Origin of the sequence: Hymenobacter telluris (assembly GCF_017313265.1) — a bacterium.
GTDB classification, from domain to species: Bacteria; Bacteroidota; Bacteroidia; order Cytophagales; family Hymenobacteraceae; genus Hymenobacter; species Hymenobacter telluris.
Genome location: NZ_JAFLQZ010000023.1, coordinates 1 through 55,436 on the forward strand (window position 1 = coordinate 1; position 55,436 = coordinate 55,436).

General features: G+C 57.7%; 58 protein-coding genes, 1 tRNA gene and 2 pseudogenes (1 of these 61 running past the window's edge). 32 read left to right on the forward strand and 29 right to left on the reverse strand.

The genetic code is table 11. From position 1 onward, the window contains the following. The 6 genes from J0X19_RS22395 to J0X19_RS22420 form a co-directional block, all read left to right on the forward strand. The coding region (locus J0X19_RS22395) for a hypothetical protein (RefSeq protein WP_206986652.1) at positions 1-294 on the forward strand (294 nt) is incomplete at its 5' end. Then, positions 294-866 (forward strand): bacteriophage holin, encoded by a 573-nt coding sequence (locus J0X19_RS22400; protein ID WP_206986653.1) that lies wholly within the window; start codon positions 294-296, stop codon positions 864-866. The genes J0X19_RS22395 and J0X19_RS22400, both read left to right, overlap by 1 nt. A gap of 2 nt (positions 867-868) precedes the next feature. After that, positions 869-1,411 carry a glycoside hydrolase family 19 protein gene (locus J0X19_RS22405; protein WP_206986654.1) on the forward strand — a complete coding sequence of 181 codons (543 nt, stop codon included), beginning with the start codon at positions 869-871 and terminating at the stop codon, positions 1,409-1,411. Then, entirely contained in the window at positions 1,408-1,581 is a 174-nt protein-coding gene (locus J0X19_RS22410) for a hypothetical protein (protein WP_206986655.1), read from the forward strand. Before J0X19_RS22405 ends, J0X19_RS22410 begins: the two co-directional genes overlap by 4 nt. A gap of 12 nt (positions 1,582-1,593) precedes the next feature. Continuing rightward, entirely contained in the window at positions 1,594-1,773 is a 180-nt protein-coding gene (locus tag J0X19_RS22415) for a hypothetical protein (RefSeq protein WP_206986656.1), read from the forward strand. A 197-nt stretch (positions 1,774-1,970) separates the two neighbouring features. Continuing rightward, on the forward strand, positions 1,971-2,249 hold the full coding sequence (locus J0X19_RS22420; RefSeq protein ID WP_206986657.1) for a hypothetical protein: 279 nt from the start codon (positions 1,971-1,973) through the stop codon (positions 2,247-2,249). 84 nt (positions 2,250-2,333) lie between these two features. Here J0X19_RS22420 and J0X19_RS22425 read toward each other — a convergent pair whose 3' ends face one another. Beyond that, positions 2,334-3,164: a hypothetical protein gene (locus J0X19_RS22425; protein ID WP_206986658.1), complete on the reverse strand. Its 831-nt coding sequence runs from the start codon at positions 3,162-3,164 to the stop codon at positions 2,334-2,336. Positions 3,165-3,313: 149 nt separating this feature from the next. Here J0X19_RS22425 and J0X19_RS22430 point away from each other — a divergent pair, with 149 nt between their 5' ends. The 6 genes from J0X19_RS22430 to J0X19_RS22455 are packed head-to-tail and all read left to right on the forward strand — an operon-like array spanning position 3,314 to position 11,727. Then, positions 3,314-4,093: a hypothetical protein gene (locus J0X19_RS22430; RefSeq protein WP_206986659.1), complete on the forward strand. Its 780-nt coding sequence runs from the start codon at positions 3,314-3,316 to the stop codon at positions 4,091-4,093. Continuing rightward, positions 4,090-4,635 (forward strand): hypothetical protein, encoded by a 546-nt coding sequence (locus tag J0X19_RS22435; RefSeq protein WP_206986660.1) that lies wholly within the window; start codon positions 4,090-4,092, stop codon positions 4,633-4,635. Before J0X19_RS22430 ends, J0X19_RS22435 begins: the two co-directional genes overlap by 4 nt. 3 nt (positions 4,636-4,638) lie before the next feature. Continuing rightward, positions 4,639-6,591, forward strand: coding sequence for a SprB repeat-containing protein (locus J0X19_RS22440; protein WP_206986661.1), 1,953 nt, complete (start codon positions 4,639-4,641; stop codon positions 6,589-6,591). Further along, complete coding sequence (locus J0X19_RS22445) at positions 6,588-7,988, forward strand: hypothetical protein (RefSeq protein ID WP_206986662.1); 1,401 nt, start codon at positions 6,588-6,590, stop codon at positions 7,986-7,988. The genes J0X19_RS22440 and J0X19_RS22445 overlap by 4 nt, the downstream gene beginning before the upstream one ends. Next, positions 7,985-8,416, forward strand: a complete 432-nt coding sequence (locus J0X19_RS22450; RefSeq protein ID WP_206986663.1) for a hypothetical protein — start codon at positions 7,985-7,987, stop codon at positions 8,414-8,416. The genes J0X19_RS22445 and J0X19_RS22450 overlap by 4 nt, the downstream gene beginning before the upstream one ends. A gap of 11 nt (positions 8,417-8,427) precedes the next feature. Then, positions 8,428-11,727, forward strand: coding sequence for a phage tail tape measure protein (locus tag J0X19_RS22455; protein ID WP_206986664.1), 3,300 nt, complete (start codon positions 8,428-8,430; stop codon positions 11,725-11,727). Positions 11,728-11,889: 162 nt separating this feature from the next. On the opposite strand, the gene J0X19_RS22460 is transcribed toward J0X19_RS22455, so the two are convergent. Further along, a complete protein-coding gene (locus tag J0X19_RS22460) occupies positions 11,890-12,555 on the reverse strand; it encodes an outer membrane beta-barrel protein (protein WP_206986665.1) in 666 nt (221 codons plus the stop codon). 175 nt (positions 12,556-12,730) lie between these two features. On the opposite strand from J0X19_RS22460, the gene J0X19_RS22465 reads away from it, so the two are divergent. Then, positions 12,731-13,354, forward strand: coding sequence for a recombinase family protein (locus J0X19_RS22465; protein ID WP_206986666.1), 624 nt, complete (start codon positions 12,731-12,733; stop codon positions 13,352-13,354). A gap of 3 nt (positions 13,355-13,357) precedes the next feature. Here the strand turns inward: J0X19_RS22465 and J0X19_RS22470 are convergent, their stop codons facing one another. After that, positions 13,358-13,762 carry a hypothetical protein gene (locus tag J0X19_RS22470; protein ID WP_206986667.1) on the reverse strand — a complete coding sequence of 135 codons (405 nt, stop codon included), beginning with the start codon at positions 13,760-13,762 and terminating at the stop codon, positions 13,358-13,360. A 168-nt stretch (positions 13,763-13,930) separates the two neighbouring features. Here J0X19_RS22470 and J0X19_RS22475 point away from each other — a divergent pair, with 168 nt between their 5' ends. Next, positions 13,931-14,365: a hypothetical protein gene (locus tag J0X19_RS22475; protein ID WP_206986668.1), complete on the forward strand. Its 435-nt coding sequence runs from the start codon at positions 13,931-13,933 to the stop codon at positions 14,363-14,365. Between the two features lie 74 nt (positions 14,366-14,439). Here the strand turns inward: J0X19_RS22475 and J0X19_RS22480 are convergent. Next, positions 14,440-14,511 (reverse strand) — tRNA-Arg (locus tag J0X19_RS22480). 147 nt (positions 14,512-14,658) lie between these two features. On the opposite strand from J0X19_RS22480, the gene J0X19_RS22485 reads away from it, so the two are divergent. Beyond that, positions 14,659-15,144: an Ohr family peroxiredoxin gene (locus tag J0X19_RS22485; protein ID WP_206986669.1), complete on the forward strand. Its 486-nt coding sequence runs from the start codon at positions 14,659-14,661 to the stop codon at positions 15,142-15,144. Between the two features lie 89 nt (positions 15,145-15,233). Here J0X19_RS22485 and sucC read toward each other — a convergent pair whose 3' ends face one another. Then, the gene (gene sucC / locus J0X19_RS22490; RefSeq protein ID WP_206986670.1) at positions 15,234-16,439 is read right to left on the reverse strand and encodes an ADP-forming succinate--CoA ligase subunit beta; all 1,206 of its coding nucleotides are present in this window, start codon (positions 16,437-16,439) and stop codon (positions 15,234-15,236) included. 167 nt (positions 16,440-16,606) lie between these two features. After that, the gene (locus J0X19_RS22495) at positions 16,607-17,725 is read right to left on the reverse strand and encodes a glycoside hydrolase family 113 (protein ID WP_206986671.1); all 1,119 of its coding nucleotides are present in this window, start codon (positions 17,723-17,725) and stop codon (positions 16,607-16,609) included. Between the two features lie 188 nt (positions 17,726-17,913). Here J0X19_RS22495 and J0X19_RS22500 point away from each other — a divergent pair, with 188 nt between their 5' ends. Next, entirely contained in the window at positions 17,914-18,579 is a 666-nt protein-coding gene (locus J0X19_RS22500; protein WP_022823855.1) for an ABC transporter ATP-binding protein, read from the forward strand. Between the two features lie 392 nt (positions 18,580-18,971). Continuing rightward, positions 18,972-19,775, forward strand: coding sequence for a hypothetical protein (locus tag J0X19_RS22505; RefSeq protein WP_206986672.1), 804 nt, complete (start codon positions 18,972-18,974; stop codon positions 19,773-19,775). A gap of 84 nt (positions 19,776-19,859) precedes the next feature. On the opposite strand, the gene J0X19_RS22510 is transcribed toward J0X19_RS22505, so the two are convergent. Beyond that, on the reverse strand, positions 19,860-20,228 hold the full coding sequence (locus tag J0X19_RS22510; protein WP_206986673.1) for a hypothetical protein: 369 nt from the start codon (positions 20,226-20,228) through the stop codon (positions 19,860-19,862). A gap of 521 nt (positions 20,229-20,749) precedes the next feature. Between J0X19_RS22510 and J0X19_RS22515 the strand changes: the two genes are divergently transcribed. Next, a complete protein-coding gene (locus J0X19_RS22515; protein WP_242583220.1) occupies positions 20,750-22,672 on the forward strand; it encodes a RecQ family ATP-dependent DNA helicase in 1,923 nt (640 codons plus the stop codon). Positions 22,673-22,760: 88 nt separating this feature from the next. On the opposite strand, the gene J0X19_RS22520 is transcribed toward J0X19_RS22515, so the two are convergent. The 8 genes from J0X19_RS22520 to J0X19_RS22555 all read right to left on the reverse strand — a co-directional run bounded on the left by J0X19_RS22520 (position 22,761) and on the right by J0X19_RS22555 (position 28,870). Next, positions 22,761-23,429 carry a type 1 glutamine amidotransferase domain-containing protein gene (locus tag J0X19_RS22520; protein WP_307788513.1) on the reverse strand — a complete coding sequence of 223 codons (669 nt, stop codon included), beginning with the start codon at positions 23,427-23,429 and terminating at the stop codon, positions 22,761-22,763. 56 nt (positions 23,430-23,485) lie between these two features. Further along, positions 23,486-23,794, reverse strand: a complete 309-nt coding sequence (locus tag J0X19_RS22525) for a putative quinol monooxygenase (protein WP_206986675.1) — start codon at positions 23,792-23,794, stop codon at positions 23,486-23,488. A 41-nt stretch (positions 23,795-23,835) separates the two neighbouring features. After that, positions 23,836-24,834 carry an NADP-dependent oxidoreductase gene (locus J0X19_RS22530; protein ID WP_206986676.1) on the reverse strand — a complete coding sequence of 333 codons (999 nt, stop codon included), beginning with the start codon at positions 24,832-24,834 and terminating at the stop codon, positions 23,836-23,838. A gap of 88 nt (positions 24,835-24,922) precedes the next feature. Next, on the reverse strand, positions 24,923-25,357 hold the full coding sequence (locus J0X19_RS22535; RefSeq protein WP_206986677.1) for an organic hydroperoxide resistance protein: 435 nt from the start codon (positions 25,355-25,357) through the stop codon (positions 24,923-24,925). Positions 25,358-25,400: 43 nt separating this feature from the next. Beyond that, a complete protein-coding gene (locus tag J0X19_RS22540) occupies positions 25,401-25,856 on the reverse strand; it encodes a MarR family winged helix-turn-helix transcriptional regulator (RefSeq protein WP_242583223.1) in 456 nt (151 codons plus the stop codon). Between the two features lie 164 nt (positions 25,857-26,020). Then, positions 26,021-26,320 (reverse strand): rhodanese-like domain-containing protein, encoded by a 300-nt coding sequence (locus J0X19_RS22545; protein ID WP_206986678.1) that lies wholly within the window; start codon positions 26,318-26,320, stop codon positions 26,021-26,023. Between the two features lie 100 nt (positions 26,321-26,420). Then, entirely contained in the window at positions 26,421-28,337 is a 1,917-nt protein-coding gene (locus tag J0X19_RS22550) for a T9SS type A sorting domain-containing protein (RefSeq protein WP_206986679.1), read from the reverse strand. 356 nt (positions 28,338-28,693) lie between these two features. Beyond that, on the reverse strand, positions 28,694-28,870 hold the full coding sequence (locus tag J0X19_RS22555; RefSeq protein WP_206986680.1) for a hypothetical protein: 177 nt from the start codon (positions 28,868-28,870) through the stop codon (positions 28,694-28,696). 414 nt (positions 28,871-29,284) lie between these two features. Here J0X19_RS22555 and J0X19_RS22560 point away from each other — a divergent pair, with 414 nt between their 5' ends. Beyond that, a complete protein-coding gene (locus J0X19_RS22560) occupies positions 29,285-30,196 on the forward strand; it encodes a bestrophin family protein (RefSeq protein WP_206986681.1) in 912 nt (303 codons plus the stop codon). 15 nt (positions 30,197-30,211) lie between these two features. On the opposite strand, the gene J0X19_RS22565 is transcribed toward J0X19_RS22560, so the two are convergent. Next, on the reverse strand, positions 30,212-30,556 hold the full coding sequence (locus J0X19_RS22565) for a hypothetical protein (RefSeq protein WP_206986682.1): 345 nt from the start codon (positions 30,554-30,556) through the stop codon (positions 30,212-30,214). A 219-nt stretch (positions 30,557-30,775) separates the two neighbouring features. On the opposite strand from J0X19_RS22565, the gene J0X19_RS22570 reads away from it, so the two are divergent. The 4 genes from J0X19_RS22570 (at position 30,776) to J0X19_RS22585 (ending at position 33,802) form a co-directional block, all read left to right on the forward strand. Continuing rightward, positions 30,776-31,498 (forward strand): M48 family metallopeptidase, encoded by a 723-nt coding sequence (locus tag J0X19_RS22570; RefSeq protein ID WP_206986683.1) that lies wholly within the window; start codon positions 30,776-30,778, stop codon positions 31,496-31,498. Between the two features lie 414 nt (positions 31,499-31,912). Next, entirely contained in the window at positions 31,913-32,365 is a 453-nt protein-coding gene (locus J0X19_RS22575; RefSeq protein ID WP_206986684.1) for a hypothetical protein, read from the forward strand. A 91-nt stretch (positions 32,366-32,456) separates the two neighbouring features. After that, a complete protein-coding gene (locus J0X19_RS22580) occupies positions 32,457-32,753 on the forward strand; it encodes a hypothetical protein (RefSeq protein ID WP_206986685.1) in 297 nt (98 codons plus the stop codon). 182 nt (positions 32,754-32,935) lie between these two features. Beyond that, positions 32,936-33,802 (forward strand): S24 family peptidase, encoded by an 867-nt coding sequence (locus J0X19_RS22585; protein ID WP_206986686.1) that lies wholly within the window; start codon positions 32,936-32,938, stop codon positions 33,800-33,802. Positions 33,803-33,873: 71 nt separating this feature from the next. Here the strand turns inward: J0X19_RS22585 and J0X19_RS22590 are convergent, their stop codons facing one another. From J0X19_RS22590 to J0X19_RS22605, 4 genes are all read right to left on the reverse strand, one after another. Continuing rightward, complete coding sequence (locus tag J0X19_RS22590) at positions 33,874-35,373, reverse strand: M28 family peptidase (protein WP_206986687.1); 1,500 nt, start codon at positions 35,371-35,373, stop codon at positions 33,874-33,876. A 65-nt stretch (positions 35,374-35,438) separates the two neighbouring features. Continuing rightward, positions 35,439-36,347 (reverse strand): DUF6929 family protein, encoded by a 909-nt coding sequence (locus tag J0X19_RS22595; protein WP_206986688.1) that lies wholly within the window; start codon positions 36,345-36,347, stop codon positions 35,439-35,441. 219 nt (positions 36,348-36,566) lie between these two features. After that, positions 36,567-38,609: an RICIN domain-containing protein gene (locus tag J0X19_RS22600; protein WP_206986689.1), complete on the reverse strand. Its 2,043-nt coding sequence runs from the start codon at positions 38,607-38,609 to the stop codon at positions 36,567-36,569. A gap of 124 nt (positions 38,610-38,733) precedes the next feature. Next, entirely contained in the window at positions 38,734-38,928 is a 195-nt protein-coding gene (locus tag J0X19_RS22605; RefSeq protein WP_022823874.1) for a hypothetical protein, read from the reverse strand. Positions 38,929-39,345: 417 nt separating this feature from the next. Here J0X19_RS22605 and J0X19_RS22610 point away from each other — a divergent pair, with 417 nt between their 5' ends. Beyond that, positions 39,346-39,561: a hypervirulence associated TUDOR domain-containing protein gene (locus J0X19_RS22610; protein ID WP_206986690.1), complete on the forward strand. Its 216-nt coding sequence runs from the start codon at positions 39,346-39,348 to the stop codon at positions 39,559-39,561. Between the two features lie 82 nt (positions 39,562-39,643). On the opposite strand, the gene J0X19_RS25270 is transcribed toward J0X19_RS22610, so the two are convergent. Both J0X19_RS25270 and J0X19_RS24910 read right to left on the reverse strand, forming a co-directional pair. Further along, on the reverse strand, positions 39,644-39,820 hold the full coding sequence (locus J0X19_RS25270) for a hypothetical protein (protein ID WP_394369134.1): 177 nt from the start codon (positions 39,818-39,820) through the stop codon (positions 39,644-39,646). Positions 39,821-39,865: 45 nt separating this feature from the next. After that, positions 39,866-41,226, reverse strand: a pseudogene (locus J0X19_RS24910) (amino acid permease); the annotation flags it as partial. A gap of 208 nt (positions 41,227-41,434) precedes the next feature. On the opposite strand from J0X19_RS24910, the gene J0X19_RS22620 reads away from it, so the two are divergent. Then, positions 41,435-41,884: a Spy/CpxP family protein refolding chaperone gene (locus J0X19_RS22620; RefSeq protein WP_206986691.1), complete on the forward strand. Its 450-nt coding sequence runs from the start codon at positions 41,435-41,437 to the stop codon at positions 41,882-41,884. Positions 41,885-42,146: 262 nt separating this feature from the next. Continuing rightward, complete coding sequence (locus tag J0X19_RS22625; protein WP_206986692.1) at positions 42,147-43,526, forward strand: MBL fold metallo-hydrolase; 1,380 nt, start codon at positions 42,147-42,149, stop codon at positions 43,524-43,526. Positions 43,527-43,616: 90 nt separating this feature from the next. On the opposite strand, the gene J0X19_RS22630 is transcribed toward J0X19_RS22625, so the two are convergent. Next, the gene (locus J0X19_RS22630; protein WP_206986693.1) at positions 43,617-44,354 is read right to left on the reverse strand and encodes an MOSC domain-containing protein; all 738 of its coding nucleotides are present in this window, start codon (positions 44,352-44,354) and stop codon (positions 43,617-43,619) included. Positions 44,355-44,543: 189 nt separating this feature from the next. Between J0X19_RS22630 and sbcD the strand changes: the two genes are divergently transcribed. From sbcD to J0X19_RS22655, 5 genes are all read left to right on the forward strand, one after another. Next, complete coding sequence (gene sbcD, locus J0X19_RS22635; protein ID WP_206986694.1) at positions 44,544-45,776, forward strand: exonuclease subunit SbcD; 1,233 nt, start codon at positions 44,544-44,546, stop codon at positions 45,774-45,776. Between the two features lie 68 nt (positions 45,777-45,844). Further along, complete coding sequence (rhuM, locus tag J0X19_RS22640) at positions 45,845-46,879, forward strand: virulence protein RhuM/Fic/DOC family protein (RefSeq protein WP_206986695.1); 1,035 nt, start codon at positions 45,845-45,847, stop codon at positions 46,877-46,879. A 9-nt stretch (positions 46,880-46,888) separates the two neighbouring features. Next, positions 46,889-47,890, forward strand: a complete 1,002-nt coding sequence (locus tag J0X19_RS22645; protein WP_206986696.1) for an alpha/beta hydrolase — start codon at positions 46,889-46,891, stop codon at positions 47,888-47,890. A gap of 221 nt (positions 47,891-48,111) precedes the next feature. Beyond that, positions 48,112-48,684, forward strand: a complete 573-nt coding sequence (locus tag J0X19_RS25185) for an acyltransferase (protein WP_307788512.1) — start codon at positions 48,112-48,114, stop codon at positions 48,682-48,684. A 326-nt stretch (positions 48,685-49,010) separates the two neighbouring features. After that, entirely contained in the window at positions 49,011-49,169 is a 159-nt protein-coding gene (locus tag J0X19_RS22655) for a hypothetical protein (protein WP_206986697.1), read from the forward strand. A 116-nt stretch (positions 49,170-49,285) separates the two neighbouring features. On the opposite strand, the gene J0X19_RS22660 is transcribed toward J0X19_RS22655, so the two are convergent. The 4 genes from J0X19_RS22660 to J0X19_RS22675 all read right to left on the reverse strand — a co-directional run bounded on the left by J0X19_RS22660 (position 49,286) and on the right by J0X19_RS22675 (position 53,228). After that, positions 49,286-49,717: a VOC family protein gene (locus J0X19_RS22660; RefSeq protein WP_206986698.1), complete on the reverse strand. Its 432-nt coding sequence runs from the start codon at positions 49,715-49,717 to the stop codon at positions 49,286-49,288. Between the two features lie 38 nt (positions 49,718-49,755). Continuing rightward, a complete protein-coding gene (locus tag J0X19_RS22665) occupies positions 49,756-50,361 on the reverse strand; it encodes a hypothetical protein (protein ID WP_206986699.1) in 606 nt (201 codons plus the stop codon). A 25-nt stretch (positions 50,362-50,386) separates the two neighbouring features. Further along, positions 50,387-52,684 carry a GH92 family glycosyl hydrolase gene (locus J0X19_RS22670; RefSeq protein WP_206986700.1) on the reverse strand — a complete coding sequence of 766 codons (2,298 nt, stop codon included), beginning with the start codon at positions 52,682-52,684 and terminating at the stop codon, positions 50,387-50,389. Between the two features lie 73 nt (positions 52,685-52,757). Continuing rightward, a complete protein-coding gene (locus tag J0X19_RS22675) occupies positions 52,758-53,228 on the reverse strand; it encodes an HAD domain-containing protein (RefSeq protein WP_206986701.1) in 471 nt (156 codons plus the stop codon). Positions 53,229-53,428: 200 nt separating this feature from the next. On the opposite strand from J0X19_RS22675, the gene J0X19_RS22680 reads away from it, so the two are divergent. Then, positions 53,429-54,013, forward strand: coding sequence for a hypothetical protein (locus J0X19_RS22680; RefSeq protein WP_206986702.1), 585 nt, complete (start codon positions 53,429-53,431; stop codon positions 54,011-54,013). A 464-nt stretch (positions 54,014-54,477) separates the two neighbouring features. On the opposite strand, the pseudogene J0X19_RS22685 reads toward J0X19_RS22680, so the two are convergent. Together J0X19_RS22685 and J0X19_RS22690 are read right to left on the reverse strand one after the other, a co-directional pair. Continuing rightward, positions 54,478-54,855: pseudogene (locus tag J0X19_RS22685) on the reverse strand (DUF4279 domain-containing protein); the annotation flags it as partial. A gap of 81 nt (positions 54,856-54,936) precedes the next feature. Then, a protein-coding gene (locus tag J0X19_RS22690) for a GH92 family glycosyl hydrolase (protein WP_206986703.1) crosses the window boundary here: on the reverse strand, positions 54,937-55,436 show its 3' portion. The gene runs 1,777 nt beyond the window's last position; the window shows 500 of its 2,277 coding nt (coding positions 1,778-2,277); its start codon lies off the right edge, out of view — the gene reads right to left on this strand; it ends in the stop codon at positions 54,937-54,939.

The window sequence follows — 55,436 nt, forward strand, 5'->3', positions numbered from 1 at the left end:
GTGCCCGAGTTGGGCCTGCGCCTGACTGGCGACGGCATCGAGCTCATGATTAGCCGCGTCGACGCCGACAACAGCAAGGAGGCCGATGCCGGGCTCGACCAGCTGCTGCAGGCCCGCGCCTTCGACTCGCAACGCACGGCCGATATCCTGCTGGAAAAAATGCGCCTGTTCCTCAACCGCACGGCCTCCGCGACCCGCTACGCCACCTACTTCACTACTGGCCCCTACCGGGCGCCCAGCACGCCGGTGGTGCCCCTCAACACAGCGGAATCCCGCGTCTACCGCTTCCTCTGATGCGTGCCTTGCTACAACCTCTGGTGCTGCTGGTAACTGAGCCGCGCACCGTGTTCGTGCTCAACACAGCCCTGGGGGCTTCGCCCTGGGCCTTGCTGGTGCGCCAGTACCTGTTTGCCGACTGGCAGTTTGCCGGCTTTCTCTTCACCCTGATTCTGGTTGATACCATCACCGGCGTGCTGCGCAGTTGGCAGAAGCGGCAGGTGAGCAGCCGCGCCTTCAGCCGCATTTTCATCAAGTGTCTGGTCTACCTGCTGCTGCTGATTCTGGCCCATGTGATGACCAGCTTCACGATTAAGGGCGAGGTGAACGTGATGTTTCAGTGGTTCGACACCTTCATCTACTGCGCCATGATGGCCCGTGAGGCCCTGAGCGTGCTGGAAAATCTAGCCAGCGTGGCGCCGGAGCTGGTGCCCAAGGTGCTGCTCAAGCGCCTGGCCCTCTTCAGCGAAGACCCCGAGGCTGCCCTACGTGAGCTGAAGCCCGCGCCTACTCCCGAGCCGGAAGTGGTGAGCCCTGGCATTGTAGAAATTTCCTCACCGACACCCGCTGAGGGTGTCATACTCAATTAATTATGCAGTTAACCAAACCACAATTGGTGGCCGCCCTGGTGGGCACCACCTCGGCCGAGGCCGACAAGTTTTTGAAGCCGATCAACGCCACGTTGGAGCGCTACCAGATCAACACCCCGCTCCGGGTGGCGCACTTTCTGGCCCAGATTGGCCACGAGTCCTGCGGGTTGGATGCCGTGCGCGAATATGCCAGCGGTGCCGCCTACGAGGGCCGCAAAGACCTGGGCAATATCCAGAAGGGCGACGGGGTGCGCTTCCGGGGCCGGGGCCTGATTCAGATCACCGGCCGGGCCAACTACTACGCTTTGAGCCGCGCCTTCCAGGTGGACTTCGTGGCCGAGCCGCTGCTGCTCGAGCAGCCCCTGTACGCGGCGCTATCGGCCGGCTGGTACTGGAACAGCCGTAGCCTCAACGACATGGCCGACGCCAACTTCTTCGACACCATCACCAAGCGCATCAACGGCGGCACCAACGGCTACGCCGACCGCCTGAACCGCTTTTTGGTGGCCGCTAAAGCCCTGGGTATTCCGGGTGGGAAAGCATGAGGCGGCTCTATGGCGCGCTGCTACTCGCCTTGGCTGGCTGCGCCACCAGCCGGCCCGTGCCGCCGCTGCTGCGTCCACCGAACCTGGACTCGCTGGAGCGGGTGGCGCAACTGCCGGCCTACTTAGTGCCGCCGCCCGCGCAGGCTAGCGTGAAACAGGTTGCGGCCTAGCGCGAGTCGCAGGTGAAGCTGCTTGGCAACGTCGGCGCCCCTGTAGGGAAGGTCAAGCTCAAGAATGTAGGTAATACGGATACCGATACAACTACTACCGTGCAGCACGGTATCACCAGTGCGCAACTCACGCTGGTGGCCGTGCTGCTGAGCGTCATGGGCCTGCTGTGCTGGCTTAAACCCTGGAAATAATTACGCCCTGGCCTGCTGGCCGGGGCGTTTTGCTTTGTTACCTTCGCCCTGCGAACATTACTGGAATACCATTACCTGGAAGCTCTGGGCCGTGACATACGGCCGGGGAGTAGAGCGGGAGCATGACCCGTATACGAAAGGGCTTCTAGGAGCCAGTAGTGTTCGCAGCAATTTCCCCGGCTTGCGCCGCTGCTGCTATGGCGAAGAACAATAATCCAATCGGCTTTACCAAGCCAAAGCCCATGCCTCGGGAAGCCGAGGAGTCGTACCTGACTGGCCATGGAGATGAGGAAGAGCAGAAGCCAGCCGCTCCGGCGCGCCAGCCCAAAGCGGCCCCGGTCTACGTCGGCACCAGCGAAAGCCTGGAAATTCTAGCTGCCTACGACCTATTTCCGCTGACTCCGCTCAGCAACCTGGAGCAGCAGCTGGTACAGGTGGTGGCGGGCCTGGAGCAGCGGATAACAGAATTGGAATAGCCATCCCGATTACTTGATCCGGCAGACGTTCTACTGTATCGGCCTTTTCCTGCTGACGCTGGCGGGAAAAGTAGGCTACAGACATTACTTGTCGTTTCCTAGATGGCGCAGCAGTTGAATTCCGATTAGATACGGCATTATTAATGGAATGGCGGGTACAGACACCACAAAACTGGCGGTGACTATAGGCTCTGGCATCGACGCTGGCAGTACGGCCAGCACCGTGCCTAGTAGGCCAAAGAAACCGTACAACCAGCTAGAGGCGGGAGAAAGCCATCCCACCACCCGCAAGGAAATGGCAAAGGCTACTGTGGCCAGGTAAAGTAAGGCCACTTCGACCGCGCTGATGGCCCTGAAGAGGCTGCGTAGGGGCCCGTACCACGCCGGCCGGCTGTCGGTGGGGCCGAATCCTTGGAAGGCTTCTACCAGATAGCTGTGCCAGTAGAGCATGTTGAGGATGAACAAGGGGAGGGCCACGGAGAGCATTGTCTGGCCTAACAGCGAGTACAAATTTTCTTTGCTCGCTTTTAGTTGCTCGCGCAGTAGGGCAAAGCCCCCGAGCAGCAGCAGGCCACTCACTATTAGCAGGGCGTACCGAAGTTGCTGCTCGACGGCGGCGGCCGCGTACCCGGCGGCTGTGGACGGGGGAGGACCCATACCAAATAGGAGCGAGAGTAGCAGCCATGGGGCGGCCAAGAGTACGGCTGCCACCCCCGTTGCCCGTTGCAAGTCCGTTCCTCGGCCAAACCTGTGCACCCCCAGCGACCACGCAGCCCCAGCCATCAGGAGCACATTGAGCCCCCAGAGCGGAACGTAGACAGTAGAGCGGACGGGGGCCACTGTGAAGCCCAACAGGGCCCCCACAAAAGGCAACAGGACAAGGTAATAATAGCTAAGCGAGCGAGAAACAGGCATAAATGCAATGCTAACTACGTAGGAATTTCATCAGCAATAGAACCTTCCAACATGCGCAAGGCACTGTAATATATTTAAATTAATATATTAATTGGTAGTGGTCATTTCATGTCCTTTTTCACCGAGGCAGCTTGCGGCAGTTTTGCCGCATGGAAGATCTGCAAATCGGCCGCACGCGCTACCGCGTGCCCTCGACGTGGAACGAGCTGACCCGCGCCCAGCTGCTGGGCGTGATGGGCGTGCTCTACGGCCCGGAAACCAAACTGCCGGCGCGGTTGCGGCTGCTGAGCGTGCTCAGCGGTGCGCCCCTTGCTGAGCTACTGACCCTGCCCGAAATCGTGGTGGTGCAGCTCTACCCGCTTACCGATTTTGTGGCCAGCGAGGAGCACCGGCTCACCGAGCAGCTGCTGCCCGAGGTGAAGGTGGGCCGCACGCGCTTTGTCGGGCCGCGTTCCAGCTTTCGCAACCTGCTCTTCGGCGAGTTTATTTTTGCCGACACCTACTTCCGGGCCTGGGCCACCCACCGCTCGGCTGAAGCCTTGGACTTGTTCCTGGCCACGCTCTACCGGCCGGCCGTGCCGGGCCTGGGCCCCGGCGACCCACGCTGGCGCGGCGACCGGCGCGAGGAGTTCAACGAGCACCGCACCGAGTACCTGGCCCAGCGCCTGGCTCACCTGCCCGACGCCCAGAAACTGGCCATCACCACTTGGTACCGCGGCTGCCGCACCCAGCTCGAGCTGGAATTCCCGGAAGTGTTCGACGGGCCCGACGAGGTCCGGCAGGGCAAGCCCGGCGACTGGGGACAGGTGCTACGCAAGCTCTCCGGCGGCGCTTTCGGCCCCCTGGAGCAAACCGCCCGCCAACACACGCGCACCCTGCTGGCCGAAATGCAGGACCGCGCCCGCCACTATACCTCCCTCAAAAAATGATGCTTCGCCATTCCCAATACGTGGGCCTGCTCCGAGAGCTGGCTACCCGCCACAAACAGATTCAGCACACCCCCGCCGCCCCGCGCTTCGCCCGGATCCTGGTGTCGCAGGACCCGTTCCAGCGCCAGGTAGATATGCACGAGTTGACTACCATCATCGGCCGCACGCTCAAGGCCGGCCCCGGCCAGCAGGTGCTCGTGGTCGAGTCCTGCGTGACCGACTACCAGGACAACCTAGGTGACAACCGCACCCGCCTGCGCCACGCCGCCTACATGGTGCTCACCCAGGTGCCCTCGGCCACCGACCACAACGCTGTCGAAGCGGCGCTGGATGCCACCGAGCAAACCGGCGAGGAACTCTTCGGCGCGCTGGAGCACCAGCTGGCTACCCAGGTGAAGGTGCGCGTGCTGGCCGGCAGCCTCGGGGCCGAGAGCATCGGCCCACTGGCTAACAGCACCTGGTTCGGCACCCGCTTCGATTTCGATTTTACCACCCCGGCCAGTGGCGCCTTGCGCTACCACCCCGACGCTTTTCTGCCTTAATCGATGCTGTATCCGCTTCTGACCACTTGGCGCTATTTCAGTTCCTACCAAGATCCTAACGACTCGCGCATTTACGGCGACATCTACCACGCTGAACGTTGGGAGTTTAACTCGCTGACTCGTCAGGTGGTCTTCACCGACTTCGGATCTAATCCCGGCGCCAACTACTACGACTGGTACCGCGGCGAGGGCAGCTTCGACCCAGGGCCGCAGGACTACAGCCGCTCCTCTGATGAGGAGTTCTTTGTGTACGTGCAGGGCCCTACCCGCACGGGCTTCTTTCACGACGGCGCCGGGGGCGTGTTTGAGGACCCGGTGACGCTCACCGCCGACTTCACACCGGGTGGCTTCAACTGCTTCGGGGCTCGCAACGCCACCCTGAACGTGACGCCGGGCGGCCTGGCCGGCCCGTTCACCTACGCGTGGAACGACGGCGTGACCACCCAGAACCGCACCGGACTGGGGGTCGGCATCTATGCCTGCACCATCACCGATATCCCCAGCGGCGCACAGGTAATGGTGCAGCACCGCGTGCTGGAAAACCCGCGTCTGAACGTACTCGTGCGCAAAGTGGACCGCGACGTCACGCTGGACGTGACGGGTGGCACGGCGCCCTACACCTACCTCTGGGACGATGGCGCCACCACCGCCACGCGCACCGGGCTCTCCTCCGGCACCTACTACTGCGTAGTCACCGACGCGGCCAACTGCGCGGCCGAAACCATCGAGGTGTCGCTCGACGAGTTTACGTTCTTCTTCTCGCGCAACCCGATCCTGCTCGCCCTCGATGCCGGCGCCGCCTACCGCGCCGACCCCAGCACCAAGCCGGGTCTGACGTTTCTCTGCGACGTGTTCATCGAACCCGAGTACCTGAGTGGGGACTTCGTGCAAGTGGGCGTGCGCCTCGAACAGCCGGCCGACCGCGACGGCCGCACCACGTTTGACGTGCAGGAACTGCTCGACGTGTTCCTCGACTACCACGTGCCGGCCGTGGGGCAAACCGCCCTGAGTGTGGCCGGCCCGCTGTTCCGGCGCTTTTACTTGCAGCACGCCGAGGTGTACGGCGAGCCACCGGTACCGGCGCCGGCCACCACGCTCACCCAGCACTACCTGCTCCGGGGCGGGCTCAGCCGCTACGAGGCGGAAACGCGCACCTACCTGGACGTCTACCGGCCTACGATCAAGCCGTTTCTGACCTGGCAGCCCCACAACAAAGTGGTCTTTGCCGACCAGCCCGAGTTTCTCTACTACCATTCCAACCAGGTGGGCCGCACCGACATCGCCCTGCGCTGCCGCGTGTTCTTCAGCGACGGCAGTAGCCGGCTGTTGCCGCTCGGGCCGCTCACGCCCGACGTGCGGCGCTACGAGGCGTACTGCTGCCCGGTGGGCTTTCAGCAGTTGGGCCTGCAGGACGAGGCCGGTCGCCACGTCGTGCGCTGGAGCGTGTGGGTGGGCGACGACTACGAGGGCGTGTACTCCGAAACGCGCACCTACGTGCTCGACCGGGAGCCCAAGCCCCAGCGCCGCTACTTGCTGTTTGCTAACTCGCTCGGGGGCATGGATACGATTTGCGTGTGGGGTGAGGCGCAACTCGACGCCGAAGTCACGGGCGAGGAGCTGGAGCGCAGCCCCGGCCCGCGCTACGACGCGCTGCTGGGCGACCAGTTGGTCTTGGAGCGCACGCTGCGCCCGGTGCTCAAGCTGGCCAGCGGCCTGCGCGCCGACTCACGCGAGTGGCTGGCCTGGCTGCAGGAACTGCTGCTGAGCCGGCGGGTGCTGCTCTTGAGCGGACCGCGCTGGCTACCGGGCGTGGTCAAGGCCAAAACCAGCACGATTCTCAAAGAAGGCGAGTGGCACCAGACGCTGGAAATCGACTTTCAACTGCCGCGGGAGCAGCACTACACCCCGCGCCTGGGGGCTGCGGCCGTCACGCGCCAAGATCGGCTGCTGCCATGATTGCGCTAAAAACCCAAGCGGGCTGGCTGGACCTGCTGCCCGGCACCATCGGCATCGAAATCAGCAACCCCTACTTCCGCTTCGATGCCGTGCCGGGCGTGAGCACCTACCCCTTCGGGCTGCCCATGAGCCCGAAAAACCTGCGCGACTTGAACTTCCCGCACGTAGTGGCCGCCCAGGGCGAGCTGGTCCCGGCCGTGCCGGTGGAGTTCTACCTGGACGGGCTGCTCTGGCGGCTGGGCAGCCTGGTCTACCAGGACTACCAGCCCGACAAGCGCATGCTGCAGTACCAGTTCGTGGCCGCCGCGGGCGATTTGCAAACCCTGATCGAAGGGCTGAAGCTGGGCACGATGAACCTGGGCGGCGTGCGGCCCCTGGTGTTGAGCCCGAACGAGCCCGACTACGCGCTGGGTACGATTCGCAACCGCGGGTTTTTCGGCGACCAACCGATGGTCTGGACCGGCTACCTGAACTATTACGCGAACGGGGCCTATCCGGAGTTTGTGGCGCCCCAGCCTCGGTTGGTCCCGCTGCTGCGGCGCGTCTTCGCCCAGGTGGGCTATACGCTCAGCGGGGAGTGGCTCACCGATCCACTGATCACGCAGTTGGTGCTGTATTCCGACCGCATTGCCGACGACTACGTGCAGCTGGTGGCCACGCAGTTTCTGCTCGAGTGGCACGTGCCCCAGGAGCTGAGTCCGGGCCAGCTCCTGGTGGAGTTGCAGAAGCTCTTCGGGCTGGGCTACGACTTCCATCCTACCCGGCGCGAAATCCGCATCACGCGTCTGCGCGACGTGGCCACCAACCCCGAATACCTGGTCCGCGACCCAGGGCAGCTGACCCGTGCCACCCCGCCGCTGGCCGAAGGCTACACGCTGGAATTAGGGCTGGAGGCCGGCGACGAGTTGAGTAAAACGCTCGATACCAGCTGGACTAAGCTGGTAGTAGGGGCCGGCAAAACGCCGCTGAAGGCCGAAGCGGGCACGCTGCACTGCGTGGAAGAGAACGGCCAGCTACTGCCAGCCCTTGAAGGGAAAGGGGCAGGAGTGACCCAGAATCTCAACGCCGCGTCGCAGTGCGGGCTGCGCCTGCTCTTTGACCGGGGGAACGCGCAACTCACCAACGGCCGCGAGGCCGGCAGTGCGCTGGCCTTGCAGTGGGCCGGGGCCAACGGGCTCTACGCGCAGGGCCACCAGGCCTGGCTTTCGTTCCTGGACCGGGCCGGCCGCGAAGAGCGCCTGGTGCCCTTCCGGGTGGGCGACTTGCTGAGCCTGGATCCGGCCCGCAAGGAGCTGGTCGGCCCGCGCAAGTACCTCTGGGAAAAAGTCTCGCTGAGCGTGAGCACCACCAAGCGGCTGGAAACGGCCCGCTTCACCTATCGCCCCATTCGTCTATGAGCCAGGAACTAGACCTCGCCAACAAGTGGCTGGACTTCACCATTGAAAGCTTCGTCGAGAACATGCGCAAGCTGCGCATCCAGGACACCGGCACCTTGATGGCCAGCTTTAAAAAACAGGTCATCGGCTCGGCCGAGGGGCGCCTGCAGTTGCAGCTCAGCTACGCGCTGTATGGCAAGTTCATCGACATGGGCGTGGGCCGCGGCATGGGCCAGGGCGTGCGCCGCGGCGATGACGGCTACGACCGGATTCGCACCAGCCGCGGCCGCCTGCGGCGCAAAGAGCGCAAGGCCCGCAAGTGGTACAGCCGCGAAATGGCTTACCAGACCAAGCGCCTGGCTGAACTCATGAGCGAGCTGCACGGCACCGTTCTTATCTCCAGTGTTTCCGATGCCCTGCCTGCGCAGGACGTCACCATTATCTTTTAAGCGAAGCCGTTATGGCCGAAAATAGCGAAGAACGGAAAGTCAAGATCCTGCTCGATGCGCAGCAGGCCAACGCCAGCATCAAGGAAATGGGGGCCGGCGCCGCCATCATGAAGAGCCAGCTGGATAAGATGGCCCAGGATGATCCGCGCCGGGCGCAACTCATCAACGACCACGCGCAATTACGCGAACGGATCCAGGAAGCCGCCCTGGCCCAGCGCACCTACGTCAAGTCCACCGAGGAGCTGGCGCGGGAGCAGGCCCAGCTAGCGCAGCAAAACCAGGAAGTCATTCTGAACGGACAAAAAGTGACGGCCTCCTTCAACGACATGAAGGCTTCGGCCGACTTGCTCGAGCAGCAGTTGCACGCGTTGTCGGCCGACGATCCGGGGCGCAAGAAGATGCTGGCCGACTACCAGGCCCTGCAGGAGCGCATTGACGGCGTGAAGAAGGAAATGGGCGAAACCACCGAAAAAGGTCTGACCATGAAAGATGCGCTGGCCTTTGCCGGCGTGGGTGTAGGCCTGGAAGCGGCTGTGGACGTTGTAAAGGAAATGGGGGCCGAAGTTGTGCAGACCGTGCAGGAGTTCGAGAAGCTGCGCAGCTCCATCAACGGCCTAACCGGCGCCACTGGGGAGGAGCTCGACCAGCTCACCACCGGCGTGGCGGGCCTGGCCAAGACCTTCGGCAAGGAATACGACGAGGTGCTGGTGGCCAGCAACGCGCTGGCCAAGCAGATGGGCATTTCCCAGCAGGAGGCCCTCACCTTACTGGAGAAAGGCTTCGTGGCCGGCGCCGATGTCAACGGCGAGTTTCTCGACCAGGTGAAGGAGTACCCGGCCCAGTTCAAGCAGGCGGGTCTCTCGGCCTCCGAGTTCATCGGCGTGCTGAGCCAGTCGCAGACGGATGGCGTGTTTTCCGACAAGGGTGTCGACGTGGTCAAGGAGTTCGGCCTCCGGATCCGGGAGCAAACCAGCGCCACCAAGGACGCGCTGTACGCTGCGTTTGGCCCGGAGTTTACCAAGGAAATCCTGGACGGCGTCAACAACGGCAGCCTCACGTCGGTGCAGGCGCTGCAGCGCATTTCGCAGCAGATGAACGACACCCAGATTCCGGCCGCTCAGCTGCAAACCGTCATTGCCGACGTGTTCGGCGGGCCGGGCGAGGACGCCGGGCTGGAGTATTTGCAGTCGCTGCGCAACGTGGGCGGGGGTATCGACTCGCTGATCGACAAGACCAACCCGTACGTGCAGCGCCAGCAGGCCCTGCTCGATTCCAACAAGGCGCTGGCCGCCACCCAGAACGACCTGGCCAAGGAGTTCGAAGGCACCGGCACCAGTCTGGAAATGCTGGGCAACAACGGCCTGGCGCTGCTCTACACGCTGCTCACTTCGCTGATTGTCACCTTTAAGGAGCTCTTCCAGCCCATCCAGGATATCTGGAACTCGTTTATGGAGCTGGGTCAGGCCGTGGGCATCTTCTCGCAGGGGGGCACCTCGGCCGTGAGTGTGGGCCAAGCGCTGGGCAACGTGATCCGGGCGCTGTTCACGCCCACGCGCCTGCTCTGGGGCGCGCTGGCCGAGGGTGCCAAGTCGTTGGTAGAATGGGCGAAGGGCTCGGAAACGGCCCGTGCTGCGCTAACCGTCATGGCTGCGCCCCTGCGCGGGCTCTATGAGCTACTCATGAACGGGCCCGCGTACTTCGCCGGCTTCTCGGCCGCGGCCGAGAGCAGCTTCGGCACCATCGGCCGGGCCTGGCAACGAATTAAGAACCGGGACTTCGGTGGCGCGGCCGATGAGTTCAAGGGCATCGGTAAAAAGGCCGGGGATGCGTATGCGGATGCTTTTGCTCAGGCCATGGCCAAGAAGCCGGCGCCGGCCGCCAGCACCCCCGCGAAGGCCGACGATCCGGAGGCGCCAAAACGGGCCGCGGGCGGGGATGGGACCACCGAAAAGGACCGGGAAAAGGCGGCCAAGGATGCGGAAACTGCGCGGGCCAAAGCCAAAGCGGCCCGCGACAAAGCCGACCAGGAACATCTGGATGCCATCAAACTGCGCTACAAAGAGGAAGGCGGCTTGCTGGTGGCGCAGGACGCGTTGCGCAACCAGCTGGGCCAGCGGGCCCTCTCCGATGAGGAAGCCCTGCGCGCCCAGCAGCGCCAGAAGCTCTTCGACGATGCCGATGCCCAGGTGGAAAAACTCACCGGCAAGGAAATTGACTACACCGAGCAGGTAAAAGCCATCGTGGAAGCGCGGGGCCTGGCCCTGCGCGAGCTGCAAACCAAGTTCGAGGCTGAAGACAAAAAGGCCCGGCAGGAAAAGCTCGAGGCCAAGCGGGCCCAAAACCAGGCCGACGAGGAAATCGCCCTGGCCGAATTGGAAGTGAAGCTGGCCAACGGCGTGCTCAACGAGCAAACGTACGAGGATGCCATTTACGCCGTGAAAAAAGCGGCGGCCGACCGGGAGCTGGCGTTGCTCAAAGAGCAGAAGGGTGCCGAGTCCGCAGAATATAAGAAGGCCGTGGCCGATAAGCTAGCCGCCGAGGCCGACCACATTACGAAGAAAAAGAAGCTCGAGGAGGACCTCACCAAATACGAGCGGGCGCTGGGCGCGGTAAAAAAGGCCCTGGGTAATGAGGAGCTGGCTTTTGTGGGGGAGTTGTTCGGCAAAAAATCGGGGCTCTACAAAGCCTTCGTGGCGGCGCAGAAAGCGACGGCCATCGCCGAGATTGGGCTGAACCTGGTATCGGAGCTATCAAGCAACTCGAAAAACGCGGCCGCCTTCCCGCCGCCGTTCAACGGCATCTACCTGCTGGCCACCAATGCTCTGTCGGTGGTGCGGGCGGGCGTGGCCACGGCCAAGGTGGCGGGCTTCCGGGAAGGGGGCAGTACCAGTGCCGGCAACGGCACCCTGGACTTGAACCGGTTGCAGGTAGCGCCCAACGGCAAGCTGCTTGATCAGGATGGCTTTGCCGTCGCGGGCCTGGTGCACGAGAACGAGTACGTAATTCCCGAGTGGATGCGCACCGACCCGAAGGTGGTGCAGGTGGAGTCGTGGTTGGAGGAGAAGCGGCTGCGCGGCTATGCTCAGGGCGGCGCCACCAGCGACGGCGGCAGCCTAGCCCCGGTGGACGAAGTGTCCGGCTCCGGCGAAGTAGCCACGCTGTTGCAGCAGTTGATTGCCGAGCAGCGCCAAACTCGGGAGGAGATGAGCACCTGGGTCCGCGAGTTCAAAGTGGTCAACCAGCTGCACGACTTCGACCAGGACTACGGCACCTTTAAAAAGGTGAACAACCAGAACGGTATTTCCGGCTAAAAAGGGTGTTCGAATTACCTGTCAAAAAATGCCCCCGAAAAACCGCGTTTTCGGGGGCATTTTCGTGGGTGCTACACGTGTTCGAAAAAGAACTCTATTTCGAACAGGCTCTACATTTTCTTGCTAGCAGCTTGGATACTGAAAAGCACATTATGGTCAGGATTAAGGGCGCGCTTTCAGATAGTAGCGCGTACCAATGGATACCGTGCTCGTTACGCCTGCACTGCCATAGATGATATAGGCTAACGGGCGTAGCGGAAGATTCAACAAAGCAGTTGCGGTCAGGTCCATGTGCGGACTCGCCTTATAGAGTAAACCGCCGCCGCCAGTTAGTCCTAGATCAAAGCTGGTGGACCGGTTCGTATTGGTAAAAAATACGGCGTTCGTGCTGTCCGCCTGGGTCTGCTTGTCATAGTGCATGTAAGCCATTACCGTAGCTCCTGCTATCGCCTGTAGCTGAAGTCGCCGTTGAGCGGGTTTACCCAGATCAATACGCAGAAGAATAGGTAGCAATAGGGTACGTTGGCGGGTTTGAGAATACACATTAATAGGAAACGGCTGGGGATAATTCGCTCGAATCACCCAGCGTTCCCGGTGCTCAAAGCGGCTTTGGGAAGCACTCAACCCCAGTTGCAGCGTTAGGCCCGGCTTGAGAAGCTTACCTGCTGTTATAATTGGCGCAAAACCCTGTCCAGCCCACCCAAAGTCCGAGCGGTACGCACCACTGTGGCCTACCTCAAGACCGACAAAATATCCTTTTTCCGGCTGCGTCTGGCTGAATACGGGTAGGGGCAGCAGCAGCAAACTTGCCCAGTAAAAATTACGCATAGTGGTACAGATAAGGAAAGGGAATGAAGCAAGTAGTATCTTTCTATTGAATAGAAAGATATAGAGATTATTTGATGATAACTACAGGATAGTATCGACTTATCATGGTGGTAACAATAGTGCTGGATACTGCTGTTATAGAACATAGCCTCACTTTTACTACTACATTGTCATTATGCGAGTAGCACTTTACGCCCGCGTATCAACGGCCGACAAGGATCAGGACCCGGAAAATCAGTTGCAGGTACTGCGCCGGGAGGCTGAGCGTGCTGGCGACGTGGTGTATAAAGAATACGTCGACGAGGATTCAGGCCGTAAGTCCAGCCGCAAAGCCTTCCAGCAACTGCTCTCCGATGCCGGCAAGCGTCGCTTCGACATGGTGCGGGTGTGGGACTTGAGCCGCTTCAGCCGCGAGGGGATTGAGAAGGTGTTTGAGCACACGTCTGTTTTGGAGCAGTGCGGCGTGAGCTTCTGGAGCTACTCGGAGCCCATGCTCAACACGGCCGGCCCGATGAAGGACTTCATGAAGGCCGTGCTCAGCTGGGCCGCCGGCTACTACAGTGAGCGGCTTAGTGAGAACGTGAAGCAGGGGCTACACCGCAAGAAGGCCCAGGCCGCGTTGAAGGGCGAAGCATACGTGCACGGCCGCCGGGCGCTGGCGCCGGCCGTGGTGGAGGAAATTCGGGCCCTGCAGCAAGATGGGCTGAGTGTGCGCAAGATTAGCGCGGCTACGGGGGTAGCGGTCGGCACCTTGCACAAGTACTTGGTCAAGCCCGTGGTGGCAGAAGAGGCAAGGTAGGAGTTACCGCCTAATCGGTTGGCGGGCCAGCCAGTCGTAGGCATCCAGCCCCTCCGTAAACACGGAAATGTACGGGACCGTAGCGTGCTGGATGATGTCAAGCAGGGTACGACTAGCGGACCAATCCCGAGCTACCACCCAAGCAACGTGTGTAATACCCGCCTGGGCAAGTTGCGGTAAGTAATCCGTACTCACCCACTGCTCGAGTTCGTCCCAGCCATCGTAGGCCATACTGCTGTCACAGAGCAAGCGACTGCAATCTAGCTGTTGCGCATGGCGCAGGAGGATGGCACAGCTCTCCAAAGAAGAAGCGGCGTTGTGGGTGCCCTGCCACTCGGCTTGCAGCCATTGAAAAAGTTCGTCGTAGCCTAGCGTAAAGAATAGCGACGTATAGAGATTTTTTATCATCCTATACATACGGTGCTACGCGGAGCGATAAATACGGAAATTAAAACGAGATTAATAACGCCTCGTCAGTAACTACGCAGCCGCCGGCTGTTTTGTGTCCTTTTCGGCCCTCGGTCGTGAGGTGAGCTTTGAGTTCTTCAACTCACTGTTCACCTCATTGTCCTTCGTATGAAACTGTATTTAGTAGGTGCCTGCCTGGCGTCTGCTTTCTTCCTCCAGACCCAGCTACTAGCGCAGGCCCCTCCTACCCTTTCGATAGAAAGGGTGACGCCTGGCCACGATAAGTGGGAGCACCTGCTCACGCTGAGCACTAGCCTCGACACCGTTGATTTGACAGTGCCTACCACTCCCTCGATGCTGCGGGCGGAGGTGAGCCCACCGCGCTACGACTATCGTAACGCCCGCCGGGTGGAGCGCAAGTACAACCGGGTGCGGCGCTACTACCGGCGCCAGAACCGCCGCGACACCCGCGGCCTGCAAAGGGAGAGCCACCGCAAGTACCAGTTGCAATGCCGGCAGATCCTGCAGGAAGAAAAACAGCGAAAAAAAGAACGGCACAAGCGGCCAGTAGAGGCCGAACAGAAGCCGCGAAATAGGCCGTAACGGCTAATTGTGACACACAATCTGCCACATAAAAAATAAAAACCCCCTCAGTTTGATACTGAGGGGGTTTTTAGTGGTCACGCTAGGAATCGAACCTAGATCAAGAGCTTCGGAAACTCTTATACTATCCGTTGTACGACGTGACCCGGTTAGGAGGGGCAAAACTAGCCAGAAATAGCGGTGTAGCCAAACCCAAGACAGCATTTTATCTAAAATGCTGTAGCTGCGCACCATAACCTTCCAGACGTTAATTCAGTTAGCTATTCTTAGAACCCGATCAACCTACTTCTATTATGGCAACCACTGAAAAGAAAACCCTCTATACGGCTGATGCCTCAGCTGTTGGTGGCCGTAGCGGCCACGTTCGCTCCGCCACTGGTATCATCGATTTGGATATGTCGGTGCCGGAAGGCTTGGGCGGCAAGAAAGGCGCCACCAATCCCGAAGAGCTATTCGCCGCTGGCTACGCATCCTGCTTTCAACAGGCGCTGCTGGTAATAGCACAGCGCGCCGGCGACAAGCTCGACGCCGATACCACGGTAGCTTGTTCGGTGTCGTTGTTTCAGGAAGGGGAAGGCTATGGCTTGAGTGCTGTACTCGACGTGGACCTCAAGAAATTCGGCCGTGACAAAACCGTAGAAATGGTGCGTCAGGCCCATAAAATCTGCCCCTATTCGGTGGGTACTCGCGGCAACATGGAAGTGGAGCTGCGCGTGCAGGGCGAGGCTATTCCGGTAGCCGCCGAAGAAAATGCCGGCGTTGCCGAGAAAGGGAATTAAAAAGTAAGAGTTAAAAATTAAAAATGGCCGTCTGACACCTCCTAATAGAGATGTCGAACGGCCATTTTTAATTTTTAACTCTTACTTTTTTAATTGACGCCCTGCGTCGCTAGTACTTCCTTCACGCGCTCAGCGGCGTCTTTCAGCAATACAGCCGAGTACACCTTCAGGCCCGACTCGTCGATGATGCGGGCACCTTCTTCGGCGTTGGTACCTTGCAGACGCACGATGATAGGCACTTTGATGTCGCCGATGTTCTTGTAGGCTTCTACCACGCCATTGGCCACCCGGTCGCAACGCACGATGCCACCGAAGATGTTGATGAGGATGGCCTTTACGTTCGGGTCTTTCAGGATGATGCGGAAACCGGCTTCTACGGTTTGGGCATTGGCTCCACCCCCTACGTCGAGGAAGTTGGCCGGCTCACCGCCGCTCAGCTTGATGATGTCCATGGTAGCCATAGCCAGGCCGGCACCGTTCACCATGCAGCCTACGTTACCGTCGAGCTTTACATAGTTCAGGTTCGAGGCTGAAGCTTCCACTTCCAAGGGGTCTTCCTCGTTGGTGTCGCGCAGGGCGGCAAAATCGGGGTGACGGTAGAGGGCGTTTTCGTCCAGAGTCACCTTGGCGTCAACGGCTAGGATTTTATTGTCCGAAGTTTTCAGCACCGGGTTGATTTCGAACATCGCCGAATCGGTGTCGTCGTAGGCTTTGTAGAGAGCCGTCACGAACTTTACCATCTCCTTCTGAGCCGGGCCGGTCAGGCCGAGGTTGAAGGCAATTTTAGCCGCCTGGAACGGACGCAGACCCACGCGGGGGTCTACATGCTCGCGGTGGATTTTCTCGGGGTGCGCCTCGGCTACCTCCTCGATGTCCATACCACCTTCAGTGGTGTAGATGATAACGTTTTTGCCGGTGCCACGGTCCAGCAGCACGCTCATGTAGTACTCCTTGGTTTCCGACTCGCCGGGGTAGTACACATCCTGCGCCACCAGCACTTTATGCACTTTGCGGCCCTCGGCACCGGTTTGCTTGGTTACGAGCTGCATGCCAATAATCTGGTCGGAAATTTCTTTCACTTGGTCCAGGTTTTTGGCCAGCTTTACGCCGCCCCCTTTGCCGCGTCCGCCAGCATGAATCTGGGCTTTGATTACGTACCAGCTGGTGCCGGTTTCAGCGTTCAGCTTTTTGGCAGCTTCCACGGCCTGGTCGGCGGTGTCGGCCACGATGCCTTCCTGCACGCGTACACCGTAGCGCTTCAGAATGTCTTTGCCCTGATACTCGTGAATGTTCATGGAGGTCAGTTATGGAGTGGTTCGATAAGTGCACGAAAGTAGGCAGAAACGGGGGGATTGTTGATGTGCTGACTACTGATGTGTGGATTGATGATAAACTAATTGCTGAGTTGCTGCGCTGCCATGACAACTATCAATCAACAATCAGCACATCAATAATCAGCCTATCACCGGCCGTACCAGTGGGCCATTACCTGCTCGGCGGGTTTGTGCTGGGGCGTAAAGTCCAGATGGCGACGGGCCGACCCATCGGCTTGCAGGCCGGGGTACCATTTCCAGATGAAGGTGCCTTGAAACCAGGGCCGCCGCCAGAACGTCTCGAACATGGCTTCGTAGCAGAGGCGCTGGGTTTGCTGGTCGGTTTCAGTAACTACGGCCATGCGGTCGGGCCAGGCCCAAGGTTGAATGGCGGCATCAGGGGTGGTTTTGTAGCCGATTTCGGTGAAGAGCACCGGTTTTTTGTAGCGCTTCTGCACCGCTTCAATGCGCCGCAAAGGCTGTTTCCAAGCAGCTAGCAGGGTTTCTTTGGCAGGATGCACGGTGGTACTGAGCGGGAAATACGCCTGGATACCAATGTAGTCCAGCGCATCCCAGAAGCGAATTTCCTCGAACTCCCCGCTCCAGTTGGCTGCGTAGGTCAGGGGGCCGTGGTACACTTCGCGCACTTGCTTAATCAATGTGCGCCATTCGGTTTCGTGGCCGGCGCTGGCGTGCTGCAACTCCGTACCAATGCAGAGGGCATCCATCTTGCTGGTTTCGGCTAGCTGGGCGTAGTGCAGCAGAAACACCGAGTAACTGGCAAACCAGGCCTGCCAATCGGCATCGGTGGTCATGTTGATGTCGCCGGGCCAGGCGCCACTACCGCCCCGTACCCAGATGTGGGGCTTGAGCATCGTACGGATGCCGCGCCGCCGGGCCAGTTGCGTGGTGGCAAGCAGCCCTCGGTCACTCTCGCCCCAGTAGCCCCGGTTGCCCGCGCCCGTATGCAGGCGCACTTCCGGTATGGCGGCTCCCGCTTGCCAGCCAAAAGGGGTTTGGGCAATCCAGGTTACGCCAGCGCGCACCAGGGGCTCTATGTTGGCACTGGAAGCAGAGTCGGCGGCCACCCAGTTTACGCCCCGCAGGCGCTTGTCGGGCAATGTTGCGGGTGTGGTGGCCCCGTGGGGGCTGGGCGCGGCAGTTGGAGGCAATGGCGGCATCCGGCCCCACTGCCACCAACCGAGCAGCAGCAACACCGGCAACAGCAAAAGCGGCGGCCAGAGTGGGCGGCGGCCGGAAACAGGCATAGTGGGCATGGTTCTGCTAAGAAACGAAACCTTTAGGTAGCAGAAAACCAACGCTAACCGTACGTATACTTGCCAGGCCGGCTGCTGCTACCAGCTGGCCGTTGCGGTTGCGCCCCGTACCGCATAATCTGCGGGGCAAACCGTAGCTTTGTTACCTCTATCGTCGGCTCATTTTACCTGGTTCCGTTTTGCTGCAAGCCATCAACGTTCGTAAGAAATACAACACGCTGGAAGTCCTCAAGGGCATTGACCTGACGATTGAAAAATCGGAAATCGTATCGATTGTGGGCTCTTCGGGCGCGGGCAAAAGCACGCTGCTCCACATCCTGGGTACCCTCGACAACCCGGACTCCGGGGAAGTGCTTTTCGATGGCGAATCGGTGAGCACGCTGAAACGCTCAGAACTGGCGCGGTTCCGCAACCGGCACATCGGCTTTATTTTCCAGTTTCATAACCTACTGCCCGAGTTTACGGCCCTCGAAAACGTGTGCTTGCCGGCGTACCTAGCGGGCCGCTCGGAAACCGAAACCCGCGTACGGGCCCGCGAATTGCTGGGCATGCTGAACCTGGAGCGCCGCGCCGACCACAAACCCAGCGAAATGAGCGGCGGGGAGCAACAGCGTACGGCCGTGGCCCGCGCCCTCATCAACTCGCCGGAAATCATCTTCGCCGACGAGCCCAGCGGCAACCTCGACTCGCAGAACGCGCAGGAGCTGCACCAAATTTTTTTCCTGCTGCGCAAGGAGCTAGGCCAGACCTTTGTAATTGTGACGCACAACGACCAATTGGCTGAAATGGCGGACCGCAAGATTACGATGAAAGACGGGCTGATTTGGGAAGGCGGCACCGTATAGGGAACCTGCCGTCTAGCTAAAACGTATAAGAAGGCATCCGAGGCTCGTTCTCGGATGCCTTTTGCTTTTACGACCCAGGTCATGCGTCCGTCCGCCCCGGACCATGCTGTGCAACCCGCTCCCTCGTTTTCCGGAAACGAAGGAGCGGGTTTTCTTATGCGCCGCGGGTAAGCAATAGCTCCGGATTGGCGCCTGATTCAGCCCGTAACCAAGCAGCAGATAGCTAAAAAAATTAGTTGACTAAAAAATATTTCAATCACGCTTGTAAACACTTGATATACAGGCATAAAATTCGACAAAAAATATATTCATTTTTGCACCTTTTCCAACTGGCGGTGGTTTACATATCAGAACACAAACACGGTATTACAGGACATTAAAGAACAGACGCCATGAGCGAAGCAACCAAGACCACCAAAGAGCCGGTACGCAAGACCAAAGTGGAGAGCTACGACATCTCGCGCTCCGACGAGACACTGCACTTGGCTACTGATCTGGCCAAGTTCATCAAGGAAAACAAGCTGACCACCACGGTGCAAGGCAAAGAGTTTGTGAACGTGGAAGGCTGGCAGTACGCTGGCTCGCGCCTAGGCATTGTGCCCATCGTCGACCACGTCATCAACGTATCAAACGACCAAGAACTGAAGTATCAGGCTAAGGTGACGCTGTTCGACATGCGTTCTGGCCACACGGTAGGCGCGGGCTTTGCCATTTGCTCCAGCAAAGAGCAAGGCAAGAAGTTCTACCAAGAGTTTGCCATCATGAGCATGGCGCAGACCCGCGCCATCGGTAAGGCGTATCGTAACATCCTGGCCTGGATTATTCGGGCGGCTGGTTATGAGCCTACTCCTGCCGAGGAAATGGAGTACGGCGGCAACATGCCTGCTACCACTCAACCTGCCATGACGGTGGTACCAACTGCCGCAGCTCCTACTCCTGCCGCTGAAGTTGCTGCGCCCATGAAGGCAGTAGCCGCCGAGCCGGCAGTTGAGGCCCCTGCCGTTGTAACCTATGCTTCGGCTGCTCAGAAAGAGGAAATCATTCGCTTGCTCAACCATCCGGTTATCACGCGCCAGGAGAAGACCAAGATGTTGCTCAACATCAACCGCTTGGACGATGAGCGTGCTACGCAAGCTATTGCCAAGCTGAAAAAAGCCATCGACGACCGTGAGAACGGGCAGTCGGCCGCAGCTTAACCGCGCAGCCTTCTACCACAAAGCGCCTGACTCCGATTGGAGCCAGGCGCTTTTTTTGTATTGACACTACCTACCACTTACTGTTCAGCGCAGGTACACTGGGCTAGGTGCTAGGCTGTAACTAAAGAGGTCTTGATAAACCGAGTTCTTTGTGGAGGGTACAGCAAAAACGGGAGCCTTGAACTTAACGGCGCGCAGCCAGCTATAGGCCGAGGCCAAGTCGTTGAATAGTGCCACCACTGGCGTCATCAGATCATATAGGGCAACATCGGTGCAGGCCTGCGTATCAATGTTGGAGGAATGCACCCACGCCATGTACTCAACACCTGCCGCCTCAATGTGCGGCAAATATTCGGTAGCCAACCAGATGCCTACGTCGGGGGTGATACTGGTAACGTTGGTATTGTCGTTGAGGATGCGGGTGCAATTTTGGGCTAAGAAGCACTCAGCCACTAGCAAGCAACCCTGTTGTACCGAGCGTAGGGTAAGGTCGCCGCACCAATCCAGGTATAACCACTGATTCAACCGGTCGTATGAAATCAACAAATTTGTAGTTTCAGCTAGTAGATCTATATTCATATTAATTGCACTTAAATTATTTTACAATGGCTGCAAAGGAGAAAAGAAAGTAGGACGAGTAAGCACTATTTAGAAGGCATAGAGCGCATATGCTGACCGTATAGGTACTTATTTACGATTGTAAATGTAATTATATTTGCTTTATAGGACGTTTTATAGACACCGTTTTTACAACTATTTTTTTGTTCGATTCTTATGTACCTGAAAATGAATAACTATCTTTATTCGTGAAATTTTTCGTGATAAGAAAATCCAGGTGGCCATAGCCTATTGCGCCGATAAGTACAATTATCTGAAAGCATTTACGAAGGTGGAGGTGCTCTTAGATTGCACGGTGCTTTCCTTTTCCCAAGGGCTGGTTGTACCTTCGTGTTGCTCTTAACCAGACTCTTATTTTGCCAGCGCCCACTGACGATATTCTGCACGTACTGCGCCAAACGTGGGGGCATTCCACTTTCCGGCCATTGCAGGAAGACATCATTCGGGCGGTACTGGCGGGGCAGGATGTGCTGGCCTTGTTACCTACGGGTGGCGGCAAAAGCATTTGCTTCCAGGTGCCGGCGCTAGCCCGCGACGGGCTTTGTCTGGTGGTGTCGCCGCTGATTGCCCTGATGAAGGACCAAGTGGAAAACCTGCGCAAGCGTGGCATCAAGGCTGAAGCGGTGTACGCGGGCATGAGCCACCAGGAAATCGACCAGACCCTCGACAACTGCGTGTATGGCCCGGTGAAGTTCCTCTACGTGAGCCCTGAGCGGCTGCTGACGGATATGTTTCGGGCACGGGTGGGCAAGATGCGGGTGAATCTATTGGCCGTGGATGAGGCGCACTGCCTCTCACAGTGGGGCCACGATTTCCGACCGCCGTATTTGCGCATTGCCGAGTTACGGGCGTTGCTGCCGGGAGTACCCTGCATGGCTCTCACGGCCACGGCCACCGAGCGGGTACGAGAGGAAATAGTGGAACGGCTGCAATTCAGCCCGAATTACCAGGTATTTCAGCAGAGCTTTGCGCGGCCCAACCTGTCGTATTCGGTGCTGGCTACCGAGGACAAGCTGCGCCGCTTACTGGAAGTGGTACGCGGCGTGGGAGTAGGCAAAACCAGCATTGTGTATGCCCGCACCCGCCGCCAAACCGAGGAAACGGCGGCCTATCTGCAACAGCACGGGCTACGCGCCGCGGCCTACCACGCCGGCCTGCCCACCGAGCAGCGCACCCGCACCCAGCAAGACTGGATGCAAAACAAAACGCACTGCATGGTAGCTACCAACGCCTTCGGGATGGGCATTGATAAGCCCGACGTGCGCCTAGTAGTGCACTTGGATGCACCCGATAACCTGGAGGCGTATTACCAAGAGGCGGGCCGCGCCGGCCGCGACGAGAAATACGCCTTTGCCGTGCTGCTCGATGGCCCCAACGATGCCGACGAGCTGCGCCGCCGCACTCAGCAGGCGCATCCGCCGCTCGATACGGTACGCCGGGTGTATCAGGCCTTAGCCAATTTCTCGCGCACGGCGGTAGGCGGTGGCGAGTTGGTGGCGTTTGATTTCGACATGCAGCAGTTTGCCGAAACCTACCGCATCAAGGCCCTCGACGCGCACAACAGCCTCCGGATTCTGGCCCGCGAAGGATACGTGCAGATGAACGAGGCCGCCAACGACCCGGCGCGCGTGTTCATCCCCATCAACCACACCGACCTGTACCGCTTTCAGGTAGCCAACGCCCAGCACGACCAGCTTATCAAAAGCCTGCTGCGGTTTCATGGGGGCGAGTTGTTTGCCGGGTTTCAGCGGATTTCCGAGAACAGCCTGGCCCAGCACCTGAAGCTAAGCGTGGTGGAGGTGCGCAGGATGCTGCTATTCCTGCACCGCTCCAGCATCATTCAATACCAACCGCGCCACGACTCGCCCCAAGCCCTGTTCACCACGCCCCGCTTCGACGCCGACAAGCTGCCTCTCAACCAGAAGCAGCTCAACGACACCCGGGAGCAAGCGCGCCTGAAAACCGAATCGGTGATTGGGTATGCGGCGGGAGGGCGCTGCCGGCAGCGGCTGCTGCTGGAGTACTTCGGCGAAACCGACGCCGCTCCCTGCCAGGTCTGCGACTTTTGCCTGGCGAAGAAGAAGGCCAAGCAGACAGCTCTCCCCTCCCCGGCCCTGCGGGAGCAGCTATTGACCCTGCTGCGCACCACCCCCCAAACGCCGCGCGAGGTGCTGGGCAATTTCACTCCCGGCCAGGCCGTTACGGTAACCGCGCAGCTGCGCGAGCTGGTGGAGCTGGGAGAGCTGCACTACGCCCCCGACGGGCGCTTAGAGGTATAGGAGCCAACCTTTACTATCACAAAAAACCCGCCCCCGCATTCCTGCAAAGCAGTGCGGGGGCGGGTTTTTATCTTGTTTACGCTTTTGGCTACTTCTTCAACAGCTTCAGCAGCTCCTGGGCGGCGGGCTCTGAGGATGCCGGATTCTGGCCGGTAATCAGGTGGCCGTCCGTTACCACGTACGGCTGCCAATCGGGCCCTTTCGAGTAATTGCCGCCGTTTTCTTTCAGCATGTCTTCCACCAGAAACGGCACAATGCCGGTTAGCTGCACGGCATCTTCCTCGGTATTGGTGAAGCCTGCCACCGCCTTGCCTTTCACCAGCAAAGAGCCGTCGGCGGCTTTTACGTGGCGCAGAACACCGGGTGCGTGGCATACGGCTGCTAGTGGCTTACCGGCAGCATAAGCGGCTTCAAGCAGGGCAATGGAGGTGGCATCCTCGGTTAAATCCCACAGCGGGCCGTGGCCGCCGGGGTAGAAAATGGCGTCGTAGTCGGCCACCGAAACGGCAGATAATTTCACTGTATTGGCCAGGGCCTGCTGGGCGGCGGCGTCTTGCTTGAAACGCTCAGTGGCTTCGGTTTGGGCGCTGGGGTCGTCGCTTTTGGGGTCGAGCGGGGGCTGTCCGCCCTTCGGGGACGCCAGCGTGAGCGTAGCCCCGGCATCCTGAAACACGTAGTAGGGCGCGGCAAATTCTTCCAGCCAAAAGCCGGTTTTCTTGCCTGTATCACCCAGCTGATCGTGGGAAGTCAAAACCATCAGAATATTCATGGGAGTTGTTGTAATAGGGTGAAGAAAAGGGAGGAACCTGCCACTTAAGCCAGTAGCTTATACAGCGTTACGGTGCGCTCGGTAAGCAGGGGCACTAGCTGGCCGGCAACCAGCTGCTGGTAATGGCTGGAAGCTACATGCGCTTCCAGCGCTGCCTGGTTGGCGTACTGTTCATAGAACAGAAAATGGGTTGGGTCTTTGGGGTCCTGATGACCTATGTAGAGCAGATTGCCCGGCTCCTGCTCGCGCACTGCCGCCGCGGCTTGCACCATCAGGCTACGGACAGTTTCAGCGTGTTCGGGCCGCGTGCGCCATTCGGCGGACACGCAAATAATGGCACTGGAATCGGTCATGACACGAAGGAAAAAGAGGTGCTAATTCGGCTAGCAAAGCGCTAGGCCACTTTTACCACGGCTTTGCCGGTGTTTTCGCCTTTGAACAGCCCCAGGAAAGCCGCCGGAATCTGGTCGAAGCCTTCCGTGACGGTTTCCTCGCCCTTCAGCTTGCCTTGCGCGTACCATTCGGTGAGCTGCTTTACGCCTTCGGGCCACCGGTCGAGGTAGTCGCTCACGATGAAGCCTTGCAGCTTGGTGCTGGTTTTGAGCAGCTTCCCTTCCGGGCGCGGGCCAACCGGGGCTTCGGTGGCGTTGTAAGTGGAAATCTGGCCGCAAAGCGCAATACGGGCGTGCTTGTTGAGCTGGTCGTACACGGCATCGGTGATGGCGCCGCCCACATTGTCGAAGTAGCAGTCGATGCCGTTGGGGGCAGCGGCGGCAAGGGCTTTGGCTATATCGGGCGTGGTTTTGTAGTTGATGGCCTCGTCGAAACCTAGCTCTTTCAGGTACGCCACCTTCTCGTCGGAGCCGGCCGTTCCAATCACGCGGGCGCCGTGGATTTTGGCTAACTGGCCCACAATCATGCCCACGGCACCCGCCGCCCCCGACACCACAACCGTTTCGCCGGCTTTAGGCTGGCAGATATCGAGCAAACCGAAGTAGGCCGTTAGGCCGGGCATGCCCAGCAGCCCCAGAAAATAGCTGGCCGGTGCTTTATCGGCGGGCACTTGGTTTACCGCTTGCGCATCGGTCACGTTGTATTCCTGCCAAGGCAGGCTGCCAACTACCACGCTGCCTACCGGCAGCTTGTCGCTATGGCTTTCCACCACTTCGGCCACGATGCCGCCCACAATAGGCGCCCCCACCTCGAAAGGCGCCACGTATGATTTGGCGGCACTCATCCGCCCCCGCATGTAGGGGTCAACAGACACGTAACGCGTTTTGAGTAGCACCTGCCCAGCGGTGGGCGCGGGTACTTCGCGGGTTTCGAAACGGAACTGCTCGGCGGTAGGCGTGCCCTGCGGACGGCTGGCCAGTAAGATGGTTTGTGTGTTCATAGCATTGGTAATCAGTGAAAAAAAACATTCGGAGCGGAGCGAATAAGTTTCCGTCCCGCTCCGAATGACTACCTGTTAGTAAGCAGGCTTACGCGTTGGTGGTCGTGGTAAGGTTTACCTCGATGTTGCCACGCGTGGCCCGTGAGTAGGGGCAAATGCCGTGAGCGGCTTCCACCAGCTGTTCGGCCTGGCCCTGCTCGATGCCGGGAATATTGATGTGCAAGTCGGCGGAGATGCCGTAGCCACCATCTTCTGCTTTCCCAAAACCGATAAGCGCCTCCACGGTCACGCCTTCCAGCTTCACGCTAGCCTGACGAGCGGCAACCCCCAGTGCCCCTTCAAAGCACGATGCATAGGCCGCAGCAAACAGCTGCTCGGGGTTGGTAGTGCCAGGCTTACCAGGACCACCCATTTCTTTTGGCGTGCTCAAACCCAGATCCAGCACTTGGTCTTCAGATGAGATACGGCCGTCGCGGCCACCTTTTGCTTTTGCCTGAGCAGTGAAAACTTTTTCGATTTTCATAAAGGAAAGAAAGAAGGGAAAAGAGAGAAAAAAGCTCAACTGCTTACGTCAGCTGAGAAAGTAACTGGTTGAGTTGGGTGCGCAAGGCAGTGAATTCGGTTGGCGACATGTGTAGCTTGGTCAGGATTTGCTCGGGAATCTGGCAGGCCTGCGCCTGCAAGGCCCGGCCAGCCGGTAGCAGCCCAATAACAACGGACCGCTCATCGTGCGGGTCGCGCTGGCGGCTTACCCACTGCTTTTGCTCCATGCGCTTGAGCAACGGCGTGAGCGTACCCGAATCGAGCAGAAGCTTCTCGCCTATCTGCTTCACCGTGAGGGATTCCTGCTCCCAAAGCAGCAGAAACACCAAGTACTGCGGATACGTGAGGTCCAGCGCCAGCAGGTACGGCTGATACGCCTTGGTTAGCATCCGTGAAACAGCATAAAGCGGAAAGCAAAGCTGGTTGTCCAGCTTCAGCATGTTGTTTTCCGGAGTGGAGTTGAGAGAAGCAGCCATCATGTATAAGTAGTAAACGGATTTGATTGCACAATGTTTAATTGCACACAACTAAATTTTTCAGGAGCACAGTTATTTCTAACTGACATCCCGCTGCTGCAAAAAGAAAGCGCCGGCCCTCTACTGAGAGGAGGCCGGCGCATCTAGTAAAAATGGCTGATTACACTTTAAGCTTGCTGGTATGCCTGAAACCCACCTACCAGATTGCGAACTTTAGTGAAGCCCTGCTGCGTGAGGTAGGCTTTGGCGGAAGCCGAGCGGCCGCCTCCTTTGCAGTGCACTATAATTTCTTGCTCTTTATGATCCTCTAGTTCATCGAGCTTTTGCGGCAATGTACCCAGTGGGATATTCTGGCTGCCTTCAATGCGGGCCTCTTCGTTTTCCCAGGTTTCGCGCACATCAATGATAAAAGGATGTTCGCCGGCAGCTTGGCGCTGCTTTAGCTCAGCAGGAGTAATATCAGGCATTGGTTGTGGTAGTAAGGGATTGGATTGAGGAAGCTTCGTAAGCACAAAGGTGCTGAAAACCCAGCAAATCTTTCACTTCGCGGCTCAGTTCCACTCCCGCTTACCTGGTTAGCACTAGTCGTTTGGTTACGGTCAGCCGGTCGGCCAGAGTTAGTTGCACAAGGTACATACCGGGCGGTAAAGCGCTTAAATCCAGCGTACTACTGCCGGCTTGTACGGCTGGCTGCTGCCACACCACCCGGCCCAGGGCGTCCAGCACTGCCGCCTGCGCATACCGGCCTTGCACCTGCACTTGGCCATCGGCGCTGGGGTTCGGGTAGAGCGCATACGTGGCCGCCACCGACGCCGGGGCTGTAGCCAGTATGTTGTTGTTGAGCACTGGGCGCAGCATAAGGGCCCCCGTTGGATAAAACAGGCCGCTAGGTTGCGACCAAGCGCCAATGAATTGCCAAAAGCCATCGGCCGGCACCGGATTGTTCAGGTCGTAGCCAAACTGGATGGGGTTGGTAGTTAAGGCGCCAGTAGAACCGTGCCCGAAGCCAGCATAAAACGTTCCGCTTACAGCAACCGGGTTGGCAAAGGTTATTTCAATGAAATCCTGCCCAGCGGGCAATACAGTTGGAATAACGTAACTCTGGCTGGCTTTGGGGGTAGTCATGGGCTGCCCGTTGGCCGCCGGGTTGGCATCCCAGATATTAACGGTGAACTGCCGGCTGGCTGCCAACGGATAAACGGCTGCAAGCTTCAGCCGTATACTGCGAACCTGGTCGGCACGGTTCACCTCGAAACGCAGGGCCTGGTACCGGACGCCTGGCTGGTCGAAGGGGGCAATGGCGTACGTAGCCTCCGCCGTACCATCATCATAAGCGTAGTAGTCGGCAAGCTGGGTGTCGCGCGAAATGGTGTCGTTGGGCAGCGTAAGCGGATCCACTTCGCTGGTATTCAAAGCAATGCGGTGCCGAATGGTCTTTTGGTTGGCGGTGGCCGGTATGGTAAAGGAAGTTAGGTTGCCCGTTACGGCTACCTGCTGCTGATTACTTAAGATAGTAACCGGAGCCGTGACCGGGAATGCTGCCAGTGGCCCGGCCGGGCGCTCCTGTACGGCTCCGGTGGCTAGCAGCGGCGTTGGAATACCGCTTTTATCCAGGTTGTTGACGGTGGTACCGGTTGCAGCATTAAGCTGGCTGGAAGGTGCGGCCGCCGCATTGTATTGCCAAACGGGCATTGCTGTACCACGGGCCAGCAAACTACTCAGTGGCTTGCTGATTGCCACATCCTGGTACAGCGTATCAATCACCACGCGGGGCGGCGGGGGTTGCAAGGGCGCTAGCCGCACATAGTCGAGGCTCCAATTATCGGTATTAGCCACCACGTTGCCGTTGGCCCGAAAGCGGAATTGAAACCCGCTGTGCAGGAATTGGGCCTGCGTGATGTTGATGATTTTGCGGCGAAATGGGCTCCGGACGCCATTGCTGGGCGCAATCCATACCTGCTGCCATACGCCGGCGTTGTCTTTAAATTCCAGCAGCAAATTCACCGTTCGGGTGCCACTATTGGAGCTCGGCGACTGTAACTGGTTGATGTTGCCTAGCTGCCAGAAGAAGCCTAAGTACAGTTGGTCGGCGGCGGTGCGGCCGCTTAAGTCAATCGGCTGAGAAGTGAGCGTATCGAGGCTGCCGTAGCCACTGCTCCCGTAAGGCAACCCATTCTTGCGCAGCCCATCAAACGTAGCAACCCCACGGGTTGGGGGCTCAAACGCCAGTCGGTTGTTCACTAGCACTCCGCCATTGGCTTCCCAGTTCGCCGCTTTTGGGGCTCCTTCTTGCGGGGAAGTGAAATCATCAAAAAACGGCAAGGCCAGTGCCTGCCCACGTTGCGCAGCAGATGGCTGCGGCGCGGGCAGCAAGTCACGCGCAGGGTCGGTGGTGAGCGGACCTACCACTTGGGCGTGCCCAGTGAGCGGCCCCAGGCTTAATAACAGGAAAGGAAGGCAGCGTAGAATTTTTGGGCTCATCATAGATACAAGGTAGGATACCGGCAGTAAACGCATTACAGCAATCAGATATTTCGCCGGGTACCACATGAATATACATCCACAACGCCAAATTAGGCTCCAGGCAGCTTATTCGTGTGTTCCTCGTTGCGCTCTGTTTAAGCAGCTGTTCGCAGTAAACTAGTACTACTACTCCGAAAGCTTCCGCAGGTTTGAAAACGCTTCACTCTGCCCGACTATCAGCAAGAGCCGACTACTCGTTTCAAGGTTCCGCTATGTGCCACACGAAAAAGCCCGACCACTGGTAAGAGTAGCCGGGCTGGATTGACGTACTGGTGATGAATTGGTAGCGAAATCTGTGGTTGCTGAAACGGCAAGCTTTAAATGGCGAACAGACCGACAAGCAAACCGCCAACCAAAACGGCGCGGCCACTCCGCAAGGCATCCTCGCCTTCCTCACAGGAAACAAAGTGGCCGTCAATGGTATTGAAACCAACGTTTCGCTCTACGCCAGTCGTAAGTACGGAAGTGGTAAAAGGTGTAGAAGTAGATTCCATAAAGTGTGGTTAGAGGTGAAACATGCACTATTTCGACCGGCGAATGAAACAAATATATACGCGGTGCTAAGCGTCGAAAAGGAAGAAAACCATCAATAAATGACTTGCATTTTATTTATACAACCGATGCTTATTACAACTTTGCGCGCTATGGTATTATATTATTTATATAATTTAAGTGATACGATATTGAAATAGTGTAGCAACGCAGAAGGTAGAAACGCCTTTACGGTTCAGTTAGTAGCATAAGGCCACCTTGCCCTCGGCTTTATTGATGAACTCTGCTTGGCGCTGTAAGTGTGCACAAACAGGAACATTGGCTTGTGCGTATAGCATAGAAAGTGAGCAGAAAGCAACCTGCTTGCTCAACCCTCCCACTCCGGCCCCAGGTAGCCTACTTCTTTTTCTTTCCTTATGCTGCTCGACACCAAGCTGCCGGTTAGTTACATCGTCAAGCGTATCTGGCCCGATATTCTGCGGGTGCTGCTGATTTCGGTTGTTTTCCAGGTGCTGAAAATGACGTTTTCTGACTATCTGCCCGCCATTCCGTTGCAGCTGCCAACCATCTTGGGTAGCTCTATTTCGTTGCTGCTGGCCTTCAACATCAGCCAGTCGTACGACCGGTGGTGGGAGGCCCGCAAGATTTGGGGCGCCATCGTCAACGATTCCCGCTCATTGGCGGTGCAAGTCAGTGGGTTTGTTGACGAGCGTTTTCTGCGGCGTGGTACGGCCGACTCACCATTCAAAACGTTCGTTTATCGGCAGATAGCCTGGTGTTACGGCTTGGGCGAAGCCCTACGTAGCCATGACCCGCTGCCTAGCATGCAGCCCTACCTCTCGGCACAGGAGTTGGCATTTGTGCAAGGCCACACCAACAAGCCGCTGGCGTTGCTGGCCCTGCACACCGAGCAGATAAAAGGCTTGTTTCAACAACAGGCCATCAACTCGTTTCAGGAGGTGCAGCTCAACTCCACACTCGTACGCCTCTGCGACTCGATGGGCGCGGCCGAGCGAATCAAAAACACGGTATTCCCCTCGAGCTACCGGCTCATGATTCACTTCTTTATTTATCTGTTCTTAGGAACTTTGTCTTTGGGCCTGGTAGAAACTATTGGCCTCTGGGAAATTCCGGTGCTGATGATTATTGCGTCCACGTACTTTCTGCTTGAGCGGACGGCCCGCTACCTACAGGACCCGTTCACCAACAAGCCCACCGATACCCCCGTTACGGCCATCAGCCGCACTATCGAAATCAACCTCAAGCAGTTGCTGCAAGAACAGGATATACCTGCTCCCGTTGCGCCTAAGGAGTATTATTTGATGTAAAGGGCTTTTGCCTACCTATTTCACCATCAGGGCAGTGACCCGGCCCGTTTGCTTGTCTACCTCGAAAGCAGCGGCGTTAGGCATGCGCTTCGCCCAATCGGTGCGCGGCACCATCACCTGCCAGTGGGTATCCAGGTCCATGAAACGGGCCGAATCGAGCTGAAAAAGGGCGGCATTGGGTTGTTGCTGTACATACGCGGCCACAGCGGTGCGCGCTGCCGTTTCGGTGGGGGCGCCAGTTGGAACCGTAGGAGCCACACCCTCTGCGGCCGAACTGGAAGCGGCGGGCTGGGTCTGTTGGCAACCAGCTAAAGTAGAAGCACTTACCACTACCAGCAACGAGAAAAGCGTCTTTTTCATGGCTGCAAAGTACGAAAGCCGGGGCAAGTGCTGCTTGCCGTATGAGTGGTTGCGCTGCTCAGGCGGTGCAACCTGGCGCGCCTGGCTTAGTTGAACTGGATGGTGGGCAGATACTATTTTTGCTGTTCCTGAAGTGGAAGGGAGAAGCTGTTTGATAATTGCGCACCTCAGGTAGCCTTGTCCGGTTCTGGGGGCCGTGTTTCTTGCTCTAAAGTGTATATGCCTGAAGTACAGATAGGTGATTTGCATGTGGAAGTGGTGCGCAAGAACATCCGCAGCCTACGCCTCACTGTGTACGCCGCCGACAGCCGCATCCGCGTGGCCGTACCTACCCGCACTTCCCACGCCGACATCGAGCAATTCGTGAAGGCACGGCGCGCCTGGATTCTCAAGCACCAGGCCAACTTTCAGGCACGGGTGCGGCCGGCAGAGTTGCAGTACGTTTCGGGCGAAACGCACTACTACCAAGGCATACAACATGTATTGCAAGTGCATACTCTTGATGGGGTACCGCGGGTGGTATGTGCGCCCGACCGCACATTACACCTATATGTGCGCCCCACCGACTCAGTGCAGCAGCGCGAAAAGGTGCTAACCACCTGGTACCGGGCGCAGCTAAAGCAGCAACTCCCCACTTTGATAGCGCAGTGGCAGCAAGTGGTAGGGGTGCAGGTACAGGAGTGGGGCGTGAAGCAAATGAAAACCCGTTGGGGTACCTGCAACATCCGCGCAAAGCGAATCTGGCTGAATTTAGACCTTATAAAACGCGCCCCGCACTGCCTGGAATACGTGGTTGTCCACGAGCTGGTGCACCTGCACGAACGGCTACACAATGCTCGGTTTTGGGGCTTAATGGACCAATTCATGCCGGAGTGGCGCGCCTATCGAGACCAACTAAAAGTGTCGCTCGGTGAATCGGGTGGTAAGCCGGACGCTTGCTGAAATAGCCAGCGGAATCCATTACTAAGCTGGCTTTTTTCTCTAACTACCAGCCACTCCTCCTTTTACATATATTGTTGATAGAACAACGTACACCCCGTTGCTTTTATTCGCTAGCTACATTGGGGTAAATACTGTGGTATTCTGGCTCTGTATGTCGTTACGCAGGCTTATATGCAGCATTTGCCAGCACAGTGACGCAGCTTACACTCTGCTATCTGACACTGTTTTTGCAGCAAAAGATTCATCAATACAAATTATTTTGTCAATACAGTTGTTATTTCTACAACATTATTATACATTTAATCGTAATTACTTGTAAAAACAGCCCGTTGGCTGTGTGGCGCTGGTTCATACGCGGGAGTTGGGGTTGTGTTTTGTTGTACTGGGCTGTTCGCTCTTTATTTGATTACGGCTATGGATGATTTTACCAGCTACTGGGGCATTCTGGTTTCATTGCTAACGGCCGGTTCGGCGGCAGTGGTGTATTTCGTGAAAAACTGGCGCGACGTGGAGGCCCTGAAAGAACAGCGGCGGCTACAAGATAATCAGCTAGCTGTGCTGCTCGAAAAAGTAGACCGTTGCCAGCGGGCGGCCACCGAACAGGAAATGCAGTACCGGCAAGCTTTCGAGATGAAGCTACAAGAACACCGCGCCGATGTAGCGCGGGAAGTGGCCCTACTGCGCCGGGAAAGCAAAACAGCTACCAACCGGCTCCATGAGCGGCTAGAAGCACTAGACAAACAGCTGACGGTTTCGGTGGAGCGCCAGAACCAGTTGCTGGATTCTACCAGGCGGCAAGACCAACGCAACGAGCGAATGGAGAAGCTGCTGTGGTCGTGGCCGAATGCGCGGCTAAACGAGGAGTAACTCCCTGTCCTTTTGCGTGTAAGCGAAGCTGCTTGATGCCCTTGAGGTGCTGCTTTGCCTGTTTTTCCATATTCCAACCAGCTTATTAATCATGGAACAAAGCCAGAAATTAACCGTCTGGGACCGGCTGAAAATGCCGACGCCCCGCTTCTTCCGCCGGGTGCGCGCCATTGGGGCCGCCTTAGGAGCCCTGGGCATGGTGCTTACAACCACGCAGGTGCCCTTGCCGGCCATTATCATCACTATTGGCAGCTACCTGATTTTGGCGGGCTCCGTAGCAGCGGCTATTTCTTCGGTGGCGGTGGAACCGGAAATGGGTACGCCTCCCCCACCCGCTACCCGATCTACTGCCCAACAGCAACTATCAGGCCCCGCAGCCACAGAGTAACGAGTTCCATCTTTGCTTGTATTGGCGTACTTCTACTTGCTTCTGTTGGCTCCTTAGCTTGTTACTTCGGCTGTTTTTGCCAACTCGCTTCAACTTTTCCCTTGCTTGTAAGTACAAATGTTGTACTTGCTTACGGCTACGCCTCCTTATCTTCCATACTCTGCTTACAACAAAACACACCGATGGAATTGCACGAACGATTTGCTGCCTTTTTAGCCGACAAAGCCATTACCGTTAACCAACTAGCCAAGGAACTGGATTATGACCGGCCGGAAAAGTTGTATTCCATTCTTCGGCAGCGCAACAAACCCAGCTACGAAACCCTCCTGACGCTGCTTACCCGCTACCCCGAACTCAGCGCCGAATGGCTGATCAGGGGCCAGGGCCCGATGTACACCACCCCTATTACAACAGATACTGCGGTAACCGTAGAAACCACCACCCACCTGCCCTTGCGCACCGACAATGGCCGCACATTGGTAGTAACCACCGATACCACTGGCAAGGAAAACATGTCGTTGGTGCCTATTCCGGCGCAGGCGGGCTACAGCCGGCAGTTCAGCGACCCATCATTTGTTGAAGACCTCGTGAAATTTACCATCCCCGGCTTCCCTATCCAGGGCGGGCGGGCTTTCGAGGTGGAAAGCGACAGTATGATGCCCATCATCCGGCACAAAGACATGGTGCTGTGCAGCTACGTAGATAAATGGACCAGCCTGGCCCCCGGCTACCCCTACGTGGTGGTGCTCGAAAACATGATTATGGTGAAGCGCATCAACGCCCCCATCCTGCACGCCAACGACACCGTGGAACTGCACTCCGACAACTCCCACTACCAAGTGCACCGCGTCCGGGCCGAGGACATCAAGGAAATCTGGCTGGTGCGCGGCATCCTCACCTCCCAGATTCCGGCCAACAACCGCGAAGTGCAGGACCGCCTCATTGAGATGGTGGGCTTCATGACCAACAACACCGAACACCTGCAAATGATGACCATGGAAATGCTGCGCATGATTCGCGAAACGCAGTCGGTGGCGAAGGGGAAATGAGTAGTGAGTAGTAGGTAGTTGGTAATGAGACATTTCATCCTACTACCTACTACCCAATACCTATTACTTCCTTACCGCTCTAGCTTGAAGCTGGGGTCTAGGGCGGGGCGCTGGGGTTGGTTGGCAACGGCCCAGCCAGTCAGGTAAATCCAGCGGGTGACGTTGGCTAGCTTGGCGATGTTGATACGTTCCGGCTCGTCTTTGGGCGTGTGGTAGTCCTGGTGCAGCAGCGTGGTGTAGCAGATGGCCGGGATACCGACGCGGGCGTACGAGAGGTGGTCGGAGCGGAAGTACCAGCCTTCGGGGTGCGTGGGCTTGTCCCACTCGGTGTCCAGCTTGAACTTGGGGCTGGCCTGGTTGGCGGCCAGGGCAATATTCACTAAGTCGGGCGAGTTACGGTGCGGCACTTGGGAGCCGAGCAGTGCCGCGCTGTCGGGGGCGTTGCGGCCCAGCATTTCGGCGTTCAGCACCGCCACAATAGCCTGTTTGGGTACCGTGGGCGTGGCGGCGTAGTAGCGGGAACCCAGCAAACCCCGCTCCTCGGCCCCGTGGTACACAAACAGCACCGACCTTCGCCCTGGTTTCTGCACAAAGGCCCGCCCTACGGCCAGCAGCGCCGCGCAGCCGGTGGCGTTATCGTCGGCGCCGTTGTAGATGGAGTCGCCGGCTACGGGGGCGCGCACGCCGTCGTGGTCTTGGTGGGTGCTGAAGAGCACGTATTCGTTTTTCAGCTGCGCATCGGTGCCCGGCAGTTTGGCCACGATGTTCACCGAGGGGTAAGCAAACGTCTCAACCGCAAGGTTGGCCGTGAACTGCTGGCCGGCTTGCTGCGCCCAACTGGCATCGGTAGCCGGCAGCCACACCACCGGCCCTTGGCTGGCCGGAATCTTTACGTTGGCATCACCCGGCAGCCCGTAGCGGCCCCGCTCGAAAATATGGCTCCAATGCTCGTAGATGGCCTGCGCTTTAGCATCCGAAATAAACACCACGGCCACGGCACCGGCTTTTAGCAGGTCAGCGGCCTGGTCGCGGAGCTTGGCAAACAGGTAGCGCCGGTAGCTGATACCGTCGGTAGGGGCGCCCGAAATCTGCAAGGCCACGGCTTTGCCTTTGATGTCTACTTTGGCAACCTCGGCAGGCGTGGCCGTACCCACATACACCAGCGGCGCCGCCACGCTGGCATTGGTGGGCGCTACTAATACGGCATCCTGATTTACACGCAACTGGTGCGTGCCAATGCGCAAGGTGCTGGCCGGGGTCAGGCGAGTACGCTGGATATGGAAGAACTGGAAGTAGGTACCATCGTCGCCGGCGGGTTGCAGGCCGCTGGCGCGAAGCTGCTCGGCAATCCACACGGAAGCCCGCAGCTCGTCGAGCGTACCGCCCTCGCGCCCCCGGAAATGGTCACCACCAATGGCGAACAAGTCACGTTTCAGGTCCGCTTCGTTGATGGCAGTACGTTTGTCGCCGGTGAAAGGGCTGCGCTGGGCCACGGCGGAGTTGGTCAGCAGCAGCAGCAAAGCGCTTAGGCAGCCAGTGGCAACTAGCCGGGCAAGAGGTAGGAAGGGCATAAACTAAGGAGTAGATCTGCTTGTGAAGCAGGTGGGTTCATTATAAGTAACTCAGATAGGGCAGCTTACACTGCCACCTCTACCAGCACTGCCGTGGAACCGCCCTGGTCGTCGTCGGTGACGAGTAGCAGCTCGTAGCGGTTGGCGGCAATGCGGCGGCGGACAGCCACGCTTTCCACTTTGCCGTGGTAAGGCTGGTTGTCAGGCAGTTGGAGCTGCGCGAAAGACACGGGCTTATCGGCCTGTTTTAAATCCAGCAGACCCACGAAGCTGCCCAGCACTTCGCCATCCAGCACGGCATCGGTGGTGTCTTCCACGGAAGCCGTTACAAATAGCTCCTTTTCGTACACGCAGGCCCCCGAAAAGCCGGAGGGCTTGCCATTGATGGTCGGCAGCTGAAACCGAATCGGTTGTACGGTGGGCAACGTGGTAGTACGGTGCTGCAAATAGTCGAGGGTGGCGGCAAGGGGCAGCTGAAACACGAGGTTACCGGCCGTAGAGCCTACCGTACGCTGGAATAGCAGCAGTTCCGTAGCCGTAGCCGCCACGGCTTCCAGGTTCAGCGTCACGCCCGTTGGCAACGACTTCCGCAGATGGGCATACAGGCCGCTCAACGCAATAGGATACACTGTAGCGGCGCTGTGGTTACTGGTTGAAACAGGCACCCAAAAACCGTTTTCACGCGCCGCCGTAGCCCCCGAACCCAGCACCAGCAAGCCCGTTTCGCCGGTGGCTGTGGTGAGCACAGTCATGCTTTCCAGGTCGGCTTTGATGGCTTTTTCAATGCGCCCGGAGCTGAAATGGGCCGTTTCAAACAGCGTAAGCGGCTCCCCCGGCTTCAGGTCGGCAGCGCTGAAACGGTACAGGTACGGCGAATCGTCGCCGATGATGTACACCGTGTCGCCCACAATTTCCACCCCCGAAGCCGACGGCAGATTAGGCAAATCAAGCTGGCGAAGGATAGTGGCGTGCATGGGGTTTGATTGTTGAATAGTTGAAGTGCTGAATAGTTGAATTGCCAACGAGGCTGTCATCTTCTATCTGTCATCCTGAGCTTGCGAAGGACCGTGTCACGATAGAACAATTGATAATTGATGTAGCAGCAACGGCCTGTTCTCATCTCATAAGGTCCTTCGCAAGCTCAGGATGACAGTTCCGTCAACAATTCAACAATCAGCAAGTCAACAATTAACCTACTTCACAATCGTGAATTCTACGCGGCGGTTGAGGCGGCGGGTTTCCTCTTTGTCGTTGCTGGCGCGGGGGCGGGTTCCGCCGTAACCGACTACACTGATGCGGCTTTCGGGTACGCCGCGGGTGATGAGGTAGCGGCGCACCTCCCCTACCCGGTCTTCGGAGAGCTTCTGGTTGAGGTCGGCGTTGCCCTGGTTATCGGTGTGGCCTTCCAGCTGAATATTGACGGTGGGGTTGTCGGTGAGCGTGCGGGCCAGCCGGTTCAGCTCGGCGTACGAAGCGGGCAGCAGCGTGAACTTACCCTGCGCAAAAATCAGCGTGGGCAGCTCCAGGCTCGACCCCACGGCGGCGGGCACCAGCACCAAATCGAGGGTGCGGGAGCCGGCCATATTCACGGTGTCGGTGGCGGTGAGGAAGGTGGCATTGCTGCCCATGACCCGGTAGCGGCCCGGCGGCAGCGTGAACTGGTAGGAGCCCGTGCCCGGCAAGCTGCGGGCGGTGGCGTTAAACACCAAATCGTTATCCAGGCGCATCACCTTTACCTCGGCGGCCAGCGGCTGCTTGGTTTTGGCGTTAAGCACCCGGCCCGTGAGCAGCATGCGCGGCAGCGTGGCCGGAGACGCCACGGCCGCTACCGGGGCTGCCGAATCGGGGGCGGCAGGCAGCACGTTGGTAGCCGTGCGGTAGATGTCGGCCGGACCGTTGGCAGTGCGCGACGACGAATAATAGGCCTGCTTGCCATCGGGCGAGAGGGTGAAATAAGCATCAAAACCAGGCCCGTTGATGGACGGCCCGAGGTTGCGCGGCACGCTCCAATGCGTCCAGGATTCATCGAGGCGGGTGCTGGTGAAAATATCCACGCTGCCGTAGCCGGCGTGACCATAGGAGCTGAAGTACAGCGTTTTGCCATCGGGAGCCAGCCAGGGCGCAAAATCGAAGCCCGGCGAGTTGACCACGCTGCCCAGGCTGCGCGGCTCGCTCCAGCTACCATCGGGCGCGGGCGTGCTCACGTAGAGGTCGTTGCCGCCTTCGGTGTCGCTGCGTTCCAGGGAAAGCAGCAGCACTTTTTCGTCGGGCGTCATGAAAAACGTGGTAGCCGGCCCCGAAGAATAGTAGCTTTTGATAGTCATGGGTACCGGCCGCGGACCTTTGCTGGCCGTACGCGCCACCTCCGATACGCCTTCGTCGCGGAAGCTGCCGTCTCGCTCGTAGGTGCCGCGCACCAGCAGCTTGCTGCCCTGCGGGCCTACTACGGCCATTACGCCGTTGTGCTGGGGGGTATTGAGAGCATCGAAGCGCGTAGGGGGCTCCCAGGTCTGGCCCTGGTCTTTGGATGTGCTCACCCAGGCGTCGCCCGATTCGGTGTTGCCTTCGGTGTTACCGGCAAAGCGGGTGCGCGTGAGGTAGAGCGTGGTGCCATCGGGGGTTAGCACGGGGTGTAGCTCGTTGCCGCCGGTGTTGAGGCTGGCCATGGGAGTAGGCACTCCATAACCCGGCAGCGTAGCATCTACGTTGAGGCGCAGCTGAAACAGCCGCCACTGCTGCGTAGCCCGGTTCTGCGGATTCTGGAGTACGGCCGCCGTACCGTTGAACTTATCGGAATTGGCTACGCTGAGGCACTTTTCGTTGCCGCGTACTACCAGCTGCACGCTACCTACCGGGCCGCTTGGCACCAGCTTCCACTGCTGATAAAAGCTACCCGACCACGGCCGCTGCACCAGCGGAGCGTTTTCGTCGGGCTTATCTACGGTCAGGCATTTGCCGCTGTGCCGGGCCTCAATGCGGTAATACTCGCCGCCGGGCACTACCGGCACGAAGCGCCACTGCTGGCTGGCCGGGTGCGTAAACTCCCACTGCACGATGGCCGCTCCGGCTTCCTGCGAGCCACCCCGCACATCGAGGGAGCGGCCACTGCTGCGGGCTATAATGCCGTACCAGCCATTGGCATCGGGCGTGGGCGCCGACGGTTGTGCCCACAGGGGCGCGGTGGCAAGCAATAACAACAGGGAAAGCAGGGAAACTCGAAAACGGAATGGCAACATGGGCAACTAAACGCAGAGGTTGACCTGCAAGTTAGCTGAAACCACAGCGGCCTGCTAAGCGAAGCGCCGCGCCTCTCAATGAGAAACGCGGCGCATAGCATCAAAAAAGCAAGTTCGGAACCGTCTACTGAGGGTTGTGAATGTACTTGAAACGAACGAAACGGTCGTTTTCGTAGATGGCAGTGAAATGGCCGCTGCTCTGGGTTTTCACTTCTTGCTGCTTGCGCTCAGCTTTGGTAGTAGCCATGGGAACCGCCGGATAAGAACCGGGAGTTGTGCCCGGCACGTGTACAATGAAGGAGAGAATTTTAGAGGGCATTGTTTGTTTTCGTTTAGGTAAACAGAAGTGGGAAGCGGAGCAATGGAAAAACCAAAGCAGATCAGGAAACAAAACTGGTTTCGAGCACTAAAAGTGCCGTTATTAACTCAAATGTAACGATGTTTCTATTTGATAGAATGATCCTAATGTATATTTTTTCACAAAAAAAATAAAATAGGTTATACTCGATACTCCTTGCTTCTTTCTATCGTCTAGTTTTTTTCATAGTAATACTGCATTCGTCTTGTTACAGTTACACTTCGTCGGAATAATAACTATGTTCATAGACCTGAGCTAGTGGCGCGGTGCAACATAAGCAAGCACTGCCTTTGAACCTAACCTGCTATTAGCCAGTAAAAAGATTAGAGTGCATACCGCCTCCATCATCTGATTTTCCACTGTTATTAATTTCCCACCATGCGCAAAGGCACTACCGTTAGCTGGAAGTACGGCACTGGCACCGCCACCGGCAAAATCGAAGAAACCCACAAGGAATCTATTACCCGAACGCTCAAAGGCTCGGAAATTACCCGCAACGGTACCCCCGACAATCCGGCTTTCGTTATCGTGCAGGAAAACGGCGACCGAGTAATCAAGCTGCAAAGTGAAGTGAAAGAAGCTACCAAAAAGTAACAGCAGCTCCTTTTCAAACGCAAAAACTCCCCGCCAGCGGCTGCCGGCGGGGAGTTTTTTATTGCTGTACTGCGCGTACTACTTAGCGGTTCTTAGCGTCGGGCTCGATGAAGGCTTGCTCCTCCATTTCGGTGGGCACCACCACAATGCCGCGTTGCAGCATGGAGTTGCGCTTGCCGTAGAGGAAGTACACCACGAAGCCCAGCAGCATCCAACCCAACGCCAGCTTCAGCGTGTTGGCGTCGAGGGCGGCAATCATGAGCAAGCAGATAGCCGCGCCCAGAATGGGTACCAGCGGGAAGCTGGCCGACGAGAGCGGGGAACGGAAAGGCCGGTGCTGGTCGGGGTCGGAGCGGCGCATAATCCACACGCCCAGGCTTACCAGCACGAAGGCCAGCAGGGTACCAAACGAGGTAAGGTCGCCGGCCAGTGAGCCGGGTACGAAAGCAGCAAACGCGCCCACAAACACCAACAGCACCAGGTTGGATTTGTAAGGCGTGTTGAATTTGGGGTGAAGCTCGGAAAACGCTTTTGGCATCAGGCCATCTTTAGCCATCGAGAAGAACACGCGGCTCTGGCCCATGAGCATCACCAGAATTACCGACGAGAAACCCAGCAGGATAGCCAACGTTACGGCCGTGCTCAGCCACTCATAGCCGGGCATGTGCGCCTTGATGGCGTACGTTACCGAGGCCTCGCCGCCCTTGGCGGGGTCGGCAAATTCGCGCCAGTTGGCTACCCCCGTCAGCACGTGGCCGAACAGGATGTAAAGCACGGTGCACACAGCCAACGAGCCGAGAATACCGAGGGCATGTCGCGCTTGGGATTTTTGGCTTCCTGTGCGGCAGTACTCACGGCATCAAACCCGATGAAGGCAAAAAACACAATGGCCGCGCCGCCAAGTACGCCACCCCAGCCATGCTTGTTCCAGGCCGTGTATTCGCGCACGATGGTACCCGCCGCGTTTTTCACGGGCTCGGCATTTTCCGGAATCAGATAGGGCGTGTGGTTGGCCGGGTTGATGAACTGCCAGCCTACAGCAATGAATACCAGCACGATGGCCACTTTCAGTACCACCACAATGGCGTTGAACATAGCCGACTCCTGCGTACCCTTGATGAGCAGCAACGACAGGGCCACAATCACCAGCAGGGCCGGCAGGTTGATGAGGCCGTGCTCCGTAACCCCGTTCACTACCGCACTTTCGAAGGGCGAGTGGCTTAAATTGTACGGGACGCTGGTGCCAAAGACTTCCAGCAGCTTGTTGAGGTACTCGCTCCAGGCAATGGACACGGTGGCCGCGCCCAGCGCGTATTCCATAATCAGGGCCCAGCCAATCACCCAGGCCACAAATTCGCCCATGGTGGTGTAGGCGTAGGTGTAGGCCGAGCCGGCAATGGGAATCATGGCGGCAAACTCGGCGTAGCACAAGCCGGCAAACACGCAGCCGATGGCGGCCACAATGAAGGCCAACGTTACGCCCGGCCCGGAAGCCTGCGCGGCGGCCGCGGCGGTGCGCACAAACAAACCGGCCCCAATGATGGCCCCAACACCCAGCGCCACGAGGTTGCCCGCGCCCAGCGTCCGTTTCAGGGTGCCATGCCCGGAAGAATTAGCTTCACCCAGCAGCTGAGCTAAGGGCTTTTTGGCGAAAATACTTGCCATACGAATTAGTAAGATGGAGAGAGGATTGAGTTGATGATGTAGCAGGAAGGCGCAACGCGAAAGTGGCTGTCCGGCCCCGAATATAGGCGTTTATTGGATTCGTCCGCTTCTAGTGGGTGATTGTCCTACGCAGAGGCAAACCTGATTAAACCTTGCAGCCCCACGTTGCTCTAACCGGCCAGAATCAACCCCACAGACACACCTTCTCATGAAAAAGACGCTTGTAGTACTAGCCGCTTGCCTTCTGACCGCCGTTGGCGCAGCCAACGCCCAATCCACCGACGCAGCCCCCATGGGCCGGGGCAACCGCATGGGCCAGGGCCGCGGCAACCTCACGCCTGAGCAGCGGGCCGAAATGCAAACCAAACGCCTCACCACACAGCTAGGCCTGACCGCCGACCAAACCACAAAGGTTCAGGCCATTGCGCTGGCCGAAAACCAGGAGCTGGCCACCCTGCGCGGCAAATACGCCGCTGCCGACTCGCGCCAGGGAGCCGGCCAGGAAATGAAAGCCTTGCGCGACAAATACGAAACCCAGCTCAAAGCCGTGCTGACGCCCGAGCAGCTCACCAAGTACGACCAGCTGCGCGACGAGCGGACAGACAACCGCCGCGACAAAATGAAAGCCGGCGGCATGAAGCAAAAAGTGAAAGCCTAAGCTACTTGCTCATCAATTCTTTGAAAAAGCCTCAGCCAATATGGTTGGGGCTTTTTTGTGGGCTACCATTCTGTTGGCGGCTACCAAGAACTACCTGACTGCCACCCTGGCTAGCTCATCCGCCATCCATTGCCTGGCATCCTGCCAAGAATACTTTTCCTTGGTTTTCGGTTTAGGTAGCATTGCACTTGCTTATATTTGAGAATATGCGCCCGGTGTCACCTCCCCCGGCCGGCTGCGCATCCACCACATCCATCACCCCATGAGTCCTCTGCCCAGTAGTACCGCGTCGGTACAAATTCAGCAGTTTTACGATAAAGGCCTGGCCCACGCGAGCTACGCCATCCGCAGTGGCCGCCAGGTAGCCATCATCGACCCGGCCCGCGACCCCCAACCCTACTACGATTTTGCCGACGAGCACGACGCGCGCATTATTGCCGTTATCGAGACGCACCCGCACGCCGACTTCGTGAGCAGCCACCTCGAAATAGCCGAGGAAACCGGCGCCACTATCTATTGCAGCAAACTGGTTAAGGCAACCTACCCGCACCACCCGTTTGATGATGGCGACCGGATAACGCTGGGCAACATGGAGCTGCACGCCATCAACACCCCCGGCCACTCGCCCGACAGCATTTGTGTGCTGCTCATGGACGAGTTTGCGCATACCCGCGCCGTATTCACCGGCGACACGCTGTTTGTGGGCGACGTGGGCCGGCCCGACCTACGCGAAGACAGCGCCGTGGGGGGCCACACCCGCGAAGACCTGGCCGTTGACCTGTATAACAGCACCCGCCAGAAGCTGATGACGCTGCCGCCGAGCACCAAGGTGTACCCGGCCCACGGCCCCGGCAGTTTGTGCGGCAAAACCACCAGCACCGACCTCGACAGCACCATCGGCAAGGAAGTGCAAACCAACTACGCCTTGCAGCCCATGTCGCAGGACGATTTTGTGAAGGTGCTGCTGGAAGACCAGCCGTTTGTGCCCAAGTATTTCGGGCATGATGTGGTGCTGAACAAGCAAGGTGCGCTACCGTTCGAAGAAAGCCTCCGGCGGATACCGCGCCTGCAACCCGACGCCCCCCTCGACCCCAACGCCCTGATTATTGATACCCGGCCCGCCGCGCAGTTCCGGGCCGGCCACTTGCCCGGCGCCATCAACCTGATGGACGGCGGCAAGTTTGAAACCTGGCTAGGCTCGGTAGTTGGCCCGAAAGAGCAGTTCTACCTGCTAGCCGATTCGCAGATTGCCCTGGACACGGTGATGCGCAAAGCCGCCAAAATCGGCTACGAGGTCAACATCAAGGGCGCCCTGATTACGCCGCAGCAGCTCCCGGTTACCAGCCCCGAAACCGACGTAGCCCACGTGCGCACCCGGCCCGAGGATTTCACCATCGTGGACATCCGCAACCGCACCGAAGCCCAGCAGCCGGTTTTTGAAAACGCACTGAACATTCCGCTGCCGGAGCTGCGCGAGCGGGCCCACGAAGTACCCACCGACAAGCCCGTGCTAGTGCATTGCGCCGGTGGCTACCGCTCCGCGGCCGGGGCCAGCATCCTGGATGCCGCCCTGCCCGACCACGTGCCCGTGCATGATTTGGGCGAGGCCATTACCACGTTCCAGAAGCAGCCGGTGCATTAACATAGTATCATCAGAAAAAACAGAAAGCCCCAATCCAGTACTGGTTGGGGCTTTCTGTTTTCCAGGCTATTCCCAAGGACACTTACTGAATTACTGGCCGGCATTCGGCCCTACCAATCGGTTAGCGTCATCGTTGAGGGGCAGAGAGCCATCGGTGCGGCCCTGCATTTTGCGGCGCCAATGCTCGCCTAGCGCCGGGCAAGCCGCTAGTTGCGCTATCAGTTCCCGGTCGTGGCGCTGCTCGTATTTGGCCGAGTTGGCCCGCGCTACTGTCCACTCGGGATGAGGCCTTTCCAATAGGTGCAGCACGTCGGTTGGGCTTACCAGGCCGGGCTGTAGCACCCGCAGATACCAGCCGGTGAAGCCGGTTTCCTGGAGCCATTGCGAAAACAACGGCAGTTGCCACCGCCGCGCAATTTTCCAGCACGGCGAGCGGGGCTGCGAGATTTGCACTACCGCCTCCCCAAACGCAAACACGTCGCCAATGCACACGTCGGCTTCGGTACAGTTTCCGCCGATGGTCAGGTTTTCGCCGAAGCTACCGGCTGCCAGTGGCAAGCCCAGGCGCTCAGCCCAGTAGGTGTAATGCACGGCGGGGTAGGCGCATAGCGCTTGGTCGGGGCCGCCGTGGTTGCGCTGGTCGGCTTGCGCATCGCCGGCGAGGTTGAGTGCATCCAGCCACACCGGCTCTGCTACCGCCTGCTTGTATATGGCCGAAGTCCAGGGGCGGTTTAGCACCTCGGTTGCATTGGGCGCTCCTAGTGCCTGCGGAAGCCCGACGCGCAAGGAAATCAGCGGGACAGAAATAGCGGGAACGGAATCAGCCATAGTTGTTGCGGGTTTTTCTGGGCGGTACTTGAAACTACGAAGGCGAGCTACCCCTCACGAAACTGAACGAACTGCCGCTGGCAAACTTATCTGCTTGCAGATACTGTTGTGAGCGAGCTGCGCCAAATTGCAGAGAAAATCGGCGCGGCAAAGGTTAATTTTGGCTTTTACATCATCACGATTTCCGGTATGAAAGTTCTGCACACCGCCGACTGGCACCTGGGCCAGCGCTTTATCAGCGGCCACGAACGAACCGAGGAGCACCGCCACTTTCTGGACTGGCTGGTAGCCACGGTGCGGGAGCAACGAGTGGAAGTGCTGGTAATAGCCGGCGACATTTTCGATACCGGTTCGCCCTCCAACCAGGCCCTGGAGCTCTACTACTCGTTTCTGCTGAACATGCGCGGCACCGGCTGCCGCGACATTGTGGTGGTAGGCGGCAACCACGATTCGCCGGCCACTCTCAACGCTCCCGCCCGGTTGCTGCGCCACTTGCGCGTGCACGTGGTGGGCTGCGTACCGGATTGTTTTGAAGAGCAGGTGCTGGTGCTCGATGATGCCGCTGGTAAGCCCGGTTTGGTGGTGTGCGCCGTGCCCTTTCTGCGCGACCGGGACGTGCGCCTATCAGTACCCGGCGAAACGGCCGAGGAGCGCGAAGCCCGCATCAAGCAAGGCCTCGCCGACCACTACAGCCGTATAGCCGAAGTGGAACAAGTGTGGCAATTGAAAGACCTGGGGCTACCCGTGCTGGCTACCGGCCACCTCTACGCCGCCGGTGCCGCCCCTTCCGATTCTGAGCGCACCATTCACGTAGGCAACCTGGGCCAGATTACGGCCGACCATTTCCCCGAAATCTTCGATTACGTGGCGCTGGGGCATCTGCACCGGCCGCAGCGGGTGGGCGGCCGGGAGCATATCCGCTACTCCGGCTCTCCTATTGCGCTGTCGTTTTCGGAAATCGACCACCCCAAGGAAGTGCTGCTGCTGGAGTTCAACGGCGGCAAGCTGCACACGCTGGAAGCCCTGCCCGTACCCGGCGCGCGGCGGCTGGTCCGCTTCCACGGCACCCTCGATGAAGTAACCCAGGGCCTCACCTCCTACGATAACACCGGCTACTTGCTGCCCGCCTGGGTGGACGTGCAAATTCATTCTGAATTGACGCAACTGGAAGTGGCCGAAGCCCTGCTTAAAGTGATTCAGGCCCTGGACCGCAAGCAGCTGGAAGTACTGGCCCGCCGCCACTTCCGGCTGGTGAAACTCCGCGCCCTTGGAACTGATGCCGATGATTCCGAGGAACCCCTCACCCGCAGCCTCCACGACTTCACGGAGCGCGAAGTATTCGAGCAGCGCCTGGAAGCAGAGCCCGAAGCCATCCGGACGGAGCTGCTGCGCACGTTTGATGAGCTGCTGGAGCGGATGTAGCAGGGCATAATCGGGCAGGATAGAAACGTATTTGCAGTAGCTTGCTGCCGCCACTTGCCTAGTCGTTTATGTCCTCTTCTCCCGACATCCTGCTTTACCAGTCGCCCAACGGGCAAACCCAGCTGGAAGTACACCTCCAAAACGAAACCGTCTGGCTGACTCAAGCGCAGATGGCGGGGTTGTTTGGCCGTGACCAAGGCGTTATCAGCCGCCACCTGAAAAATATATTTATCAGTGGTGAGTTGGAAGAGGAAAGCAGTACGCAAAAGCTGCAAGTCACTCCTTTGTCAATTGCAGAGGGCGTTGCTACTAGTTCTATGCAAAAAATGCATAAAACTTCTGGCGGCCGGCCTGTAAGCTATTATAATCTTGACGCCATCATCTCGGTTGGGTACCGAGTCAATTCCATTAAAGGCACCCAGTTTCGCAAGTGGGCCACCAGTATTCTGCGGCAGTACTTAGTGGAGGGCTACGCGCTGAATGAGCGGCGCCTGCGCGAAAGCACCCGGCAGCTAAACGACCTGAAACGGCTGGTAAAGCTTCAGGCAGAAATAGCCACCAAGCAGGAGCTTACCGCCGGCCAGTCGGATGCGCTGCTGCGGGTACTCGGCGACTACGCCCACGCCCTCGACGTGCTCGACCAGTACGACCACCAGCGCCTGCGCGTGCAAGGCACCGCCACCGAAGAGCCGTTTGAACTAACCTACGAAGCCGGGTTGGAGGCTGTGGACAGTCTGCGGGAGCAGTTTGGTGGAAGCGTACTGTTTGGCCGGGAAAAAGATGCGTCGTTTCAGAGTTCGGTACGCAGCATCTACCAAAGCTTCGGCGGCGAAGACCTGTACCCCAGCGTGGAGGAAAAAGCGGCCAATCTGCTCTACTTTGTAGTGAAGAACCACTCGTTTTCTGATGGCAACAAGCGCATCGCGGCCTTCTTGTTCGTGTGGTTTCTCGACCGGAACCAGTGCCTATACAAGCCCGATGGCTCCCGGCGCCTCGCCGATAACGCCCTGGTAGCCCTTACCCTGCTCATTGCCGAAAGCAAGCCCGAAGACAAGGATACCATGGTAACGCTGGTAGTCAACCTAATCAACCAAGACAACTAACTGCAACGCATGCACAGCCTTCGCCCTATTTCACTGCTGCCCGCGTGGTTCCTGCCTGGTTACCTGCTGCTTGTTGGTATCCAACCCGTATCGGCGCAGGTACTCGCTCCGCCCGACACTTCCTTTACGGTGCACAGCGCTTTTACTAAGGCGAAGAAAAACTATCCAGCAATCAGTATTGCGCGGCCAGCCGTACCCACCACTATCCGGACTCAAACCAACATCACGTACTGCACCATTGGTAACCGCAGTTTGCAGCTCGACGTGTTTCAACCGAAAGCCCGGCGCAAGCAGGGCTATCCGGCAGTCTTGTTCGTATTCGGGGGTGGCTGGCGTTCCGGCGACCGGTCACACCACATGCCCATAGCGCAGCAAGTGGCGGCGCAGGGCTACGTAACCGTTACGGCCGACTACCGGCTTTCCACCGAAGCCTTGTACCCCGCCGCAGTGCACGATTTGAAGGGTGCCATTCGGTGGCTGCGGGCTAACGCCAAAACCTACAACCTGGACACCACCAAAATTGCAGTTTGGGGCTTTTCGGCCGGGGGGCAGTTGGCTTCCCTAGTGGGCACCACCAGCCACGACCCGACATTGGAAGGCGCCAGCTGCCATACCAGCCATTCCAGCAGCGTGCAGGCCATAGTAGATGTGGATGGCACACTGGCTTTCATCCACCCCGAGTCGGGCGAAGGCAACGACAGCAAAGGCCCTTCGGCCGCTACTTACTGGTTCGGGGCGTCCAAAACCGAGAAGCCCGAGCTGTGGCACCAGGCGGGGGCGCTCAACCACGTAACCAGCCAAACCCCACCTATCATGTTCATCAACAGCGCGGTAGACCGCATGCACGCGGGCCGCGAAGACATGATCAAGCAGCTTGATGCTTTCCACATTTACCACGAAACCCATACATTTCCGGACTCGCCGCACACGTTCCCGCTGTTCAACCCGTGGTTCGAGCCCACGCTAAACTACACGGTGAAGTTTCTGAACAAGGTTTTCAAGAGCCAGTGAGATGAGGCGAGCAAAATAGAAGTGGCCCACTCCTTCCCGCTTCTCCTGCTTTCCTTCCGTTCTATTCCCTACCAATAATCCGACAATAGTATCTAGCCGCCGGTACACCGCGCTGCTTCTATTATTTTATCCCCAATCCTGTACCCATGCCTACCGAGCATAAGCTATATCTACTTAACTGCATTTGGGAAAAGCGCCGGCAATTAGGAATCTTCAATACCTTGAAGGCCAATTCCCTGAACAAAGACAAGGGCTTTATTTACATCAACCGGAACACCGCCCTGCACATGGCAGCAAGCAGTACGCTGGCGGTTGCGGCCCACTTCACCATGAATGGCTATTGGGTGCCGCAAGAGTATGCTTCGGCTCTGCTGGCCCTGGCTGAGCAGGCTACGCTGGAGGTGCCCGGGAATTTTACTATCTATTCCGGCGCAAGAATCTACGTTAATAAGGGTGCCACTCTGGTTTTGGGTAGCGGCTACATCAACCATAATGCAAGTATCACCTGCTTGCACCGAATAGAAATCGGGCAGGATGTGGCCATTGCAGATAACGTCACGATACGAGACTCCGATGACCACGACATCCTTTCTTCGCCCCATGTAAAAACCAGTCCCATCAAAATCGGCAACCACGTCTGGATCGGCATGAATGTTACTATTTTGAAGGGCGTAACCATTGGCGACGGCGCCATTGTAGCCGCCGGGGCCGTGGTTACCCGAGACGTTCCGGCCGGCTGCCTGGCCGGTGGGGTTCCCGCCCGAATTATCAGGCAGAACGTGGCCTGGCACTAACCCCTCCCCCACTCGGCTAAGGCCTGGCAGCAACTGGGCGCGCCGGGTGCAGACGGCTGGCAACCAACTCCTGCTACGGTACTGCGGTAGCAGCTTATCCATTCATTGACGGGCTACGCCTGCTACTGAGGAAGCTTGCGGCACCAGAGGCCTCTACCCGGAAAGTTGCAAGCCACTCAGACAACACGCCCTCAACCTTACGAAGCTGAACTGCGTTAAAAAGGCATCACCATTTTTCTTTGTCACTCATGGGTATATTCGGTTCAGATAGCCCCAGCGGCACGTTGGGCGGCTTGATTTCAGGTTTATTTGGGGGTAGAAAATCCGTGGATACCTCGTCTGAGTCCTACGGCTCTGCTCCTCGTTCCGGCGGGTTCAACCGCAAGCTGATGGGCGGTGCCTTGCTAGCCGCCGGCGCGGCCTACCTCTACAACCGCAACAAGAACAGAAGCGTCAGCCCCCCCAGCTTCACCGGTAACGAATAGCGCATTCGTTGAAGTACCAAGCTGCCCGCCCCACGCCCGTTTTGGCGTAAGGCGGGCAGTTTTTTGTTTACCTGTACTGTGTCCGAAGATTCTCAAACGGTCATGCTGAGCGCAGCCTAGCTTGCTGGTTCCCACAGCTCAATCTTGTTGCCGTCCGCATCCATAATGTGCACGAACTTGCCATAGTCATAGCTCGCAATATCATCCAGAACCACGACACCGCTGGCTTTGAGCTTATCCACCAGCCCTTCGATGTTCTGCACCCGGTAGTTGATCATAAAGCCTTTGGTGGACGGCGCGAAATAGTCGCTGCCGGTTTGGAACGGGCTCCATTGCAGCGAGTTTACCTGCTCCGGCTTGTCCACGCTACGCGACTCAAACGTGGAACCCCAGTCGTTGACTTCCAACCCCAGATTGTTGGCGTACCATTCTCGCGTTTCCTTTGGATTATCGGAGAAGAAGAAGATACCGCCGATACCTGTCACTTTGGGGGTGATGGGGTTGGTGGCGGATGGACTATTAGGTGTTTGATCTTTTGACTCCTCCATTTTTCTATGCTTTGACTTGAGGACTGATAGTTTATAAGCTATTCGGAAAATGTTTCCCCCAGCAAATCGAGTACTTCTTCAGTTGTCTTGGCTTCTGCGTCAAGCGTAGTTAAAGGAACTACCACTTTAGGAAATTCATCTACAAAACGCATTTCCTCAAATCTTGGAATGCCATACTGCTTCATAATCTGCTCGAAGTGCGGCTGATCTATACCCCAGACTTTGATAAACTTCGATTCGGCAACGTACACTTCCACTAAAGTATCATCGTCGTTGTAGATAAGGCCAAATTCCAAACGGCAGTCTGCGGTTAGCTCTTTTTGCAAAGACCCCAACACAGTTAGTATAAGTTTTTTATCCTGATACTCGCCGTAGGTTACGTCGCCTTCATACGGGCAGAAAAGACAAGCACATACATCCGGCAACATGCTTGTTAAGTTCAGCAGCAGTTCCCATAAGCGCGAATTATTGACATTCACCTCAGCGTAGAAGCGAAACAATTGCTCAGAGTCTTTCACATCTGTCAGCACGTATCCTTCTATAAAGTGTACTTCCTGGCGTGCTGCTATTTTCTCCCAATAGGCGCGCGGCACCTCACTTTTTTCAGCGAATCGGGTTGTTTTTGGAAGTTCTAAGCTTGACATATTTTCTGTATGCTTTGTTACATCCTCACGGCTTTCCCGCCATTGTAAACACTAGCTCCCCGCCCTTCACCACATCGGCATACTGCAAAAACGGCCGCGTGATTTTCTGGCCGTTGAGGCGGGCTTCCTTCACGTAGACGTTTTTGTCGCTCTGGTTTTTGACGGTGATGCGGAAGGTGTTGCCGTTTTCCAGATTGATGGTGGCGCCGTGGATGGCAGGGCTGCCGAGGGCGTACTCCGGCGAGCCGGGCGCTACGGGATAGAAGCCCAGAGACGAGAAGATGTACCAGGCCGACATCTGCCCGCAGTCGTCGTTGCCGCCGAGGCCGTCAGGGGTGGGGCGGTACATCTTGGGCAGAATCATCCGCACGCGGGCCTGGGTTTTGTGGGGCTGGCTGGTCCAGTTGTAAAGGTAGGCCACGTGGTGGGCGGGCTCGTTGCCGTGCACGTAGTTGCCGATGATACCGTCGCGGGTGATGTCCTCGGTTTCGGCGAAGAACTTATCCGGCAGGTGCATGGTGAACAGGGAATCCAGGTGGGGCAGAAACTTCTTCTCGCCGCCCATTTTGGCAATGAGGGCGGCGGGGTCTTGGGGCACGTAGAGGCTGTAGTTCCAGGCGTTGCCTTCGATGAAGCCTTGGTCGTGGGTGCTCAGCACGTCGAAGCGCGGGCGGAAGCTACCGTCGGCGAGGCGGGGGCGCATGAAGTTAATACGGCTGTCGTACACATTCTGCCAGTTTTGGGCCCGCTTGCTGAACTCTGCTTCGATGTCCGTCCGGCCTAGCTTTTTAGCCAGTTGCGCAATGCACCAGTCGTCGTAGGCGTATTCCAGCGTTTTGGATACCGAGGAGCCGCTTTTGTCCTCGGGCACGTAGCCCAGCTGCTCGTAGTAGCTGATACCGTCGAAGCGCGGCTGGTGGGCGGTGGCCACGCAGGCATCGAGGACGCGCTGGGCCTGGTCGGCGGGCACCACGCCTTTCAGCACGGCATCCACCACCACGGGCACCGAGTGGTAGCCAATCATGCACCAGTTTTCGTTGGCGTAGTGGCTCCAGATGGGCAGCATGTGCATCGTGCTTTGGTCGAAGTGGGCCAGCATCGACTGCACCATGTCGGCATTGCGCTGGGGTTGCAGCAGGTTATAGAGCGGGTGCAGGGCGCGGTAGGTGTCCCAGAGCGAAAACGACGTGTAGTTGGTGAAGCCCTCCGCCCGGTGAATGTTCTGGTCGAGGCCGCGGTACTGGCCGTCCACGTCCATGTAGGTGGTGGGACTGAGGGCGGCGTGGTACATGGCCGTGTAGAAGTTCTCCTTGTCCGCCCGTTTCGGCGACTCAATTACCACTTTGCCTAGTTCCTGCTGCCACAGCGCCTGTCCGGCCCGCTTCACCGCCTCGAAGTCCCAGCCCGGCACTTCGGCCCGCATGTTGCGCAGCGCCCCCTCGGTGCTCACGCCCGACAAGGCCATTTTCACTTTCACCTTCTCCCCGGCCGTGGTCTTGAAATCGAAGAACAGCCGCAGCTGCTCGCCGGCCAGCTCGGGGAAGTTCTTGGACTGGTCGAAGCGGCCCCAGAAGCCGCGGTACACCTGCTTTTTGGACAGGTTGCGGCTGCCGTAGCTCACGAACGGCTTCGAGAACGACATGGCGAAATACTCGGTGCGGGTGCGCGCCCAGCCGTGGGTTTGGCGGTAGCCGGTCACGAGCGTGTCGTTTTCCACCCGCACAAAGGTCCAGACGTTCTTATCAGGGTAGTTGTAGATGCCAGCCGTGAGGTCGAGAATGATGTGCGCCTGCTCCGACTGCGGAAACGTGTACTGGTGCATGCCCACCCGGTTGGAGGCCGTCAGCTCGGCCAGGATGTCGTGGTCATCGAGCCTGACGCGGTAGTAGGCGGGCTCGGCTACCTCGTTCTGGTGCGAAAACCGGGAGCGGAAGCCTCGCTCGGGCTGGTCGGCGGTGCCGGGGTTGAGCTGGAGCGGGCCGGTGGTGGGCATCACCAGAAAGTCGCCCAAATCGGAGTGGCCGGTGCCGCTGAAATGGGTGTGCGAGAAGCCGACGATGGTTTTATCGGCGTACTGGTAGCCGGCGCAGTACTCGTACATGCGGGGGTTGTACTTACCGTTCAGCTCATAGCTCAGCGTGTCGGTATCGGGCGAGAGCTGCACCATGCCGAAGGGCACCGTGGCGCCGGGGTACGTGTGCCCCATCCGGGCCGTGCCCACCAGTGGCTTGGCGTATTGCACGAGGTTTTCGGTGGTTTTGGCTTTCTGGGCGAAGGTTGGGACGGTGGCAAGGAGCAGCGCAGCAAGCGGCAGTAGTTTCATCAGCTTCAGGAAGGGGCGTGGTAGGAAGGTACAGGAATACTAACTATGTGATAGGACGCTAGAATAGACAATTCTACTTGCTCTGTCTTTGTAAAATATTTAACGCCTTGTCAGCTGCTTCTTTATCTAGCCCAATCATCGGCTTAGTCATTACCCATCTGCTTTTGATTAATTCAGGCAAACTATTTATTGACAAATCATCGTCTATAATCACATAATTCTCGGTTTCACCGAACTGGTTTACCCATACTTGAATTTCATCACTTCTTTTCCCTAGCGAATCAATAGATTCTTTTTCATTAATTTTTGAAATATCTTTTATCACTATACCTCTTCTTTCGAATAATGAATACCACTTCTCCAAGGGAAATTTAATCCTATGTGTAGTTGTTAATATAACAGATGCGCCTGTTTCAGAAATAATATACACCAGATTGTTTACTGCTCTTTCATTGAACTTCAAAAAGCCGTCGACTAATAATTCTGATGTTCGCCAAATTGGTGTTGTCACCAAAACTCCATCTATATCAAGCAGAATTTTCATGAGTTAGTTTATATGAGCTACAGTAGGTGGCAGTAGTTTCATCAGCTTCAATCTGGGTGGCGTGGAAGCTGGCAAGGTAGAGCTTCCAAGGTTCTTCCGAAACAGTAATTCATAAGCAGCTTTGCCTATGCTATCAACCCACGACAAGCCCATCCATAGGCGTGATGCGTATATAGGGTTGTCATCAGCCTATGCTACTTATGAAAAAGCTGCTTTCCTCCCTCACTCTTCTGCTTACGGGATGCATTACCTGCCAGGAAGTGGCGCTGCTACCCGAGGAACGGGCCTGGCTTGGCTCTTATATCGAAGGCCAGCAGGTGGTTTTCCATAGCAACCGGGGCAATACCAATACGGCCACAGTGCTGAAGCCACAGGAGTGGCACACCAACACTGATTGCAACTGGATGGAATCAGGCAAGTTTCAGCCTATCTTCTCCCAGATTGTGCTGCGCTCCAGCTCCATTTACAACGAGAAGAACCAGGACTTTGTGGTGAATCTGCGCAAAAACAACCCCGAGCGTCCTGCCGACCTGTCCTTCAGCGTAGCCGGCCTGGAGTGTCTTACCGCTTCCAAAGAGGGGGAGATTCTTTCCAAACTACAGCAGCAGGCCTGCACCCTGAGTACCACCGGCAAAACCTACCCGGCCGCCTACGTTTTCCGGCAAGGCCGGAACGCCATCATCTACGGTGGCGGGCAGCTACAGGCTTTTTTCTGGGATAAGCAGGACGGCCTGATTCGGTATGAGCTTGTGAATGGGGAAGTGTTTGATTTGGTGAGCCGCTAGCACCAGGAAGCGTGGTAGAGCGGCCATTGGCTTTATCAGCTCCGGAGGGTGGCGTTGAAGCTGGCAAGGCAGGAATCAACTGTTTACATCAAGAATAATCAACGTCGAGCACCCAGTCTTTGGCCTCGTTTCTCCTTTCACTTATTGCGCGTTTATACAGTTGCATAGCAAAAGTGTACTGCTGAAAGACAACAACTACATCGTTTTCAAAATCTATAGCATAAGTATTATCTTTTGAAACGAGCATATACTCAGTTTCGGCGTCCAACTCAACTTCGACGCAAGTTGGCTCAAACCAGAGCCGTTTAAGCTTATTTGTCTTATTCGTGAACTGCACACTCGTAAGTTGAGATTCAGCGAATGGAATCTTATCATTTTCGTCTTCAACGAAGAACAACCTGTTTAAAACACCCATTACAAACCCTATTTACAATTTTCTGAAGCAGTCCAACCTCGTTCTAACATTATTCTTTCTCGCGGGAATCATAACGATAAATGTCAACGTCGGTATAGGTTTGAGTACGATACAGAAAATTGATTGTCCGTAAATCATGGCCTAACGCCGGCGTGGTTTTCTCTTCATTTATATCAATATCCAGAACAATTTCCAGAACTGATTCCAGCCCCAATTGCTGTTTCAGCGCGACAATAAGCTCCTCCTTGCCTTCTAGCTTAGATAGCACTTCATCAACCAGATCATCAATAAGAACATGCTCTTTGCCTTTCTCCGTTGACCACTCCCAGCAAGAAAACTTCATTCCAGGGACATACTTGCCTTTATCCCCTATTCGCCAAGCATTAGTTGGTTCAATACCTAAAGTGCGAGTTATTTCAGTAGGGTCAAAGTCGTCTCCTTTTTAATGCGAAATAGACGTAAGAGCTAGACGCACTCATAACTATCGGCTTTATCTATTCGACTTTCACTACCGCTTCCCCCGCGAAAACGAATACGGCGCATCATCAGCGCCAATACCGCGGCTTGTGTTCGGCTGGTCGGCCATTTCAAAATCCACGGTGGCGCCTTGCTGCAAGGCGGCGTGGCTGAGGTAGTTGCGGGTATAGGGCTGGCCGTTGAGGCGCACGGCTTGCACGTAGCGGTTGGTGGCGCTGTTGGCGGGGGCGTTGAGGGTGATGGTTTTGCCGTTGGGCAGGCGCAGCGTGGTTTTGGGGAAGAGCGGCGCGCCTAGCACGTACTGGTCGGTGGCAGGGCATACGGGGTAGAAACCCAAGGCCGAGAAGACGTACCAGGCCGAGGTCTGGCCGTTGTCTTCGTCGCCGCAGTAGCCGTCGGGAGTGGGTAGGTAGAGGCGGTTCAGCACTTCGCGGGCCCAGTACTGCGTTTTCCAGGGCTGGCCGGCGTAGGCGTAGAGGTACACCATGTGCTGAATGGGCTGGTTGCCGTGGGCGTAGTTGCCCATATCGG

Bases quoted from the DNA above. Each gene is read 5' to 3' on its own strand.
- J0X19_RS22430 (WP_206986659.1), top strand. From the start codon at position 3,314: ATGGAAGATCTGCAAATCGGCCGCACGCGCTACCGCGTGCCCTCGACG.
- J0X19_RS22620 (WP_206986691.1), top strand. From the start codon at position 41,435: ATGAAAAAGACGCTTGTAGTACTAGCCGCTTGCCTTCTGACCGCCGTT.
- J0X19_RS22595 (WP_206986688.1), bottom strand. From the start codon at position 36,347: ATGCACGCCACTATCCTTCGCCAGCTTGATTTGCCTAATCTGCCGTCG.
- J0X19_RS22455 (WP_206986664.1), top strand. From the start codon at position 8,428: ATGGCCGAAAATAGCGAAGAACGGAAAGTCAAGATCCTGCTCGATGCG.
- J0X19_RS22580 (WP_206986685.1), top strand. From the start codon at position 32,457: ATGGAACAAAGCCAGAAATTAACCGTCTGGGACCGGCTGAAAATGCCG.
- J0X19_RS22660 (WP_206986698.1), bottom strand. From the start codon at position 49,717: ATGGAGGAGTCAAAAGATCAAACACCTAATAGTCCATCCGCCACCAAC.
- rhuM (WP_206986695.1), top strand. From the start codon at position 45,845: ATGTCCTCTTCTCCCGACATCCTGCTTTACCAGTCGCCCAACGGGCAA.
- J0X19_RS22435 (WP_206986660.1), top strand. From the start codon at position 4,090: ATGATGCTTCGCCATTCCCAATACGTGGGCCTGCTCCGAGAGCTGGCT.
- J0X19_RS22545 (WP_206986678.1), bottom strand. From the start codon at position 26,320: ATGCCTGATATTACTCCTGCTGAGCTAAAGCAGCGCCAAGCTGCCGGC.
- J0X19_RS22675 (WP_206986701.1), bottom strand. From the start codon at position 53,228: ATGAAAATTCTGCTTGATATAGATGGAGTTTTGGTGACAACACCAATT.
- J0X19_RS22450 (WP_206986663.1), top strand. From the start codon at position 7,985: ATGAGCCAGGAACTAGACCTCGCCAACAAGTGGCTGGACTTCACCATT.
- J0X19_RS22560 (WP_206986681.1), top strand. From the start codon at position 29,285: ATGCTGCTCGACACCAAGCTGCCGGTTAGTTACATCGTCAAGCGTATC.
- J0X19_RS22520 (WP_307788513.1), bottom strand. From the start codon at position 23,429: ATGGTTTTGACTTCCCACGATCAGCTGGGTGATACAGGCAAGAAAACC.
- J0X19_RS22530 (WP_206986676.1), bottom strand. From the start codon at position 24,834: ATGAACACACAAACCATCTTACTGGCCAGCCGTCCGCAGGGCACGCCT.
- J0X19_RS22400 (WP_206986653.1), top strand. From the start codon at position 294: ATGCGTGCCTTGCTACAACCTCTGGTGCTGCTGGTAACTGAGCCGCGC.
- J0X19_RS22625 (WP_206986692.1), top strand. From the start codon at position 42,147: ATGAGTCCTCTGCCCAGTAGTACCGCGTCGGTACAAATTCAGCAGTTT.
- J0X19_RS22540 (WP_242583223.1), bottom strand. From the start codon at position 25,856: ATGATGGCTGCTTCTCTCAACTCCACTCCGGAAAACAACATGCTGAAG.
- J0X19_RS22525 (WP_206986675.1), bottom strand. From the start codon at position 23,794: ATGACCGATTCCAGTGCCATTATTTGCGTGTCCGCCGAATGGCGCACG.
- J0X19_RS22410 (WP_206986655.1), top strand. From the start codon at position 1,408: ATGAGGCGGCTCTATGGCGCGCTGCTACTCGCCTTGGCTGGCTGCGCC.
- J0X19_RS22420 (WP_206986657.1), top strand. From the start codon at position 1,971: ATGGCGAAGAACAATAATCCAATCGGCTTTACCAAGCCAAAGCCCATG.
- sucC (WP_206986670.1), bottom strand. From the start codon at position 16,439: ATGAACATTCACGAGTATCAGGGCAAAGACATTCTGAAGCGCTACGGT.
- J0X19_RS22610 (WP_206986690.1), top strand. From the start codon at position 39,346: ATGCGCAAAGGCACTACCGTTAGCTGGAAGTACGGCACTGGCACCGCC.
- J0X19_RS22565 (WP_206986682.1), bottom strand. From the start codon at position 30,556: ATGAAAAAGACGCTTTTCTCGTTGCTGGTAGTGGTAAGTGCTTCTACT.
- J0X19_RS22425 (WP_206986658.1), bottom strand. From the start codon at position 3,164: ATGCCTGTTTCTCGCTCGCTTAGCTATTATTACCTTGTCCTGTTGCCT.
- J0X19_RS22605 (WP_022823874.1), bottom strand. From the start codon at position 38,928: ATGCCCTCTAAAATTCTCTCCTTCATTGTACACGTGCCGGGCACAACT.
- J0X19_RS22555 (WP_206986680.1), bottom strand. From the start codon at position 28,870: ATGGAATCTACTTCTACACCTTTTACCACTTCCGTACTTACGACTGGC.
- J0X19_RS22470 (WP_206986667.1), bottom strand. From the start codon at position 13,762: ATGATAAAAAATCTCTATACGTCGCTATTCTTTACGCTAGGCTACGAC.
- J0X19_RS22680 (WP_206986702.1), top strand. From the start codon at position 53,429: ATGAAAAAGCTGCTTTCCTCCCTCACTCTTCTGCTTACGGGATGCATT.
- J0X19_RS22445 (WP_206986662.1), top strand. From the start codon at position 6,588: ATGATTGCGCTAAAAACCCAAGCGGGCTGGCTGGACCTGCTGCCCGGC.
- J0X19_RS22575 (WP_206986684.1), top strand. From the start codon at position 31,913: ATGGATGATTTTACCAGCTACTGGGGCATTCTGGTTTCATTGCTAACG.
- J0X19_RS22535 (WP_206986677.1), bottom strand. From the start codon at position 25,357: ATGAAAATCGAAAAAGTTTTCACTGCTCAGGCAAAAGCAAAAGGTGGC.
- J0X19_RS22645 (WP_206986696.1), top strand. From the start codon at position 46,889: ATGCACAGCCTTCGCCCTATTTCACTGCTGCCCGCGTGGTTCCTGCCT.
- J0X19_RS22670 (WP_206986700.1), bottom strand. From the start codon at position 52,684: ATGAAACTACTGCCGCTTGCTGCGCTGCTCCTTGCCACCGTCCCAACC.
- J0X19_RS22465 (WP_206986666.1), top strand. From the start codon at position 12,731: ATGCGAGTAGCACTTTACGCCCGCGTATCAACGGCCGACAAGGATCAG.
- J0X19_RS22590 (WP_206986687.1), bottom strand. From the start codon at position 35,373: ATGCCCTTCCTACCTCTTGCCCGGCTAGTTGCCACTGGCTGCCTAAGC.
- J0X19_RS22475 (WP_206986668.1), top strand. From the start codon at position 13,931: ATGAAACTGTATTTAGTAGGTGCCTGCCTGGCGTCTGCTTTCTTCCTC.
- J0X19_RS22440 (WP_206986661.1), top strand. From the start codon at position 4,639: ATGCTGTATCCGCTTCTGACCACTTGGCGCTATTTCAGTTCCTACCAA.
- J0X19_RS22630 (WP_206986693.1), bottom strand. From the start codon at position 44,354: ATGGCTGATTCCGTTCCCGCTATTTCTGTCCCGCTGATTTCCTTGCGC.
- J0X19_RS22460 (WP_206986665.1), bottom strand. From the start codon at position 12,555: ATGCGTAATTTTTACTGGGCAAGTTTGCTGCTGCTGCCCCTACCCGTA.
- J0X19_RS22485 (WP_206986669.1), top strand. From the start codon at position 14,659: ATGGCAACCACTGAAAAGAAAACCCTCTATACGGCTGATGCCTCAGCT.
- J0X19_RS22600 (WP_206986689.1), bottom strand. From the start codon at position 38,609: ATGTTGCCATTCCGTTTTCGAGTTTCCCTGCTTTCCCTGTTGTTATTG.
- J0X19_RS22585 (WP_206986686.1), top strand. From the start codon at position 32,936: ATGGAATTGCACGAACGATTTGCTGCCTTTTTAGCCGACAAAGCCATT.
- J0X19_RS22495 (WP_206986671.1), bottom strand. From the start codon at position 17,725: ATGCCTGTTTCCGGCCGCCGCCCACTCTGGCCGCCGCTTTTGCTGTTG.
- J0X19_RS25270 (WP_394369134.1), bottom strand. From the start codon at position 39,820: ATGATTGCCGCCCTCGACGCCAACACGCTGAAGCTGGCGTTGGGTTGG.
- J0X19_RS22505 (WP_206986672.1), top strand. From the start codon at position 18,972: ATGAGCGAAGCAACCAAGACCACCAAAGAGCCGGTACGCAAGACCAAA.
- J0X19_RS22550 (WP_206986679.1), bottom strand. From the start codon at position 28,337: ATGATGAGCCCAAAAATTCTACGCTGCCTTCCTTTCCTGTTATTAAGC.
- J0X19_RS22570 (WP_206986683.1), top strand. From the start codon at position 30,776: ATGCCTGAAGTACAGATAGGTGATTTGCATGTGGAAGTGGTGCGCAAG.
- J0X19_RS22665 (WP_206986699.1), bottom strand. From the start codon at position 50,361: ATGTCAAGCTTAGAACTTCCAAAAACAACCCGATTCGCTGAAAAAAGT.
- J0X19_RS22405 (WP_206986654.1), top strand. From the start codon at position 869: ATGCAGTTAACCAAACCACAATTGGTGGCCGCCCTGGTGGGCACCACC.
- sbcD (WP_206986694.1), top strand. From the start codon at position 44,544: ATGAAAGTTCTGCACACCGCCGACTGGCACCTGGGCCAGCGCTTTATC.